The 44,028-nt window shown below is 37.4% G+C and carries 38 protein-coding genes; 22 read left to right on the top strand and 16 right to left on the bottom strand.

What is annotated here, in order from left to right; translation table 11 throughout:
* Positions 1–351 precede the first annotated feature (351 nt).
* The 6 genes from RFH42_RS15430 (at position 352) to RFH42_RS15405 (ending at position 6,451) form a co-directional block, all read left to right on the top strand.
* Positions 352–990, top strand: coding sequence for a YcgJ family protein (locus RFH42_RS15430; protein ID WP_308976726.1), 639 nt, complete (start codon positions 352–354; stop codon positions 988–990).
* Positions 991–1,161: 171 nt separating this feature from the next.
* Positions 1,162–1,530, top strand: a complete 369-nt coding sequence (locus RFH42_RS15425; protein ID WP_308976724.1) for a hypothetical protein — start codon at positions 1,162–1,164, stop codon at positions 1,528–1,530.
* A 157-nt stretch (positions 1,531–1,687) separates the two neighbouring features.
* Complete coding sequence (locus RFH42_RS15420) at positions 1,688–1,966, top strand: hypothetical protein (protein WP_308976723.1); 279 nt, start codon at positions 1,688–1,690, stop codon at positions 1,964–1,966.
* 307 nt (positions 1,967–2,273) lie between these two features.
* Complete coding sequence (locus tag RFH42_RS15415; protein ID WP_308976722.1) at positions 2,274–4,913, top strand: bifunctional aconitate hydratase 2/2-methylisocitrate dehydratase; 2,640 nt, start codon at positions 2,274–2,276, stop codon at positions 4,911–4,913.
* 207 nt (positions 4,914–5,120) lie between these two features.
* Positions 5,121–5,309, top strand: a complete 189-nt coding sequence (locus RFH42_RS15410) for a hypothetical protein (RefSeq protein WP_308976721.1) — start codon at positions 5,121–5,123, stop codon at positions 5,307–5,309.
* Positions 5,310–5,314: 5 nt separating this feature from the next.
* Positions 5,315–6,451 carry a hypothetical protein gene (locus tag RFH42_RS15405; protein ID WP_308976720.1) on the top strand — a complete coding sequence of 379 codons (1,137 nt, stop codon included), beginning with the start codon at positions 5,315–5,317 and terminating at the stop codon, positions 6,449–6,451.
* An 18-nt stretch (positions 6,452–6,469) separates the two neighbouring features.
* On the opposite strand, the gene RFH42_RS15400 is transcribed toward RFH42_RS15405, so the two are convergent.
* The 3 genes from RFH42_RS15400 to RFH42_RS15390 form a co-directional block, all read right to left on the bottom strand.
* The gene (locus RFH42_RS15400; RefSeq protein ID WP_308976718.1) at positions 6,470–6,934 is read right to left on the bottom strand and encodes a hypothetical protein; all 465 of its coding nucleotides are present in this window, start codon (positions 6,932–6,934) and stop codon (positions 6,470–6,472) included.
* Between the two features lie 85 nt (positions 6,935–7,019).
* Complete coding sequence (locus RFH42_RS15395) at positions 7,020–7,469, bottom strand: hypothetical protein (RefSeq protein WP_308976717.1); 450 nt, start codon at positions 7,467–7,469, stop codon at positions 7,020–7,022.
* A 235-nt stretch (positions 7,470–7,704) separates the two neighbouring features.
* A complete protein-coding gene (locus tag RFH42_RS15390; RefSeq protein WP_308976715.1) occupies positions 7,705–8,424 on the bottom strand; it encodes a pirin family protein in 720 nt (239 codons plus the stop codon).
* Positions 8,425–8,698: 274 nt separating this feature from the next.
* On the opposite strand from RFH42_RS15390, the gene RFH42_RS15385 reads away from it, so the two are divergent.
* The 4 genes from RFH42_RS15385 (at position 8,699) to RFH42_RS15370 (ending at position 13,994) form a co-directional block, all read left to right on the top strand.
* On the top strand, positions 8,699–9,568 hold the full coding sequence (locus RFH42_RS15385) for an aminoglycoside 6-adenylyltransferase (RefSeq protein WP_308976714.1): 870 nt from the start codon (positions 8,699–8,701) through the stop codon (positions 9,566–9,568).
* 137 nt (positions 9,569–9,705) lie between these two features.
* Positions 9,706–12,156 (top strand): TonB-dependent siderophore receptor, encoded by a 2,451-nt coding sequence (locus RFH42_RS15380; RefSeq protein WP_308976712.1) that lies wholly within the window; start codon positions 9,706–9,708, stop codon positions 12,154–12,156.
* A 234-nt stretch (positions 12,157–12,390) separates the two neighbouring features.
* A complete protein-coding gene (locus tag RFH42_RS15375) occupies positions 12,391–12,603 on the top strand; it encodes a DUF3311 domain-containing protein (RefSeq protein ID WP_308976711.1) in 213 nt (70 codons plus the stop codon).
* Between the two features lie 11 nt (positions 12,604–12,614).
* Positions 12,615–13,994, top strand: coding sequence for a sodium:solute symporter family protein (locus RFH42_RS15370; protein WP_308976709.1), 1,380 nt, complete (start codon positions 12,615–12,617; stop codon positions 13,992–13,994).
* Between the two features lie 78 nt (positions 13,995–14,072).
* On the opposite strand, the gene mqo is transcribed toward RFH42_RS15370, so the two are convergent.
* Positions 14,073–15,704 carry a malate dehydrogenase (quinone) gene (mqo, locus tag RFH42_RS15365; RefSeq protein ID WP_308976707.1) on the bottom strand — a complete coding sequence of 544 codons (1,632 nt, stop codon included), beginning with the start codon at positions 15,702–15,704 and terminating at the stop codon, positions 14,073–14,075.
* A 474-nt stretch (positions 15,705–16,178) separates the two neighbouring features.
* On the opposite strand from mqo, the gene RFH42_RS15360 reads away from it, so the two are divergent.
* Complete coding sequence (locus RFH42_RS15360; RefSeq protein ID WP_308976705.1) at positions 16,179–17,252, top strand: DUF475 domain-containing protein; 1,074 nt, start codon at positions 16,179–16,181, stop codon at positions 17,250–17,252.
* 76 nt (positions 17,253–17,328) lie between these two features.
* Here the strand turns inward: RFH42_RS15360 and RFH42_RS15355 are convergent, their stop codons facing one another.
* The 4 genes from RFH42_RS15355 to aroQ all read right to left on the bottom strand — a co-directional run bounded on the left by RFH42_RS15355 (position 17,329) and on the right by aroQ (position 21,769).
* Positions 17,329–19,341 (bottom strand): esterase/lipase family protein, encoded by a 2,013-nt coding sequence (locus RFH42_RS15355; RefSeq protein WP_308976704.1) that lies wholly within the window; start codon positions 19,339–19,341, stop codon positions 17,329–17,331.
* Between the two features lie 153 nt (positions 19,342–19,494).
* Positions 19,495–20,859 (bottom strand): acetyl-CoA carboxylase biotin carboxylase subunit, encoded by a 1,365-nt coding sequence (gene accC / locus RFH42_RS15350; protein ID WP_308976703.1) that lies wholly within the window; start codon positions 20,857–20,859, stop codon positions 19,495–19,497.
* A 17-nt stretch (positions 20,860–20,876) separates the two neighbouring features.
* Positions 20,877–21,296: an acetyl-CoA carboxylase biotin carboxyl carrier protein gene (locus RFH42_RS15345; RefSeq protein ID WP_308976701.1), complete on the bottom strand. Its 420-nt coding sequence runs from the start codon at positions 21,294–21,296 to the stop codon at positions 20,877–20,879.
* Positions 21,297–21,313: 17 nt separating this feature from the next.
* Positions 21,314–21,769: a type II 3-dehydroquinate dehydratase gene (gene aroQ, locus RFH42_RS15340; protein ID WP_308976700.1), complete on the bottom strand. Its 456-nt coding sequence runs from the start codon at positions 21,767–21,769 to the stop codon at positions 21,314–21,316.
* 896 nt (positions 21,770–22,665) lie between these two features.
* On the opposite strand from aroQ, the gene RFH42_RS15335 reads away from it, so the two are divergent.
* Positions 22,666–23,037 (top strand): immunity protein Imm33 domain-containing protein, encoded by a 372-nt coding sequence (locus tag RFH42_RS15335; protein WP_374990842.1) that lies wholly within the window; start codon positions 22,666–22,668, stop codon positions 23,035–23,037.
* A 239-nt stretch (positions 23,038–23,276) separates the two neighbouring features.
* Here the strand turns inward: RFH42_RS15335 and RFH42_RS15330 are convergent, their stop codons facing one another.
* From RFH42_RS15330 to putA, 3 genes are all read right to left on the bottom strand, one after another.
* Positions 23,277–24,614, bottom strand: a complete 1,338-nt coding sequence (locus tag RFH42_RS15330) for a TrkH family potassium uptake protein (protein WP_308976699.1) — start codon at positions 24,612–24,614, stop codon at positions 23,277–23,279.
* Positions 24,598–25,275 (bottom strand): potassium channel family protein, encoded by a 678-nt coding sequence (locus tag RFH42_RS15325; RefSeq protein ID WP_308976698.1) that lies wholly within the window; start codon positions 25,273–25,275, stop codon positions 24,598–24,600. Before RFH42_RS15325 ends, RFH42_RS15330 begins: the two co-directional genes overlap by 17 nt.
* 243 nt (positions 25,276–25,518) lie before the next feature.
* A complete protein-coding gene (putA, locus tag RFH42_RS15320; protein WP_308976696.1) occupies positions 25,519–29,277 on the bottom strand; it encodes a bifunctional proline dehydrogenase/L-glutamate gamma-semialdehyde dehydrogenase PutA in 3,759 nt (1,252 codons plus the stop codon).
* Positions 29,278–29,408: 131 nt separating this feature from the next.
* Between putA and RFH42_RS15315 the strand changes: the two genes are divergently transcribed.
* Positions 29,409–29,891, top strand: a complete 483-nt coding sequence (locus RFH42_RS15315; RefSeq protein ID WP_308976695.1) for an Lrp/AsnC ligand binding domain-containing protein — start codon at positions 29,409–29,411, stop codon at positions 29,889–29,891.
* A gap of 54 nt (positions 29,892–29,945) precedes the next feature.
* Here RFH42_RS15315 and putP read toward each other — a convergent pair whose 3' ends face one another.
* Together putP and ilvA are read right to left on the bottom strand one after the other, a co-directional pair.
* Positions 29,946–31,454 carry a sodium/proline symporter PutP gene (putP, locus tag RFH42_RS15310; protein ID WP_308976694.1) on the bottom strand — a complete coding sequence of 503 codons (1,509 nt, stop codon included), beginning with the start codon at positions 31,452–31,454 and terminating at the stop codon, positions 29,946–29,948.
* A gap of 335 nt (positions 31,455–31,789) precedes the next feature.
* Entirely contained in the window at positions 31,790–33,316 is a 1,527-nt protein-coding gene (gene ilvA, locus RFH42_RS15305) for a threonine ammonia-lyase, biosynthetic (RefSeq protein ID WP_308976692.1), read from the bottom strand.
* A gap of 115 nt (positions 33,317–33,431) precedes the next feature.
* On the opposite strand from ilvA, the gene rpiA reads away from it, so the two are divergent.
* The 7 genes from rpiA (at position 33,432) to RFH42_RS15270 (ending at position 39,980) form a co-directional block, all read left to right on the top strand.
* Positions 33,432–34,103: a ribose-5-phosphate isomerase RpiA gene (gene rpiA / locus RFH42_RS15300; protein WP_308976691.1), complete on the top strand. Its 672-nt coding sequence runs from the start codon at positions 33,432–33,434 to the stop codon at positions 34,101–34,103.
* Between the two features lie 21 nt (positions 34,104–34,124).
* Positions 34,125–34,835: a M48 family metallopeptidase gene (locus tag RFH42_RS15295; RefSeq protein ID WP_308976690.1), complete on the top strand. Its 711-nt coding sequence runs from the start codon at positions 34,125–34,127 to the stop codon at positions 34,833–34,835.
* 122 nt (positions 34,836–34,957) lie between these two features.
* Positions 34,958–36,007, top strand: a complete 1,050-nt coding sequence (argC, locus tag RFH42_RS15290) for an N-acetyl-gamma-glutamyl-phosphate reductase (protein ID WP_308976689.1) — start codon at positions 34,958–34,960, stop codon at positions 36,005–36,007.
* 75 nt (positions 36,008–36,082) lie between these two features.
* Positions 36,083–36,832 carry a DUF6776 family protein gene (locus tag RFH42_RS15285; RefSeq protein ID WP_308976687.1) on the top strand — a complete coding sequence of 250 codons (750 nt, stop codon included), beginning with the start codon at positions 36,083–36,085 and terminating at the stop codon, positions 36,830–36,832.
* 18 nt (positions 36,833–36,850) lie between these two features.
* Positions 36,851–37,279 carry an ATP-dependent Clp protease adapter ClpS gene (clpS, locus tag RFH42_RS15280; RefSeq protein ID WP_308976686.1) on the top strand — a complete coding sequence of 143 codons (429 nt, stop codon included), beginning with the start codon at positions 36,851–36,853 and terminating at the stop codon, positions 37,277–37,279.
* A gap of 9 nt (positions 37,280–37,288) precedes the next feature.
* Positions 37,289–39,565 carry an ATP-dependent Clp protease ATP-binding subunit ClpA gene (gene clpA / locus RFH42_RS15275; protein ID WP_308976684.1) on the top strand — a complete coding sequence of 759 codons (2,277 nt, stop codon included), beginning with the start codon at positions 37,289–37,291 and terminating at the stop codon, positions 39,563–39,565.
* Between the two features lie 73 nt (positions 39,566–39,638).
* Entirely contained in the window at positions 39,639–39,980 is a 342-nt protein-coding gene (locus RFH42_RS15270; RefSeq protein WP_308976682.1) for a YnfA family protein, read from the top strand.
* 31 nt (positions 39,981–40,011) lie between these two features.
* Here the strand turns inward: RFH42_RS15270 and RFH42_RS15265 are convergent, their stop codons facing one another.
* The 3 genes from RFH42_RS15265 to RFH42_RS15255 all read right to left on the bottom strand — a co-directional run bounded on the left by RFH42_RS15265 (position 40,012) and on the right by RFH42_RS15255 (position 42,458).
* The gene (locus RFH42_RS15265) at positions 40,012–40,512 is read right to left on the bottom strand and encodes a DinB family protein (RefSeq protein WP_308976681.1); all 501 of its coding nucleotides are present in this window, start codon (positions 40,510–40,512) and stop codon (positions 40,012–40,014) included.
* Between the two features lie 247 nt (positions 40,513–40,759).
* A complete protein-coding gene (gene argF / locus RFH42_RS15260; protein WP_308976679.1) occupies positions 40,760–41,680 on the bottom strand; it encodes an ornithine carbamoyltransferase in 921 nt (306 codons plus the stop codon).
* A 124-nt stretch (positions 41,681–41,804) separates the two neighbouring features.
* Positions 41,805–42,458 carry a TetR/AcrR family transcriptional regulator gene (locus RFH42_RS15255; RefSeq protein WP_308976678.1) on the bottom strand — a complete coding sequence of 218 codons (654 nt, stop codon included), beginning with the start codon at positions 42,456–42,458 and terminating at the stop codon, positions 41,805–41,807.
* A gap of 208 nt (positions 42,459–42,666) precedes the next feature.
* Here RFH42_RS15255 and prpB point away from each other — a divergent pair, with 208 nt between their 5' ends.
* Together prpB and RFH42_RS15245 are read left to right on the top strand one after the other, a co-directional pair.
* Positions 42,667–43,551 (top strand): methylisocitrate lyase, encoded by an 885-nt coding sequence (gene prpB, locus RFH42_RS15250; protein WP_308976676.1) that lies wholly within the window; start codon positions 42,667–42,669, stop codon positions 43,549–43,551.
* A 1-nt stretch (position 43,552) separates the two neighbouring features.
* Positions 43,553–44,028, top strand: a 476-nt coding sequence (locus RFH42_RS15245; protein WP_308976675.1) for a citrate/2-methylcitrate synthase, incomplete at its 3' end; no start/stop codon positions are given.

Raw genomic sequence — 44,028 nt, 5'->3', positions numbered from 1 at the left:
CTTACGAAACAGTGTTTCTCAGGACATAAGCGTCTAGCAGTAGGAATCACCCCCATTTAAGGGGGTGAGGATGTCAAAGATAGAGTTGGAAACATATTGCAGAGCATCGGTTGGGAATAACTGTATCAGTTTATTACTGACATTGACTAAAGAACTAGACAATTTAATTTTGAGTAGTAAAGAAATAAAATAGCATGACAACTTGTTATACATTTTTATGCTGTTTGAATGTATGGGGAATGATACGAAAATCACACTATTCAGTGGGATGAGTTTATATTAGTATGTCACTTTAGAATTAAAATTTAGTTTTAAAAATTAAGGTCTAACTTTAGAATTAGGTGTCATAAAATGAAATTGAATAATATTATCGTTGGGACAATGTTTGTTGCTTTAAGTGGTTTAGCAATTAATGCTCAAGCAAAATTAACCTCACCAAAACAAGGTGTACTCTGTGACCAATATGTGTGTGCAGATCAAAATGGTATCTCTAAAGATTTAACAGGTAATTATTTAAATCAGACGAATGCTAGAGCAATTACTGGGAAAGGCACAGAGTTGACACAATTTACTTATGCAGATGGTACTTATTGTGATGCTCAAGCAAAAAAATGTTATGTAGACCGCTACCTAGATAGTAATGGTCAACGTAGTGCAGTTGCTTCATATGCAACACAACGCTTATTTGGTCAGACTGCGGTGACTCAGAGTAAGAGTACCTTACGTTCACCAAAATCTGGCGTACTGTGTGATGAATATATTTGTGCAGACCGTAATGGTGTATCTAAAAGTTTGACTGGTAATTATTTAGACCAAACACGTGCAAAAAATATTTCAGTGAAAGGAACAGATGCGACTCAATTTAGCTACTCTGATGGCACATTTTGTGATGCCAAAGTTAAACTATGTTATGTAGATCGTTATTTTGACAGTAAAGGTAATCGTAGTGCAGTCAATCGTGAGGCTACACGCGCTTTATTTGGTCGATAATTACAGCGAAATTGTTGTTTCAATAATTTAAAGTGCACTCTGAGAATTAGATTGTATGGTCTAATTTGAAGAGTGCATTTTTATGCTGATGAGGTATGCACGATTAAACAATAATCGAGATTAGTTAAATCAGTAAACTTTCAGTATCATAGCACGCAGTGGAGGATTTATATGAAACAACGAATTGTAATCTTGGCGGTGATGCTAGGTTTAACTGCTTGTGCTGAAAAGAAACCAGCAACACCAGAAGAGAAATGGAAAGGTTATTGTACCAGTGTCAGTAATGCCGCACGTACTATTGCTTTAGATCGTCAGAATGGTATTACTAAACAAGAAGCATTGGATTACGCAAATAAACTCACAGATCCAACAACTAAATCTTTTGTATTACAACAAATTGAGACGATCTATGCATTTCCTGCTGAACAACTTAGAGCAGATAAAGAAAAAGTTCGAGATCAGTTTAAACAACAGGCCTATGAAATTTGTGTTAATGCTCCACACGACCCAAACAAAATGCCAGATTACAAACCATTCTAATGATTTGATTAATCAAGTTCATTAACTGTATTTGGTGATATTAAAACGACTGTATACAAAGTATTGCAGTCGTTTTTTTTTGCTTATTAAAAATATGGAAAAATATATCTAATTATTGAATAATATATGATCAATAAGCGTGTTGAGGAGTGTTGTCATGGATGTCATTGCTTATGTACACAATGCAGATTTATTGGTGGAAGATGGTGATTTTGTTGCGGTGATTGCTGGCAGTCATTATGTACTGAGTGTTGGTGATCGAGTGTATATTGATCAGGTGATTGATGAACTCGCACAGATCTATCAGGTAAAAATTTCCTTTCACGGAGCTGAACATATTATGTTGCATGAAGACGAAATGCAGGTAAAGTTCCAAGGAAAACGTGAATTATTACAACAATATTTAAATCATTCTCATTATATTGGAGTTGAATAATTCGGCAGTTGATTCGTACGCGTATTAAACTAAGGTGGTGTTTTAAAATGCCATTTTTTCTGTTGATGTCATATAAAGCCAAGGAGAACCCTTAAAAGGGTATATAATCCAATAGATTAGCTACTGATATTGTGTGAGCTTATACGCTTTGTTCATTTATTTATGAAATAATGATCATCACGAATAAACACGCTGTCTGGATTAACTTTTGGATTGATTTTTAGTAGTATTTATCCGTCCATATTATCTATGAAGCTTACAAAGCAGGAACTCATAGGTAATTTTTTAAAAAAAGAGGAATAACATCGTGCTACAAGCTTACCGCCAACACGTTGAAGAACGTGCCGCACTCGGAGTCCCACCGAAACCACTTGATGATGCTCAAACTGCTGACCTCGTTGAATTGTTAAAAAATCCTCCAGCTGGTGAAGAAGCATTCTTGGTAGATTTGCTTGAGAACCGTGTACCGGCAGGTGTTGACCAAGCTGCATATGTAAAAGCTGCTTTCTTAGCTGCTGTTGCAAAAGGTCAAACGACTTCACCTTTGATTTCTAAAGAGCGTGCAGTTTACTTATTGGGTACGATGTTAGGTGGTTATAACGTCGCTCCTTTAGTTGAATTGCTTGACGATGCTGAGCTTTCTAGCCTTGCTGCTGAAGCATTGAAAAAAACATTGCTTGTATTTGACGCTTTCCATGACGTTGCTGAAAAAGCAAAATCAGGTAATGCCAATGCACAAGCAGTAATGCAATCTTGGGCTGACGCTGAATGGTTTACGAGCCGTAAAGACGTACCAGAAGAAATCAAACTTACAGTATTTAAAGTTACTGGTGAAACCAACACTGATGACTTGTCTCCTGCACAAGATGCTTGGAGCCGTCCAGATATCCCATTACATGCAAATGCAATGTTGAAAAACGAACGTGATGGTATCAACCCTGAAAAAGCTGGTGAAGTTGGTCCATTAAACCAAATCAAAGCACTTGTAGCTAAAGGCAACCAAGTTGCTTATGTTGGTGATGTTGTTGGTACAGGTTCTTCTCGTAAGTCTGCAACTAACTCAGTACTTTGGTTCTTTGGTGATGAGATTGCTCATATTCCTAACAAAAAAGACGGTGGTGTGTGCTTAGGTTCTAAGATTGCTCCTATCTTCTTTAACACTATGGAAGATGCGGGCGCTTTACCTGTAGAAATCGATGTTGCCAACATGAATATGGGCGACGAAGTTACACTTAAAATCGATCATGCTGCTGCAAAAGTAACTGCATTTAAAGACGGCGCTCAAATTGCTGAAGCTGAATTAAAAACTCCAGTTCTTCTAGACGAAGTACGTGCTGGTGGTCGTATTAACTTGATCATTGGTCGTGGTTTAACAGCTAAAGCACGTGAAACACTTGGTCTTGCTCCATCTACATTGTTCCGCACACCAGTTCAACCAGAAAACTCTGGTAAAGGCTTTACTCAAGCTCAAAAAATGGTTGGCCGTGCATGTGGTCTTCCAGAAGGTCAAGGCGTACGTCCAGGTACTTACTGTGAACCTAAGATGACTACAGTTGGTTCGCAAGATACAACTGGTCCAATGACACGTGATGAATTGAAAGACCTTGCTTGCTTAGGTTTCTCTGCTGATCTTGTTATGCAATCTTTCTGTCACACAGCTGCATATCCAAAACCAGTTGACGTACAAATGCAACACAGCCTACCAGACTTCATTATGAACCGTGGTGGTGTGTCTTTACGTCCAGGTGACGGTATTATTCACTCTTGGTTAAACCGTATGCTTCTTCCAGATACAGTTGGTACTGGTGGTGACTCTCATACTCGTTTCCCAATTGGTATTTCTTTCCCTGCAGGTTCTGGTCTTGTTGCTTTTGCTGCTGCAACAGGTGTAATGCCACTTGATATGCCAGAATCAGTATTGGTTAAATTTAAAGGTAAAATGCAACCTGGTATCACTCTACGTGACCTTGTACATGCAATTCCTTACTATGCGATTCAAGCTGGTGATTTAACAGTAGAGAAAAAAGGTAAGAAAAACATCTTCTCTGGTCGTATCTTAGAGATCGATTTAACAGAGATGGAAACAGATCTTACTGTTGAACAAGCATTTGAACTTTCTGATGCTTCTGCTGAACGTTCTGCTGCTGGTTGTTCTATCACTCTTTCTGAAGAGAAAGTTGCTGAATACTTACAATCTAACATCACAATGTTGAAGTGGATGATTTCTCAAGGTTATGGCGATGCTCGTACTATGGCGCGCCGTGTTGAGAACATGGAAAAATGGTTGGCAAATCCAAGCTTACTTAAAGCTGATGCTGATGCTGAATACACTAAAGTGTATGAAATTGATCTTGCAGACATTAAAGAGCCTGTTCTTTGCTGCCCGAACGACCCTGATGATGCAAAATTGCTTTCTGACGTTCAAGGCGTGAAAATTGACGAAGTATTCGTTGGTTCTTGTATGACAAACATTGGTCATTTCCGTGCAGCTGGTAAATTACTTGATAAAGTACCAGGTGGTTCATTGTCTACTCGTCTATGGTTGGCTCCACCAACACGTATGGATGAGCGTCAATTGATGGAAGAAGGTTTCTATAACATCTATGGTAAAGCAGGCGCACGTACTGAAATGCCAGGTTGTTCACTTTGTATGGGTAACCAAGCACGTGTTGCTCCAAATACAACGTGTGTTTCTACTTCTACACGTAACTTCCCGAACCGTCTAGGTCAAGGTGCAAATGTCTACTTAGCTTCTGCTGAACTTGCTTCTGTAGCTGCTGTATTGGGTAAACTACCAACTCCTGCTGAATATCAAGAATATGCAGCTCAAATTGACAGCATGTCTGCAGACATCTATCAATACCTCAGCTTCGATAAGATGGGTGACTATACTGATGCTGCTGCTGACGTTGACACTAAGAAAATCGCTGCTGCTCAATTGTCTTAATTGACAGTTTGAGTGACTAAAAAATCCTGCTTTCGAGCAGGATTTTTTTTGTTTGGAAAGGAGGAATTGTCTTGAGATTACAAGATTATTGAATTATGTGTGGCTGATCTTTATGTAGAGTTGTAAAAAAGCACTTCGGAATCATCGCTTTTGGATTTTGGGTGTTATAATGCCGTCAACCACATCTAGTTTTGACTGGAGATGATGATGCTATTCTTTTCAACAGAACGTCAGATTCGTAAAAAGTTATTAGATCAAAAGGATAATAGTAAATATATCCGTGAAGATGCTGATCCTGAAAAAGTTGTTGCAGAGACCATGCGTTTAGTTCAACTAGAGTTGGCGCGTAAGCGTGAACAACGTTTAGTTGAAAACCTTAGTATTAGCAATGACTAAAGTTAATGAATGGATTATTATTTGCGCTTAGTGTTATTGTTATAGGGTATATATATCAAAACCGTAATTTAGTTACCAAATATTCAACTTCTGAAATTCCTGCACATCATTTATATTATAAAAGTGCGATTACTGGATTCATATTTTTTTCTATCGGCTTTATTTTTACTTTCCTTATTTTGTTTAAATTTTCTTTAATTGAATATCATAAAGATGTCAATGTTATTGAAAATATTAGTTTTTTCCCAGATCTCAAGATTTTGTGGGCACTGAGTTTTTTTAGTTCCTTGGTTATATGTTTATTATTTGTCTGGTTAAAAAACTATATCTTATTGCGCGGTATTGATCGTGTAAACAATATTAATAAAATCTATGCCTTAACGTTGACCACACCTTTAGATAAATTGCTTAATGACTCTGCTTTTTTATCTGAGGATGACTTCAAAAATAAAATTGTGATGTTAAGCATGGATGATAAAAAAGTCTATGTCGGGACGGTTTATCCAGATCGTAAAATATTTGAACGTTTTCTTTATGGTCAAACAGAATTTATTTTTTGTCCCATGTATAGTGGCTATCGACAAAAGGAAACGATGGAATTGGTGATTACCACTGATTATTTAAAGGATCAACAAATTGACCATCTCAAATATCAGGTCATTTTAAATAGAAAAAATATTGTTTCTGCAACGAAAGTTGATTTGGATACTTTATTTGATTTTATGGAACGAGATGTTTTCTTAAATAAGTTGCATTATCTTTCTAATAAAAAGCTGCCTGTTATGGTTATTATGAAGAATAAAAACATATATATTGGTCATTTGGCTGATAATATATCAAATTATTCAACTTTAAATGATGTTTCTCATATTGGGTTGAAGCTTGCTTATCAATGTATCTATGAGCGTGATCAAATTAAAATTGCCCAATATTATGACTTTAGTGCAAGTAAAGATATTTATACTCATTTGAGCTTAAGAGAGGTCGAAAGTATATGGTTTAGAACAAAACCCGAAGATATTTGGTTGCAAGGGAAATCGGTTTCTGCAGAAATGTTATTTAAAATATTCGAACATCGTTTAGTGGATCATCGTGAATTGGCAATAGACAATGAGACTGTAATGACCGTTGTTGATGAGTAAATAATCTGCATCTATTGATTATTTTTCAGCTGGTTGTGGCTTTAAATAAAACAAGATAAAGATGGTCATTAGCATTGCGGTAATTGCACCAATAAGTGCTAAAAAGAAAGATACGACAAACTTTGATAATGCTTCCTGATCGGGAATGCCTGCAAGAAAGCTCAGGAGTAAACTCCAAAGTCCTGAACATAAAAAACCAATGAGCAGTGAGCGTAATATTGCTACTCTTTTCGTATAACCACGAAAAAGGACCAAGTTATACATCATCAGTCCAACGGCCAAAGCAGGAATAACATAGAGTGCTAAACCAACTACAGCAAATAATAATGATCCTCCTAGAAATGCACCGATGTCTGACCATTGTAGATGGGGTAGTGACTGGATAGTCGCAATACTTATCAAAGTTAGATAAGTAATTAAGAAAGGCGAAATGCTGTATAAAAAATAAATCTTAAACTGGTTATGTTTGGATGGTTCTAACATTTGAGTGATCTCGTGAATCACTTAAATCTCAGCGAATGCTAGGATTTTTATGATGCATTCTAGTTGCATAAGTTTTAAACATGTATTATTTGGTGGGGCTGAGTAAAAACTTAAGCAATAGTGCCGTAACAAAGCCAGCACTTAAGCCGCCGATTACACCAAGCAATAAGATAATGCTGATATAGGTTGAAAACTCTGCGCTTAGATCTACCACATAAAAATAAGCAAAAAGCGTTGCCCATAATGCAGCGATGACAAAGCCAATTACACTCATCCAAAATATTTTATAGGCATGCGTTTTATCTTGTGGCATAAACTGTTTATTAAAAATAATGCCAATTAATGTTGCTGGTAGAAAGTATAAAGCTAGGCCTAAGAGTGAAAATCGAATGACCATATAAAACACATCAGCAAAACCATAGGCTTGGTAGCTAAATAAACCAACAATAAGTGCCACAATAAAGGTTGAAAATAATGGGGAAATGGTAAAAGTGGTAACCATCAATATTGTTTGTTTTGTGCTGTGATTAGACATTAATGTGTGGCTCCAACAAAATAAACTACAGTGATCAAATTTTTAGCGCTAAGACATACAGTAACTGGGATGGTTATAAATATAAATTTTGAGTATGACTGGCGATTATCATAAAGCCTAAAACAGCATTTGGATAGTTGATATTATTTTGTCGTTTTATCTTTGAATAAGAGTATCAATGAACATGTCCTAAGTATAAGAGTTAAGACATGTTCAAGTCAGTTAATCATCGCATTTACATACTTGGTACTTCATTGGGACGCATATCAAAAATTAAGATTTCAGCTTTATCTGCATCACTTAATTTAAGTGTAGCTGTTTCGCGTATACGTGCTGCATCACCTGCGTTGAAGATTTGGCCATTAATCTGAATACGGCCTTTTGCCACATGAATATAAGTATAACGATTCTCAGGTATGTTGTACTCAGCACTTTCTTCACCATCAAATAAACCTGCATAGATGTTGATATCTTGTTTAATGGCCAATGTTTTTTCGCCGCCTTGAGGAGATATCATCAAATGTAATTTGCCACGTTTATCTTCAGCTGCAATATTTATTTGTTGGTAACTAGGAGACGTATTACTTTGATTAGGTACGACCCAGATTTGCAGAAAGTGAACTTGCTCTTGATTTGAATGGTTAAATTCACTGTGTGCAATACCACTACCAGCACTCATGAGTTGAATATCACCAGGAACTATCACCGAACCTGTACCCATAGAGTCTTTATGTTCTAGTGCACCGTCAAGTACATAGGAAATAATTTCCATATTACGATGAGGGTGTGTACCAAAACCTTTGGCTGGAGCAACATTATCATCATTAATAACCAGTAAATCAGAGAAACCCACTTGTTTAGGGTCCCAATAATTTGCAAATGAAAATGTGTGGTGTGATTTTAACCAGCCATGATTAGCAGTACCACGAGCATTTGCTAAACGCATATCAAACATGATTTATACTCCAAACTTAATATTATCTCTGGCTGTAATTGTAAGTTAGTCAATTAAGGAATGAATTAACAAAAATAGAAAGTATGGTGTGGTTTTTAGAACGATGTTTACTCCGTAATAGATGATTTACCTATTGGGGGTAATGTTTATTCATAAGAGGGTATGGATGGGGAAACGCGCGTTCTATTCACGAAATCGTTTAATTTAGATTGCTAGGCATCAGTGCTATTTATAATAGTCTTGTATAATGCTTTAAAAGCAATGGGTTGAAATAATGAAGTCAAATCGAGATATTGAGCAAATCATTAAACATACAGTTAATACTGATCCGATGATGCGTGCTGCAATTCTAAATGGCTCTAGAGCAAATAAAAATATTATCCCTGATCAATATCAGGATTTTGATGTTGCAATATTTGTGACAGATTTGGAGGCTGTAAAAGCATCTAAGTTTTGGATTGCATTATTTGGTCAGCCTATTTTGGCACAATATCCAGATGATATGTTGTTAGGAGCAGAGGAACATCCGACCATTGATGTTTATACCTGTTTGATGATTTTTGCAGATCATATTCGAATTGATCTGAAAATTTACCCTGTTGATCAATTCTATCAGCGTTATCAAAGTGACAGTTTAACAGTCGTTTGGGTAGATAAAGATGGTTTATTTACTGAAATTGCTGAAGCTAATGATCATGACTACTTTATTGGCATACCAGATCAACGTTCTTTTTCGGAACATAGTAATGAGTTTTGGTGGTGTTCAACCAATGTTATGAAAGGTTTAGCACGTCGAGAAATTATTTACGCTAAAGATATGCTGGAGAATGTACTCAGACCTACTTTTATGACCATGCTTCAATGGAGTGTGGGTAGTCAGTTTGGTTTTGAACGCAGTTTGGGTAAATCTGGAAAATTTTTACCGCAGTACTTGAGTGTAGAACAAATGCAGCAGGTTCTAAGCACCTATTCTGCAAGTGGGATCCAAGAGAATTGGGCAGCATTATTTGTCATGTTAGACCTTTTTGAGCAGTATCAAATTACTGTGGCCCAAACACTGCACTTCAAACTCAATGTCACCGAAATTCAACATGCTAAGCGGTATATTGCGCAAAATTATGCTGAGTTTAAACAGGAGTCATAACGATTCATTTTATATTTGGGCTTTGTTTGGCCCGCTGCTTATTAAATTGTCTAGACAAAAATAAAAAAAGATGACACTTTTTTTTAAATGAACCGTCATTAAGGAAGAAAAGTATTTTTCTAATTTGACGGGGATATATGAATAAGCAACAAGAGTTAAATCAGCATGCAGGTGCAGGAGGTGCATTTGCAATGCGTACTGTAATGTTTGGGGCTTGTATTGCCTTTGCTGCTGTTATGGGTCATGCAAAACCACTCACACAGCACTATCAGGTGAATGCAGGAAGTTTAAGCCACGCTTTGTCTAGTTTTGCGTTACAGTCGGGTATAGTACTATCTTTTGATCCACGTTTAGTACAAGGAAGACAAAGTTTAGGTTTAAATGGAGAGTACCAACTTGAACAAGGCTTTATCGAGCTATTAAAGGGCACCTCTTTAAAGATCACAAAAAATCAAGATGGCTCTTGGTTTCTTGTAGATAACAATTTAATACAACAGACAAGTGCTGAGACTGAACAGCCTATTATAAACCAACATAAAAATGAACATGTGGTATTACCTACAATTGTACTTACTGCAAATCAATTGGGTGAAATTACAGAAAATACTGGTTCATATACACCAGGAAAAATTGCAACTGCAACACGAATGGTATTATCTCCTAAGGAAACACCACAAACAATCAGTGTTGTTACTCGACAGGAGATGGATGATTTTAATTTAACATCAATCGATGACGTAATGAATCATACGCCAGGAGTCAGTATTACAACATATGATAGCGAGCGAACTGAATATTATGCACGAGGGTTTGCAATCCAAAACTTTCAATATGATGGTATTCCGATGAGCTATGATACTCGGTTTGCTGCTGGAAACACCTTAAGTGATATGGCATTTTATGATCGGGTTGAAGTATTAAAAGGTGCTACAGGTTTGTTAACGGGTATTGGTGATCCTGGTGCAACGATTAATTTGATTCGTAAAAAACCAACATCTGATTTTCAGGGAAATATTTCACTTGGTCTTGGATCTTGGCACAAATATCGTGCTGAGCTTGATGTTGGAGGGGCAATAAATGATGAGGGGACTGTACGTGCCCGTGGTGTTGCATCTTATCAGTATAAAGAATCTCAATTAGATCGTTACCAACGTCAAACACCAGTATTATATGGCATTGTTGAGGTCGATTTGTCTGATCGGACATTATTAACATTTGGTGCTGACTATCAAGATAATAAACCTAAACGTTCTACTTGGGGCGGAATTCCTATTTATAATGCCAAAGGGGAGTTTAATAAAGTTCCTCGTTCTTATAACAATAGTGCTGAATGGAGTAAGTGGGAACAATATACACGGACAATTTTTTCTACTCTAGAACATCATTTTGATCATGATTGGTTGGCAAAAATACAGTTGAATCATCAGATTAATGGTTATGATAATGCTTTAGGGTCAGTGGCTTCTGGGCATCCAAACCCCGATGATGGTTCTGGTACTTCAATGTGGTTAGGGCGCTATGTTGGTAAAACAACAAGTAATGCTGCTGATATCTACGCGACAGGTCCCTTCCAATGGTTTGGTCGTACTCACGAGCTGGTTTTAGGTGCAAACATCGCAGAGAGTAAATGGAAAAATACCAGTTATAACACAGAGACAGATTATCCAACGACTATTGATGATTACTACAATTGGCAAGGTAAAGTTGCAGAACCTCATTGGACAGCGGTTGATAAGAGTACTGATGTAATAAAGCAGAATGGTCTTTATGCAACAACGCGTTTAAATTTTACAGATGATCTAAAGCTAATTTTAGGTGGACGCTTAGCCAATTATAAGGCTCCAGAGATAAAAAAATCGGGAATTTTTGTGCCTTATGTTGGAGTAACTTATGATCTCAATAATAATTATGCTGTATATGCAAGTTATAGCACTATTTTTAAACCACAAAGTTTAAAAGACATTAATGAAAAAACACTTGACCCACAGGAGGGTACAAACTATGAGTTCGGTGTTAAAAGTGAGTTCTATGATGGACGTTTAAATGCGAGCCTTGCCTATTTCCAGTTATTACAAGACAACTTTGCTGTAGAAACAAGTGAAAGAACTGCTACTGGAGATATTGCTTATAAAGCAATACAAGGTGTAAAGACCAAGGGATTTGAAGTGGAGTTGAGTGGTGAGGTTTTACCAGATTGGAATGTGCATGCCGGTTTTAGTCACCGTATATCTAAAAATCAAGGTGAAAAAGTATCTACACTTAATCCAGAAAATGAATTTACTTTCTATACAAGTTACCAAGCGAATCAGTGGTTAGAAGGTCTAATGCTGGGAGCAGGTATACGCTGGCAGGATAAAACTTGGGGAGATGTAAGCTATCCATTTTCTGAATCTGCTGTAAAACATGAGGTGTCTGATTATTGGTTGGTTGATGCTATGGCAAATTATAAGATCAATGATCAATTGTCTTTAAATTTTAATGTAAATAATTTATTAGATAAAAAATACTACACGATTTTTAGTTGGTATAGTACATACACTTGGGGTGAGGGGCGTAATTATAATTTAGGTCTCAAATATAAATTCTAAGCCTTTAGTGATCATTTTGTGGTGTATTAGAGATTAATTAAAATATAGACAATAAAAAGCCCCTCATGGTGAAGGGGCTAGTCGTATCTGTATCTGAGACAGATACTGTATGAGGCTCATCTCAAACTGAGCATATTAAAGCACATTCTTCAAATCTTTTCAGCTTAAATAAGGGCTTTATTGTTACTTGATAAGGACTAAAATGGCTTTAGTTTTGTATGGAGTGTTTTTGCGGTGACGCAGAAGAATAAACAGTGGCTTAAAGTCATTTTTGTTATTGGTATACCTTTATTCGGTGTAGTTGGGGCATTACCAATAATTAACAAACTCAAAATTCATATATTGGGTATACCTATCATTTATGCATGGATGTTTCTTTGGTTTATTTTAACAACGATTTGCCTATGGATTTGCTGGTATGTTTTTGATCGGCATGATGATGCATAAGGAACAGTTTAATGGGTAGTATCGTATTCTTTAGTATTATCATTTTTTCTTTATTTTTAGCCATCCGTTCCAAACAAAAAAGGAAGGATAACTCTACACGTGATTTTGTTATTGCTTCAAATCAATTTGGTGCGAAGTTAATTTTTTTCTTGATTGCGGGGGAAGTATACACCATGAGTACAATCATGGGCTTTCCTGGTGGAATTTATGCTAATGGCCCAACTTATGGCATATGGTTTTTAGGCTACATTCTATTAGCTTACCCCATTGGTTATATAATTGGCCCTAAAATTTGGCAAGCAGGGCAGCGTTATCAAGCAATCACCATGCCTGATGTTTTTCGAGGTTATTTTAAAAGTCGAGTTTTAGAGGTATTGGTTGCACTAATTACTATTATATTTCTAATTCCTGTAGGGCAAATTCAATTTACTGGTTTGGTTGTCATTTTACAGAGTTTAGGTTGGCACTTAGATCCAGTTATTCTAATCTTATTCTCTGCTATGCTTGCCTTTGCTTATATTAGTATTTCAGGCATTCGTGGTTCAGCTTATATTTCTGTACTAAAAGATATTATCATGTTGTTGGCTATAGTTTTGGCTGGTTTAGCTGTGACTGTACATGTTGGGGTAGCAGATTTATTTAGCCTAAGCAGTGAAAAAATTCAGCATCAAATGACATCATCCCAGCTGATTTTTACAATGACAACCATTGTATTTCAGGCACTGGGTTTTTATATTTTCCCACATGCTTTTCAGAGTTTTTTTACCGCAAAAAGTGCAAGTGCAATCAGGCGTTCTCAAATTGCGATGCCATTATATATGTTAATGTATCCATTTATTATAATCGTTGCTTACTACGCTTTAGCTCATGATTTGCATTTGGAGCACCCGAACCAAGCCTTTTTGGCTGTTGCACAATTGTTATTACCAGATTGGTTGTTAGGGGTGATTGCTGCAGGTGCCTCACTGGCTGGGTTGGTTGTATTGGCTGCGATTTGCTTGGCCATAGGCCCAATGTTTGTTCGAAATGTTATTCCTAATGTTGCAGAAGACAAACAAAAAATGAGTGCTAAGCTCGTTATCGTTGTGTATTTGTTTATGTCGATATTAATGGCACTTTATTCTCCTGGTCTGATGATTGATATGTTAAAAACAGCATATTATGGCGTTACACAATTATTTTTAGGTGTTTTGATTGCAATATATCAATGGCCTATACGCCGTGAATTAGTCATTGCTGGTATTTTAGGTGGAGAGGTATTTTCAATCAGTGCTTATATTATAAATTTTGATTTTATGGGCATAAACATTGGGTTATTGGGTTTAATTTTTAATGTTTTAATCGTGTTGCTAGGAACATGTATCTGGGGAAAAGCAAAGCAATTTGATTAAATCGAGTAATAAAAAAGATGAGCCTAAGCTCATCTTTTTTATTATGTGCATAGTATTTTACTATACAACATTCATATTTTACTGTTTAGCTTGTTGCTTAAATTGAGCATCATTGGCAGCATGAACAGGAGTGTAATGCAAGCCCAAGGTCGTGCTGGTATATTGACGGACTTGATCAAGGAGTACAGCATCTTGACTTAGATCTTGTTGATAAGATTTGATAATCTCATGTAATTTAGGATTCCACTCACCTTTTACACGATCAGGGAAGGTTTTCTCTAAAAGACTCAACATAATATAAGGAGATGTTGATGCGCCTGGTGAAGCACCTAGTAAGCCAGTGACAGTTTTATCTTTAGAAACAAAAATTTCAGTACCAAATTGTAGTTTGGCTGCTTGACCTGGTTCTTGTTTAATAATCTGTACACGTTGACCACCTTGGCTTATTTTCCAGTCATCAAACTTCGCATCAGGATAATATTTTTTCAGCTCATTGAACTGATCTTGTGGCGACATCATTACCTGTTTAACAAGGTAGTTAACCAAGTCTAAGTTTTCAGCACCAATTTTAGCCATCGGGATAACGTTATTTTTATTGGTCGAATCAATGAGATCAAGCTGAGAACCATGTTTGAGGAATTTATTTGAATACGTTGCAAATGGTCCAAATAATACATATTTTTTACCATCAATATAACGCGTATCAATATGCGGTACTGACATTGGTGGTGCACCTAGTTCGGCACGTCCATACGCTTTTACAGTATGTTTTTTCGTTACTTCTGGATTGTCGGTCATTAAGAAAATACCACCAATCGGGAAGCCAGCGTATTGTTTAGTTTCTTCAATACCTGTCATCTGAAGTAAACGAATAGTCGCACCACCCGCACCAACGAATACAAAGCGAGTTTTAATATGGCTTTCTACATTGGTTTTTAAGTTTTTATAGCTTACAGTCCAAGTTTTATCATCATTTTGACTGATGCCAGTAACTTCTGAGGAGGTATTTAGCTTAAATTGTGGCTGTTTATTTAGATGACCAACAAGTTGAGTTGTGATTGCACCATAGTTAACATCGGAACCGACTTCCATACGTGTTGCCGCAACTTTTTGAGTAGGGTCACGACCGTCCATTACCAGTGGTGCCCATTGTTTAATTTCTTCAGGATTATCTGAATACTTCATGGCACTAAATAATGGATTTTGGATCATTGCTTGGTGACGTTGTTTTAGGAAGTCGACATTGTCTCCCCAAACAAAAGCAATATGAGGGACAGGGTTAATAAAGCTGCTTGGTTGACCCAATACACCATGCTTAACTTGATATGCCCAAAATTGTTTAGTAATTTCAAATTGAGATGCTGTTTTAACAGCTTTACTGATGTCCATTTTGCCATCTTTAATGCTGGTGTAGTTCATCTCCATAAAACCAGAGTGCCCAGTACCTGCATTATTGAGCCCATTTGAACTTTCTTGTGCAACTTGATCAAGACGTTCAAACATTTGAATTTTCCAGTCAGGCTCAAGCTCATTTAAATATGTGCCAAGTGTAGCACTCATGATGCCCCCACCAATAAGCACAACATCAACAACAGCTTCATCAGCAGAAGTATTTATTTTTTTACTACTGATTGGGCGAAACAAGAAGAGAATTGCGAGAATTGAAATAACAATAAAAATAATAAGAAGATACTTTAAAAACTTACTCAATGTGTTACCTACGACTTTAAAATCAGAGGCATAATTAAAATATTTACAAAATAATAACAATTGGAGAAATGTTTCTAAGTGTAAAGTTAAATTTAACAATATGATTAGAAAAGATTTTTTACAAAATATTAAATCTTAAGTTTATAGGGTGTAACTTTGATTTGTATCACATTGTTTACAAATCAAACTTTTTATATGATCAAAATTTATTTATTAAAACTAATTTATAGCAAGATATATATTTTAAGTTTTAGTCTAATCAATAGCTTTTTTTATGCCAATAAGACTAAAAGCTAATTGTTTGAAATTATATTAGGCTTTAGCCCATATTTTATGGTGCTGTTACTATGACTTATAAGGTGAGATTGTTAGTATATGTATATCAAATTTCACTAACAAAACGTCCTTTACAAGCGTAGGGCGCTGGCTGAGTGTTAGGTTAATTCATTTATAAATTAAGGTTTCAAATTTGCTATGAAACATTTCCGTTTTTCAATAATTTTTACAGTTATATGTTTACTCCTTGCTGCTTATTGGGGGTTGACACATGGTGTACAGGCTGGGGTGTATGCCATGTTCAATGCCTTGGCAATTACGGCAATCTTAGCAATTATGGAAATTTCATTATCTTTTGATAATGCGGTAGTAAATGCATCAGTTCTAAAACATTGGGATAAGTTCTGGCGTACTTTATTTTTAACTGTGGGAATAATTGTGGCTGTATTTGGTATGCGCCTTGTATTTCCATTATTAATTGTAGCTGTAACTGCGGATATGGGAATGGTTGAGGTTGCTCAATTGGCCTTAAACAACCCCGTTCAATATTCAGAGAAACTGATTGCACACCATGCAGAAATTGCTGCTTTTGGTGGAATGTTCTTGTTGCTGGTCTTTTTAAACTTTGTATTTGATGATGAGAAAGATACTCACTGGTTTAGACATTTAGAAGCACGATTTGCAAAAATGGCTGGTATTCCTGCAATTTCGGTGTTTATCTCACTAATTTCACTCCTCATTATGGCAGCTAATGTTGAAGAGCAAACTCGTTTAGCTGTAACTATGGCAGGTATTTGGGGAATTGTTGTTTATGTTGGTGTACAAGTGCTGGGGCATGTGCTCGAAGGTGGTTCGAAATCTGATGATGAACAATCGGCTTCTGGTACGGTTACAGGTACTGTTGTTAAGGCTGGTATAGGAGGTTTTATATACCTTGAGGTTTTAGATGCATCTTTTAGTTTTGATGGTGTTATTGGTGCTTTTGCCATTACCAATGATGTGGTCATTATTATGTTGGGATTAGCAATTGGTGCAATGTTTGTACGATCAATGACAATTTACTTGGTTGACCAAGGAACTTTGGATGCCTATATTTTTCTAGAGCATGGTGCGCATTATGCAATTGGTGCTTTAGCATTGATTATGATCGCTGGAGGTACTGGCGTGCATGTGCCTGAAGTTATTACGGGCTTGGTTGGAATTGCTTTAATTGCTTGGGCTGTGATTTCGTCAATCATTTATCGTAAAAAATATCCAACATTAAGAGAATAACGCATTCTTTCGTGATATAAAAAAAGCTTAAGTCATTGATGACCTAAGCTTTTTTTGTGTCAGATTTTAAGATTGTTTATTGGGGTGGTTTGTAAAGTCCCAGCTCAATTAGATGTAGCCTAAGAATGCGGCGTAATTCTAAAACGGCCTCTGGTGTTTCTTGAATGGAGTGACCACCTTTAATAATATTCTCAGACAAGGCACCATCTAAATGTGCACTACTATATGGGACTACACCATCTGTCATAACATTTGGGTCAGTGCTGTTCGTGCTATTACCAATTATTGAGTGAAATTTCATTTGTGTAACGGGCATAACACTTTTAGTGAGCTTGGTAAAACGTGAGTTTTGACTTAGATCACTTGGACCGTTTTGTAATGCACCATCTTTGATTTGGGCCATAAGTAGGGCAGTATAATCCTCTTCTTTACCTTCCATCGCTTCACCAAGTGCTCCAACAAAAGCAACAGGGAGTTGAATCACTCTACGAGCAAGTTTAGTAAACCAACGGTTGGCAAATGGGGTGCCTCGGTGTGGACTGGCTAAGAAAATAGCACGGTCGATATTAGCAATAGGCTTAAATTGAAGGCGTTGTAAGAAAATTGGATTGCTATTCAGTTTCTTTAATTCGTTAAAATTAAAAATTTGTAAAGCTTCTTTGCTTACATCCTGATTACTTACCAATAATCGAGCAATAATTCCCCCCATACTATGGCCAATTAATACCGCATCTTTGGCTGCAGGCGCCGCAGGGTCAAGACTATTGAATGCCTGTTGAATCAAAGCAGAAATTTGAAACCGACTTTCTAGAATGGGTGCATTGGTAGAGTAGAATACTTGCCAGACTTGATAATGCTCACGCAAAACGTTATCGCCCATAATATCATTGGTTAAACGAATCCAACCCTCTGGACTACTTGCTAAACCATGAATCAGAACAATCACTTTCTTATTCGGATTATAAGGCTCTAACATATAAATATGTGGCATATTTAAATGATTATCTCGATTAATCAAACTTAAATAAGCAGCAGCACCCAAATTGTTTTGTGCCAACCAAAGCCCATAAGGTGCAGAAAAATTAGCGGCTAATGGATAGCTTTTACCTGCAATATTTAAATGATCCAAGTTATAAGGATCATAAGCGTTAATTTCGAAATCAGCACCTTGAACAATTTGCTCTAACGTTGCATTCGATGCTTGAGGTAAAGCTGCAACGGTTACAGGCAGGTAGGTGCTGTGATGAATATTCGGATTAATACCATTTTTATATTGATAGTTGAGAGGGTCGATAATGTATTTGTTTTCTAATTGCTTATCTTTTTCAGCTAAAATTGCTACAAATTCAGCACCAAAACCATCACGGCGGTTAATACTGCGTAATCCGGAGAAATTCATATTATAGCTTGCAAGAAAGTTTTGAACTTCCTGATTTTCTAAGCGAGGATAGTTTTTGTAGTTAATATAATAGGTACTATTGGCAATTGTAATTTTTTGACCTAGTTTCTGATGTTTATATCGCTGTGTATAAACGGTGATCATTTTTGCTAAAGCTTGATTGTAGAAATCTCGAATCTGAACTTGGCGGTTATCAAATATACGTTCTTGGGGGATACGCTTAGTTTTGAAAAGATAGGCATAGCTATAACGGATACTTTTATCTAGCATCTTGAGTTGTAATTCTAGACATTGATAATGTGCATCAACTTGTTCTTTCTTCTTTTCATCGGAAATTAGCTTTGAAACATTGGCTTTACAATCAGCCGTATTTTCCAGCTCTTTGGCGCGACTTAAATAGATCTCACTAGCCGCAGAAAGAAGTTGTTCATCTAAAATTTGTGGTGTTTTTTCAAGACTATCTACACAAATACTTGGATTGCTAATACATTGTTTGGCTTCACCACCAGTCATAGACAAGACATTAAGACTAGCTTCACTCATTTTACTACGAGTTAAGATACTATCTCGTTCATTGGCAATGGTAACGTTATAGGCTTGATTCTTGACATTGACAACTTGACAAGCACTCATTGAGATCACTGCAAAGCCCAATAATAGCTTGGTGATTGTTTTCGATTTCAATAGCATGTTGTTTAAAAAATTAAGAACTTGATAAAATAATACGATATCTGCTTTTTATTTCAATTCAATTGTCAGACGCGTGAGTGAAAAAATCATTTTCAAAATAAAAAAACCCAGTTATTTCAACTGGGTTATTGGATTTTTTATTTAAAATAAAACTTAAGCTTCTACTGTAGCACCTGATAGTTGTTGTAAAAGGTGTTTTTCTAAGTAGTGAATATCCATTGCTTTTTCACAAAATTGTGGATCTTGCAAAATAAGATCTTTATGTAATGGAATATTGCTTTTTACACCACTTAAAATCATTTCATCCAATGCTTGTTTCATACGTGCAATAGAAGTCGCACGGTCTTTACCATGAGCAATGAGTTTAGCAATCATTGAGTCATAGTACGGAGGAATCGAATAGCCTGAATAAATATGAGAGTCTAAGCGAATACCTGCGCCACCTGGAGCATAGAAATGTTCAATTTTACCAGGTGATGGTAAAAAGGTGGTTGGATCTTCAGCATTAATACGACATTCAATGGCATGACCACGAACTTCAATATCATCTTGTTCAAGGTTTAGACCTAATCCAGCCGCAATTAATAATTGTTGCTCAATGATATCAATTCCAGTCACAACTTCAGTCACAGGATGCTCAACCTGTACACGTGTGTTCATTTCAATAAAGAAGAACTCTTCATCTTCAAATAAGAACTCAAATGTACCAGCACCACGATATTGCATTAATTTACAAGCATTTACACATGCTTCTAAAATGTCAGCACGTGCTTGTTCTGGTAAATTTGGTGCAGGTGCTTCTTCCAAAACTTTTTGATGACGACGTTGTAATGAGCAGTCACGATCATAAAGATGAATCGCATGTCCATTACCATCACCAAGAACCTGAACTTCAACATGACGTGGTTTTTGTAGGAAACGTTCCATATAAACTGTATCGTCACCAAACCACATTTCTGCATCGCGTTGTGCTGCTTGTACAGATTCGAGCAGTGTATCTACACGCTCAACAATACGCATACCACGACCACCACCACCAGAAGCAGCTTTGACAATGAGTGGGAAGCCAATTTCTTTAGCTTCTGCAAGTGCATTGTGTACAGTTACTGCATGTGCAGAACCTGGTACTGTTGGGACACCAGCTTTACGCATTGCTGTAATCGCAGAAACTTTGTTGCCCATTAAGCGAATGTGTTCAGGACGTGGGCCAATAAATATAAAGCCAGAACTTTCTACAATTTCAGCAAATTCAGCATTTTCAGAAAGGAAACCATAGCCAGGATGAATAGCATCTGCACCGGTAATTTCTGCTGCTGTAATAATTGCAGGTATATTAAGATAACTTTCACTACTTGCGCCAGGGCCGATACACACAGCTTCATCAACGAAGCGTAAGTGCATTAAGTCCTTATCCGCATCTGAGTAAATACCAACGGTTTTGATACCCAAAGTTTTACAAGCACGGGTAATTCGTAAGGCGATTTCACCTCGGTTGGCAATGAGAACTTTTTGCAACATGTTCATTCCCCGAGGATTTATGCGCGATAACGGAATAATGGTTGTCCAAATTGAACGACATCACCATTTTTCACCAAAATTTCTTCAATAACACCGCTATGTGTAGCTTCGATTGGGTTCATAATTTTCATTGCTTCAACAATACCCAAAGTTTCACCAGCAGTGACAGTTTGACCCACATTTACAAATGGTGCTTCGCCTGGGCTTGGTGCTGAATAGAACACGCCAACCATTGGTGATTCCTCAACTGCACCGCGAGAAGTTGCTTTAGTTTTAGGTGCATCGCTAACAGGGGCAGGCATAGCAGCTGCAACACCAGCAACCACAGGATTACGACGAGTTAACGCAATTGATTGGTCACCCTCTTTGACTTCAATTCCTTGAAGATCAGATTCAATCATCAAATCAATGAGTTTTTTGATTTTGCGAATATCCATGGGTTCGTGTTCCTAAATTATGATAGGGTAATTGGTTGAATAAAATGAATCGCATGATCAAGGGCATAGTGATATCCACGATCACCTAAACCACAAATCACGCCAATTGCTTTGTCTGATAAATAAGAATGATGTCTAAATGTCTCACGTGCATGTACATTGGACAAATGAACTTCAATAAAAGGAATTGCTACACCAAGTAGGGCATCACGGATTGCAACCGAAGTGTGGGTGAATGCAGCTGGATTAATGATAATGAACTGCACACCTTGCTCTTGAGCTTGGTGAATGCGGTCAACAATGGCACCTTCCCAATTACTTTGAAATGTTTCAAGATGAATATTTTTGCTCTGGGCACTTTGCAGCAATTGCTGGTTAATATCTGCAAGTGTTAAGTGTCCATAAACTTCAGGTTCGCGCTTTCCGAGTAAGTTTAAATTTGGTCCATGTATGACCAAAATTGTTGAACTCATTTAGTCTGCTCCAATAATGAAAGTTGCAAAATATTCTGCTCGTTCAATGCAAAGTTTGCTATTTAAAGCCTGATTCTCAACATTGATGATTTAGATTGTTCTTATCAATGTAGAAAGTGACCTATAACGCACAGGGCTATATTGTAAATTTTGCAAGGAATTGGCAATGTTAAAAAATGACAAAAATTAAAAACTTTAATGGCCATTTTTTAAATAAAAATCCACGACTCTGGCGTTTGAATCATGTCTATCTGAAACTATATGCTTTGCACGTTCAATCGCTATGAGGAAGCAGATTTGATTTGAGGTATTTCTACTATAAACCTCATTTATAGGCTTAGAAATGTACTCGAAATCGGGTATAGCATAACGAAGTTTCTTTAGTCTTGCAGCGCGTATATTGACCAATAGGTTTATGTTTTGTATCAGGTTAACCTGATAAAATATGCGGAAAAATCTTGTTCTTTTTATATGCTTTTATAAATAAATTAAATAAAAACAAAAACTTGTTTTTGTAATTTTGGATTTTTGATTCACGTTTTTTTTATTTTAAATGCTGATGCTTAAATCTTGTATGATTCGGTGGTATTAAGATCGCTCAGAGATGCCATTTCTTTTTTGTAGCTATGATGAGCACATAGATGACATCTAAAAGCGATCTTATGCGTGAGCATAAGATTGTACAGGTAGTGAGATCGGTGCAGAGTTGTGCAATATGTCGATGTAAATTTTTATTCAAACGCTGCTATTTGTGTTGAGTATAAGACTGGTGTCAATTGACCATAGTGCTCAAGCTTGTGTTTGCTTACTGTAAAAAAAATTGATGATCGGAAAAGACGGGATATTTTGACTTAACAACATTGTCAGAATATCGCGCTAGAATTAAACTATTCTAGATGAAAATAAACGTGATTAAGACAGCAAATATGCATGAATTTATTGAAGAACAGAAGTTATTATGTGAAGAGTTTGATTCTGCTTATATACAGGTCAAAGCAGATGATGAAGTTGCAATCGCTGTGCAAACGTTGAATCGGGAACCTATTGTAGGTATCCGAAAAAGAGTTGAAACAGGTTCTAAGGTCGCTTGGTACATTTATGGTGGTGAACTAGATGACAGCGAGGAAAATCTATTTGAGATTGTGACGATTACACAATTGCTAGAAATTTTCCCTGATGTTATGCCTTATTTAGCTTTAGAAGAGGGTTTTCGCTTCATGATTGATCAAGATGATTATGAAGATGTTTGGAAGGCTGATGCCCTATAATTCCCATCATGAATCTTTGAAGTATAGAGCAGTGGTTCTATGACTTTTCTCAAAAAGATAAGAAAATGGCAGAAAATGACAGCGACAATTTTACTTTTTCCTCTCATTATATAAGGCATTATATTGCTGCCTTCTTGATATTTCCCTAGTCGAGTTTGGCAATTGCTTTGTAATATTGCTTTTGCAACAGTTAAACCCACTTTGAGCTTAAATCAAAGTGGGTTTATTTGTATTATAGATTAGCCCACTTGTATCTCGGTGGAGGGGTGTGATACCCGACTTTTCTTTGGTGTTGCAATTAAATAGGCCAGTGTTAAAGGGCCTAAACGCCCTGCAAACATCAGTAGGCATAGGACAATTAGACTTGCTGGCTGTAGTTCACCGGTAATGCCTCGTGAAAGACCTACAGTACAACCCGCTGAAATACTTTCAAAGAGCAGATCAAGAAAGCTTTGCTTTGGTTCAAAAATTAATAGCGTAAATAGACCAATAAAAATGATCATGCAGTTAATAGAGATGACGGCCATAGCCTTAAATACAATCTGTCGTGGTACAGAGTAATTAAACACGGTCAGTTCATCTGAGCGGCGTAAAAAGCTAATGACACTGAGTACCACAATTATAAATGTCCCGACTTTAATGCCACCTGCCGTACTTAATGAACCACCACCAATAAACATTAGAAACATGGTAATCAGTATAGATGGGTTGGTCATACTGCCGATATCTAAACTATTAAAGCCTGATGAGCGTGGTACGGTTGCATGAAACCAAGCGTTAATCATTTGATCACCAATAGGCATTGGAGCAAGGGTAAGTGGATTATTGGCTTCTAATATCCAAATACTAATAAACGCAAACAAATTAAGCCCAGCAATGGTACTTAAAACTAATTTACTGTTTGGGCTAAGTTTTTTCCAACGTTGTGCTCGTTTGATATCCATGAGGACTAAGAAACCAATACCACCGAGTATGTATAGCATACTAATGGTAATAGTAACCAAGTACTGACCAGAGAAACTCATGACACTATCTGAAAATAGAGAAAAACCACCGTTATTAAAGGCTGAGACACTATAGAACATGGCATGCATCAGTGCTTGTTTGAAACCGTAATCTTCAAGCCAAGCGAGTGTTAAGACAATAGTGCCTATAGATTCGAAAAAAATCGAATATAAAAAAACCCCTTTAATGGTGAAAGACACTCGATAAAGACTGGTTTGACCAATCGTCTCTTGCGCCATAATTTGCTGTTTCAAACCGCTTTTGGGTGACAAACTCATTACTGCCAAGATGGCAAAGGTCATAAAGCCCAATCCACCACATTGAATGAGCAACATCACTACAGCTTTGCCAAATAAGGTATATGCATCACCCACAGTAACAACGCTTAATCCTGTGATTGTCACAGCAGATGTAGCTGTGAAAAATGCGTCAATCCAACCAATTTGACCATAGTGAGAGATGGGGAGTCTGAGCAAGATGGTTCCAATAAAAATGAAACTTAAAAAACCCAGCGCGAGTAGACTCGGTGGGCTTAAGTTAATACTCTTGCGTTTTTTATTTATGAATTTCATAGGATTTAAGGAAGCGTTGGGATAGTCGGCGTAGTACTTCGACAGGTCCTTCTACAATTAAAATATCTTTAGCTTGTAAAATTGTGCCTGGCGCAATGTCATAAATTACATGTGAACCACGTTGTAATAACAGCACTTTAAACTCAGTTTCTTCGCTGTTGTTGATGATATCTTGGTATTGTGTACCTTGTAAATTTTTTGCAATTTCAATTTTGACAATATAGCGTTCATTGTTGAGTGCCATATAACGCCGAACCATTGGATAACTCAGTGATTGAGCAATACGAATACCCATGTCTTCTTCAGGGTGCACAATTTGATTAATACCAAGCTGCGATAAAATCATATGATGGGATTTAGATTTTGCTTTTACTAATATTTTTTTAATGCCCATATTTTTTAAGTGCAAGACACATAAAATACTGGCTTCTAAATCTTCACCAATTGCAACAACCACTGCGTCACAGTTTTGAATGTTGAGTTCATGTAATACATGCTCATCTGTGGCATCTGCAATGACAGAGTGGGTAAGTTTATCTGCGACACTTTCGACATTTTTCTTAATACTATCAATGCCAATTACATCATGATTGAGATGAATAAGTTCAAGTGCGACTGTGGCACCAAAGCTTCCTAAGCCTATTACCGCAAATAATGCCATTAACAATCCTTACAAATAACATAATAATATACATATACACTAATTAAGTGTAATTTTGCCTATCATACGATTTGCGATAGAAAACTTCATTATTATTTTAAAAAATCAGTTGTTGGCTAGAATTTTAGTTCAGGGATCGTTGCAGTTATACTAATTACATTGTAATGCTAGCCATGACTTAAAGTGACATAGACAATGCTCACAAAAAATCATGGCTTAAACTTTCAGGTTATTTCTTCAATATTAAAAACCTGCCATGGTCATTAAGCTGGCATTGCCACCTGCTGCAGTTGTATTGATGCTGACCACGCGCTCAATCATTAAACGTTCAATGGGAATTTCATAGTCACCAGAATTCATATGTACGATATTGATCATTGGCCCCGAACGTTTAACAATATCTTGTTGTAGTCGAAGTAAGCTTTGCGTATCTCCGTGATGCAAAGCAATGTCAAACTCACCTTGCTGGATGTGTTCAATGCAATGAAAACGGCGACGTAGGGGCGTTGGCATACTGTTTAGAAGTGTTAAGGCAATTGGATTATCTATACAAATTACTGGCCGACTATTCAAAGATAATATTAAAGCAATCTGTTGTAATAAGTCGTTTTGTTGACTGGCTACGCACAATATTTGTTGTCGAGCAAGAATATGGTAAGTATTTGATTCTCCAGTGGGGCCTGGGAGTTCTAGCGCTTCAGTTATGCAAATGGATGGAGTTTTTACCAGCTTTATTTGAGGATATTGCTGTGCAAGCCACTGTGAGTACTGCTGCATAATATTATGAACAGGTAGAGCATCTGAGTGATTGAGCACATTGGAATGCGTTGCAAAAGGAGGATTCAGCTGTTTATTACTGCAATAATGCATAAGACGATATAAATACAATGGCCCACCTGCTTTGGGGCCAGTTCCTGAAAGGCCTTCACCTCCAAAGGGTTGTACACCAACAACAGCTCCCACCATATTGCGGTTAATATAAAGATTACCTACAGATGCATGTTCTCTAACACAATCAATATGTTGTTCAATCCGGCTGTGTAATCCCATGGTGAGTCCATAACCTTTGGCATTAATTGCCTCCACTAAGGAGGCTAATTGTCCTTGTTTGAAATACAAGACATGAAGCACAGGGCCAAAAATTTCTTCTTCTAAGTCATCTAAGCTAGACAGTTCAATAATTGTTGGGGCGACAAAAGTACCGTGTATGGGTTGTTCTGATAGGTGGGCAGGGTGCTGATAAATCGGACAGCCCTTTTGACGTAGTTTTTGAATGTGTTTAATAATATGCTCTTGAGCTTCAACATCAATAACTGGGCCAATATCTGTTTCTAAACAGTAAGGTTCGCCAAGATGAAGTTGCTGTATAGCACCTTTGAGCATTTCAAGGAGTGCCTCTGAGTTATCTTGCTGAACGCAAAGTAAACGTAAAGCAGAGCAACGCTGACCAGCACTATCAAAAGCAGATTGAACAATATCCATTGTTGCTTGTTCATTCAGGGCCGAGGAGTCAATAATCATTGCATTTTGTCCAGCTGTTTCTGCTATGAGTGTGACTGGCTGATTATGTTGATCGACCCGCTGCGAAAGTGTGTACTGTAATAGTTTTGCTACAGTCGTTGAGCCTGTAAAGAGTACAGCTTGTATGCGTGGATCAGCACTTAATTTTGCTGCAATTACTTCACCACTGCCTGGGAGCATTTGTAATACATCTTGTGGAACACCTGCTTGCCATAAACACTGTATTGCAAAGGCTGCAATCAAAGAAGATTGTTCTGCTGGTTTGGCAATGACAGTATTCCCAGCAACTAAAGAAGCACTGATTTGTCCTAAGAAAATGGCTAAAGGAAAATTCCAAGGGCTAATACAAAGAACAGGGCCTAGCGCTTTTATTTGAATATCGGCAGTGAAATTTTGCATTTGCGCTGAATAATACCGCATAAAATCGATGGCTTCCCTGATTTCTGCGAGTGCATTGTTATAGGTTTTTCCACTTTCTCGATTTAACAATATAAGGAGTTCAAACTTGTGTTGATCTAAAAGATCTGCTGCTTGTAATAAACAAGCACCACGATCATAGCGCGACCAGTTGGCCCATGTTGACTGAATTTGACAGGCATTATTTAAGGCTTGCTCTATATGTGCATATTGAGCAAACTTAACTGTGCCAACACAATCTAAGTGATTGGCAGGATTGAAAATTTCATAGTGTTCTAGGCATTCTATTTGATCGAGTTGTTTGCCCATTGGCTCTGAGTGCCACTGCTTATTTTTAAATTGGAAGGCAACTTGGTCTAATTGGATTAAATTATATTCATTTTCTAGATCAAATCCTGCTGCATTAATACGCTGTGCGCCATAAAGCTGTTGTGGTAGTCGAATATTCGGGTGTACTTGTCCAAGGTCAAGCTCATGTTCAGCATGTTTTAAGATCTCATCTTTGGGATCGGCAATAAGCGTTTCAAGATCAAGGTCGGTATTGGCAATTTGATGTACGAACGAACTATTTGCACCATTTTCAAGTAAACGTCGAACGAGATAGGCCAATAAAGTCTTATGGCTTCCAACTGGTGCATAGATTCGACAAGGAATCCCAAGTTTATGCTGCTCAATTGGACCAACGACTTGTTCATAAAGTGGTTCGCCCATGCCATGCAAACACTGTAGTTCATATTGCCCATCGGTGTAATTTTTAGCACCAGCTAAGGTATAAACAGTAGCAAGTGTATGTGCATTGTGGGTGGCAAATTGTGGGTAAATTTGCTCTGGTGCAGATAACAGTTTTTCAGCACAAACAATATAGGATAAATCGGTATGTGCTTTTTGTGTGAAAACTGGAAAACCTGTTAAACCATCAATTTGCGCTTTTTTGATTTCACTATCCCAATACGCACCTTTCACCAATCGAATCATCAGTCGTCTTTGACTACGTTTGGCGAGATCAATTACGTAGTCAACAACTGCATTTCCCCGTTTTTGATAGGCTTGTAGTACAAAGCCGATACCTTGCCAATGGCTTAAACGAGGTTCAAAACATAACTGTTCAAGTAACATCAAAGAAATTTCAAGACGTTGAGATTCTTCAGCATCAATATTAAGTCCAATATTGTACTGTTTAGCGAGACATGCTAACTCTAAAATACGTGGATAAAGCTCATCTTTAACACGCTTGATTTGGGCACGTTGATAACGAGGATGTAGGGCAGAGAGCTTGATTGAAATACCACCACGCTTATAAATTTCTTTAGCCTGTGCTGATTGGCCAATATGATGAATTGCATGGACATAATCTTGAAAATAACGCTGGGCGTCTTGTTCTGTTAATGCAGCCTCACCTAACATGTCATAGGAATATAGGAAGCCTTTTTGTTCGAGTTTTTTTGCATTCACTAAGGCTTCTTCTATTGTTTCACCCATAACAAATTGTTCGCCCATCATTTCAATGGCAGCATAAACAGCCTTACGAATAATCCCACGCCCACAACGCTCAATGAGGTTCGTGAGTACACCTGCAAGGGACTGTTGTTGTGGCTGTAAGAGCTTTCCTGTAAGCATGAGCCCCCAAGCAGCAGCATTAACAAAAATAAGTTTGCTATTACCTAGATGTTGTTTCCAGTTGCCTTGCGTGATTTTATCTCGAATAAGTTCATCTCGTGTTGCTTGATCGGGTATTCGTAATAAGGCTTCAGCTAGACACATGAGGGCAATTCCCTCTGCCGAAGACAATGAAAATTCTTGCAATAGTCCTTGTACAACATCTACTTTGGCCGTTGATTTATGCTTTTGTCGGAGTTGCTGTGCTAGTTTGAGTGCAAGTTTGGAGATTTGCTGGCGTTGTTCTTCTTGGAGATTGTACTGTTTGAGAAGGCGTTTAACGCACTCGTTTTCAGACAGCAAACCTGCTTGATGGATTGCCTGTTGTAAATCGGTTTGTTCACTAAAAATTGAAATATAACCTGAAGTATTCGGGGTCGAATAAGTTGGTTTGACGCTATCCATCATTGTTCATCCTTTAATTATGACTGTCTTTGTAAGTTTGAATTTTTATTAATAATTGCAGAAAAAAAGACAAATAATATACTATAATTTGTATATAATTTAGTGATTAATTTTGTTGTGATGGGGATTTATGGATGATTACTCTAGATCGTATTGATATCAAATTGCTAGAGCTGTTACAGAGTGATGGCCGAATTTCAAATATTAAATTGGCTGAGATTGTGAATTTGTCTGCAACAGCTGTACTTTCTCGGGTACAGAAATTGGATCGAGAAGGGTATATTTTAGGCTATGAGGCGAAGCTTAATCCAGTGCTGTTAGACAAAAGTTTTGTGGTTTTTGTTGAAATTTCATTAGATAAAACAACACCTAATGCATTAGATGAGTTTTCAAAAGCAGTTGTACTTTATCCTGAAATTATTGAATGTCATATGGTGAGTGGTGGATTTGATTTCTTGGTTAAAATCCGTTGTGAAAATATGGAAGAGTTTAGACGGATTTCAGGTCAAGTATTGTGGCAATTGCCAGGTATTCGAGAAACTCGAAGTTATCCAGTGATGGAAGTTATTAAAGAGTCGAGCAAACTTAATTTAATGAGTAAGTCGAAAAAAAGCTAGCATGTGAGAAACATACTAGCTTGATGTTAAGCATTAAAAAGCAGAAATGAATTGCTATTGTTTCATTTCGGCAATTTGCTTGTGATAGCTCTGATCTGCTTGATCAAAACGATCGAGTGTTTCTTGGTCAGGGCTACGATCGAATAGACTCACAATAATAATACTGATAAGTGATAGAACAAAGCCTGGCAATATTTCATAAATTCCCCAGTCAGCCATGGTGTTTTTCCAAATAATGACTGTTAGTGCTCCAACAATAATACCGGCTAAAGCACCATTACGCGTCATACGACGCCAGAATAAAGACATAATGATGAGTGGACCAAATGCAGCACCAAAACCAGCCCAAGCATAAGCGACTAGACCAAGTACTTTACTATTGGGATTGCTTGCTAAAATAATAGCAAGTATAGCAATGGCTAAGACCATTGAACGTCCGACCCAAACCAACTCTTGTTGTGAAGCATTTTTACGGAAGAAACCTTTGTATAGATCTTCCGTAAGTGTTGTAGAACATACTAAAAGTTGACAGCTCAAAGTACTCATTACTGCTGCTAAAATTGCCGCAAGAATAATACCCACGATCCAAGGATTGAAAAGGAGCTTGGTGAGTTCCATAAATACGGTTTCAGGATTGTTTTGAACAATACTTGCCAATTCTGGATGTTGTTGGAAATATGCAATTCCGATAAAGCCTGCACCCACAGCACCAGCTAGACATAAAGTCATCCAAGTCATACCAATACGGCGTGCCGCTGGAATTACTTTAACTGAATCCGCCGCCATAAAACGAACTAAAATATGCGGTTGACCAAAATAGCCTAAGCCCCAGGCAAGCGATGAAATAATCACAGCCGCACTCACACCAGAAATCATGTTAAGGGCATGAGGTCGAGCACTTTCTAAAATGAGTGCAAAACTTTGTGCGTTGGTATCAATTGCTAAATATGTAAAAAGCGGTGTAAGTAATAAAGCAAAGATCATTAAACCAGCTTGGAAAGTATCCGTCCAACTGATAGCTAAGAAGCCGCCGATACAGACATAACTAATTGTTGCAACGGCACTAATCCACAGCGCCGTGGTGTACGACCAACCAAAGATACTCTCAAATAGACGTGCACCAGCAACCATCCCTGAGGCACAATAAATCGCAAAAAAGACTAAAATTACCAGCGCTGAAATAATGCGAAGTATTTTTTTATGATCAGAAAAACGACCAGTGAAATAATCTGGTAACGTGAGTGCATTATTCTGAAACTCAGTATGCACACGTAATCGGCCAGCAACTAAGAGCCAGTTCATCCATGCACCTAGAATGAGACCAATTGCAATCCAAGACTCTGATAGTCCACTTAAATAGATCGCTCCTGGTAAGCCCATTAACAACCAACCACTCATATCTGAGGCGCCAGCTGAGAGAGCGGTAACCACACTTCCTAAACTACGACCACCTAAAATGTAGTCAGAAAAGTTGTTGGTTGCTTTATAAGCATAAAGCCCAATCGCAACCATAGCGAAAATATAGAAAATGAAAGTAATGAGTGTGGGGTTAAAATGATTCATGTACCCGTCCTTAATGTGTTTGGGTGTAATAGTTATTTTGTGGAGATCTAAGTTTTGTATAGAACAGGTTTAAACACAAAATTAAAATTACGCTCTGTAACATTTCTGCCGCGATTATAGGTTATTTATTTCAAAAAATGTGAATTTTGCGAACTTAACTGGCTGACTGTTTGATTGTTATGCTTTGTGACTTGATTTTTTAAAGAAAGGCTAGTTGTGGATTGAGTCAAGCGATATGAAAAATCTTTAATGCTTTTTAATAGATCGATAAGTATTTTATTTATATAAACCAGTGTGTTATGTGACACACTGGTCTTTTATGCGCTTTAGGGCAATTATTTTAAGAAACGTTGATAACCTAAGTTATGCGTAATTTCTTCATAAGGATAAGGAATGTTATCACTCTTTTGTGCTGTTTCTACATCATTGTTGTCCTCAACACCAACAAGGACACGACCTTCAGCAGCACCATGATTGCGATAGTGGAATAGCGTAATGTTATGTGATGGTCCTAAGTGTTCTAGGAAGTTGAGTAAAGCACCTGGGCGCTCTGGAAACTCCACACGGAATAAGCGTTCATTTGCAATATTAGCGTGGCCACCAATGAGATAGCGTATATGTAATTTTGCAACCTCATCATCAGAAAGGTCATCTACATCATATTGTGCTTTAAGAGTCTCATAAATTTCATGACGCTCTTTTTCGCCATTTTTTAGACTGATACCAACAAAAACTTGAGCTAATTCAGAAGGTGAAGCTCGGTAGTTGAACTCAGTAATATTACGGCCTTGTAAGCTACGACAGAATGCTAGAAATGCACCTTTTTTCTCTGGAATTGTAACTGCAAAAATAGCTTCACGTTGCTCACCCAACTCTGTGCGTTCTGCAATATAGCGCAGACGGTCAAAGTTCATGTTGGCACCGCAAATGATTGAGACGATGTTTTTGCCTTTTAGCTGATGTTGTTCAACATATTTTTTTATACCTGCAAGTGCCATTGCACCAGATGGTTCAACAATGCTGCGGTTTTCATCAAAAGTATCTTTAATTGCTGCACAGATTTCATCTGTGTTCACAAGAACTACATCACGCTCCACAATTGGGCCTGACTGATCTGATTTTAGCAGTTGAATCACTTCAAATGGCTTTTCACCAATTTGAGCAACCGCAGTACCATCAGCAAATAAACCAACTTGAGGAAGTACAACACGTTCATTGTGCTCAAATGCTGCTTTAAGACATGCAGATTCATCATATTCAACAGGAATAATTTTAACGTGAGGTGCAACATCACCGAGGTATGCTGCAACACCTGCAATTAGACCACCTCCACCTACAGCAACAAAGACATAGTCGACATCACGCCACTGACGTAATATTTCATTGGCTATGGTCCCTTGTCCTGCCATTACTAATTCATCATCATAAGGCGGAATAAAAGTTAAACCTTCATCTTTGGCGCGTTGGATTGCATATTTATTAGCAGCATCAAAAGCATCACCATAGAGTACAACTTCTCCACCTAGGCGTTTTACTGCTTGGATTTTAATATCTGGGGTGGTTTTAGGCATCACAATAATTGCGCGAATACCGAGTTTTTGACCCGATAAAGCCACGCCTTGGGCATGGTTACCAGCTGAAGCAGTGATAACGCCACGTTCTAATTGTGATTTCTCTAGTTGACTAATGCGGTTATATGCACCGCGTAGCTTGAAGGAAAAGACAGGTTGCAAATCTTCGCGTTTAAAACGGATGTCATTTTGCAGTCTTTCACTAATTCGTGGCGCTGCTTCGAGTGGGGTTTCGATTGCAACGTCATAGACTGTTGCCTGTAATATTTGTCGAACCAAACGAGACAGCATGTTAATTTTCCATCTAACAGTTTAAAATAGGCAGCTATTGTAACAAACCATTGTGATTTGTCGCCTTAAATTTATGCGAAAATCACAAAATCTACGAATATAAATGAGTAAAGTCATGAGTCTATACGCTACCCAAGATGAAAAGAAACAAGCTGCTGCTGAAGCGGCTTTAAAACATTTACCGAAAGGAGGAATCTTGGGCGTTGGTACGGGGAGTACTGTTAACTTTCTAATTGATCTTTTGCCTCAGCTACAACTTGAAGCTGCAGTTGCGAGTTCAGAAGCAACAGCACAGCGCTTGAAAAAGTTAGGTATTGAAGTTGTAGATATGAACCACGTAGGTGGTCTAGATGCTTATGTTGATGGTGCAGATGAAATTGATCGTCATATGCATATGATCAAAGGTGGTGGTGCTGCGTTGACTCGTGAAAAAATTGTGGCATCAATTGCTAAAAAGTTTGTTTGTATTGTTGATGATTCTAAGTGGGTTGAGCAGTTAGGTCGTGATTTTCCTTTACCAATTGAGGTGATTCCAATGGCTCGTTCAGCCGTTGCTCGTAAAATTGTGAGTATGGGTGGAGATCCAGTCTATCGTGAAGGGGTCGTCACGGATAATGGTAATGTGATATTAGATGTTTATAACCTCAATATTTTAAACGCGCTCGAACTTGAAAAGAATATTAATAATATTCCTGGTGTAGTGACCAATGGTATCTTTGCAATTAATAAGGCTGATATTGCGATTGTGGCAACGAGCCAAGGCATTGAAGAGCGGACCGCAATCTAATCTCACGAGACTTTATATTTAATGAGTATTACTCAGGATTTACCTGAAATACAAATTGTAAGGCATGCAAGGGCAAAACGTTTGCGCTTGCGTGTTTTTGCTAATTCAATTCGTCTGACCGTACCGCTATTGTGTAGTAGTAGACAAATAGATCTTTTTTTAAAACAATCTGAGTCTTGGTTAGTTGAAACATGGCAAAAACAACAAATAATCACTCAAGAGCAGCCTCAAAACTTACCAAAAGAAATTTGCTTATTTGATTCGAGTGTGGCGATTCAAATTGATTATGTGGAACAAAAAGAAGCATTTATATATTTTGCTGAAAAGCATACCGTTCGCATTAATCCAACACAGGCTGAATTGAATTTAAAAGCATTTATTTTATTTTATGCAAAACATAAATTACCTCAATACTTAAAACAACTTAGTTTGGAATGCGCTTTACCTTTTGCAAAGTGTAATATTCGTCATGCAAAAACACGTTGGGGGAGTTGTAATCAACAGCATGATATTATGCTAAATGCAGCTTTAGTGTTATATCCCCAGCATATTGTGCGTTATGTGTGTATACATGAATTGGCTCATACGCGTTATTTTGATCACAGCTTGGCTTTTTGGTCAGAGCTTGAAAAATATGATGGTGCTTTTAAAGCACACCGTAAATTTTTAAAAACAAATGCACTGCCATATTGGTGGCATAATGTTGCTAAAAAGCCAGATTTATCTAGATAAGGCATCGTAACCTAACTTATTATTAAAATTTTACTAGGGGTATGGCAAAACTGTTTTGCAAACGCTCAGTTCCTGTCATACTACAGCGTTAATTTATCTCAACTTTTAATGGGGTTAGTATTGTGATTACTGTAGGTATAGTGGGTGGAACAGGGTATACGGGCGTTGAATTGTTGCGTTTACTACTGCGTCATCCTGATGTCTGTGTCAAAATCCTGACATCTAGAACAGAAGCGGGACGTCGAGTTGATGACATGTTCCCGAGCCTACGTGGTCATACCGACCTTGAATTTTCTGATTTTAAAATAGAGCAATTACAACAATGTGATGTTGTATTTTTTGCAACACCGCATGGTGTGGCGATGAATCATGCTGCTGATTTAGTCAATGCTGGAACTAAAGTAATTGATCTTGCAGCTGATTTTCGTTTACAAAATTTAGAACAGTTCGAAAAATGGTATGGATTAACACATGCTTGTCCCGATATTTTAAAGCAATCCGTTTATGGTTTGTGCGAACTAAATCGTGACAAAATTAAGCAAGCCAATGTCATTGGTAATCCTGGTTGCTATCCGACAACTGTTCAGCTTGGCCTGGCTCCACTTTTACAGTCGAGTGAATTATTACTGAAACCTGAAAGTATTATCATTGATGCGAAATCTGGTGTTTCGGGTGCAGGACGTAAAGCTAGTCTAGGCATGATTTACTCTGAAAATGCGGATAATTTCAAGGCATATGGTGTTGCAGGACATCGTCATCATCCTGAAATTGTTGAAGCTTTAACAGATATTTCTGTACATCAAGCAAACTTTGAGCAATTGATATTTGTACCTCATTTGGTACCAATGATTAGGGGAATGCTGAGTACAATTTATGTAGATTTGACCGATAATGCTCAGTCTATTGATTTACAAAAACTTTACCAAGATTTTTATCAAAACGAATGTTTTGTTGATGTAATGCCTGCGGGAAGCTCTCCAGAAACTCGTAGTGTACGAGGTGCTAACCAATTACGTATTGCATTACATCAGATTCAACCAAATAAGTTAATTGTTTTGGTTGCACAAGATAATTTGGTTAAAGGAGCTGCTGGTCAAGCTATACAAAATATGAATTTGATGTTTAATCTTTCTGAAGATGCAGGCCTAAAAGGTATTGGTCTTTTACCTTAATAATATTGATCTTACACAGCTTTCCTAACTGACTCTAAGAAAGCTGTTTGAACCCAAACATGACTAGAGACGACAATGCAAGATACCCAAGAACATAATGTTTCAGAACCAGCGAATAAGCTTAGACAGTCGCTGAAACAAGGTTATACACCTTTGATTATTTCAGCTGTAGTATTGTCGCTAGGGAGTTTAATTTTAGGTTACACCGTAGGGCATCGCCAAGGACTGACAGTAGTGGGTTATGATGCCGATGCCAAGCAATTGGTTGATGTTGTCCAAAAGCAAAAAAACAATTTAGATGCACTCAATAAAAATTTAAATACTGCAGTACAAGAACGTGATGTTGCAGTTGAAAATTCAAATGAGCTTTATGCAGGCATTAATAAGTTAAAGGCTGAAAAAACTCAGTTGACTGGTTTAGCTGCGATTTATCGTGAAGTGTTACGTGAACGTGGTGGTCTAAGTCTATCTGTACAAAATCTTGCAATTAAACCATTACCTGAAAATGCTTTTGAGTACCAATTAGATTTATTGCAAGTTAGCCCTAACCATCGCCGTGCTACAGGAAATGTAGAGTTGCGTTTAATTAGTGGTGCAGAAGTGTTAATTGTTCCAATGGAAAACAAAGGCTTTAATTTTGAAGACTATGCTCGTTTAACAGGGCGTTGGACAATGCCTAAAGGGTTTAATCCTCAGTTTATTGAGGTGCGTTTGAGTGGTCCAACAACCGTGATTAAACGCTTTAGTTGGCAACGTGGTAAAGCAGTAGAAAATTTAGCAAGCTTTGCTTCGGAAATTCCGCAAGCCGAAGCTACTGTACAGTAAGAAAAGAATTTTAGTTATATGAGCATTATAAAACGTCCAGTTTGTTTAGGTGAGATTAAAGATTCATTTAATCAATCAGGTTATGTCGACTGGCATATTCATTCAGAAACGATGTCTGTTGCACATGATTCATCAATAAATGAAGAGTCTGATGGAGATGTTGCAGTAAAAACAGCACCTCCACAATTAAAGTTGCCACCACTTTACGTCGTGGTTTTACTTAATGATGACTATACGCCGATGGATTTTGTAATTGAAATTTTACAACAATACTTTGCTTTAAATCTTGACCAAGCTACGCAAGTGATGCTAACAGTACATTACGAAGGAAAAGGTATCGCTGGTGTGTATCCGCGAGATATCGCGGAAACGAAAGCAAATATCGTTAATAATTATTCTCGTTCCCAAGGTTATCCATTACTTTGTCAGATCGAGCCAAAAGAATAGGGGGTTAGCATGCTTAGTCGTCAATTAGAGGTGTCTTTGCGTTTGGCTGTAAGCATGGCTCGTCAAAAGAGACACGAGTTTCTCACCGTTGAACATTTGTTATTGGCATTGTTAGATAATGATTCCGCTGTGAATACATTAAAAGCATGCGGTGCTGAGATCGTGAGTCTTCGTAAAGAGCTAGAAGAGTACGTTGAACAACATACACCTAAGCTTCCTGAAAATAGTGAGCAAGCACCACATCCGACTGAAAGTTTTGATCGAATCTTGCAACGTGCAATTTTCCATGTTCAGTCGAGTGGTAGCGATCGTACTGTTGAAGGAGCCGATGTATTAGTTGCAATGTATTCTGAACGTGATTCATTTGCTATTTATTTATTGAAACGTCATCAAATTAACAGACTAACATTAACTCAGTATCTCTCGCATGGTGCTCGTAAAGATGAGGTTCATGTAGAAGAAGAAGCTGATGAGGTGGATTCAGACATGAGTACCTCAGCCAATGCAGGGCCACTAGAGTTATATACTTTAAATCTCAATCATGAAGCGCTAAAAGGAAAAACAGACCCATTAATTGGTCGAGAAAAAGAAATTGAGCGCGCAGCACAAATTTTATGTCGTCGTCGTAAAAATAATCCATTACTTGTTGGAGACCCAGGGGTTGGTAAAACTTCAATTGCTGAAGGTTTGGCTTGGTTAATCGTCAACAATAAAGCACCAAAACCGTTAGCTAATACTGAAATTTATAGTCTAGATATTGGTGCGTTGGTTGCGGGTACAAAATATAGAGGTGATTTTGAGAAACGTTTAAAACAGTTACTCAACACTTTAAAAAAGAAGCCTGATGCGGTTTTATTTATTGATGAAATCCACATGATTATCGGTGCTGGTTCTAGCATGGGTAGTACTATGGATGCATCTAACTTAATAAAACCGGCACTTGCAAATGGTAGCCTGCGCTGTATTGGTTCAACGACTTTCCAAGAATATAGACAAGTCTTTGAAAAAGATCATGCGCTATCCCGTCGTTTCCAAAAAATTGATGTTAATGAGCCTTCAATTTCAGAAACCATAGATATTTTACGTGGTCTCAAATCGAAATTTGAAGAGTTTCATCATGTGGAATATGACGATCAAGCATTAGTTTCCGCGGTTGAGCTGTCTGCGAAGTTTATTAATGATCGCTTTTTGCCAGATAAGGCAATTGATGTTATTGATGAAGCTGGTGCTCAACGAAGATTAAAAACAGATACAGATAATCGTTTGATTACTGTTGAAAATATTGAAGATATTGTTTCTAAAATTGCACGTATACCGCCTAAAACAGTATCGAAAGATGATAAAACGGTATTGAGTAATTTGGAGCGTGATCTTAAACGTGTTGTTTTTGGTCAAGACGATGCAATTACTGCATTATCATCTGCCATTAAACTCTCTCGGGCTGGTTTAAAATCACCTGACAAACCTGTTGGTAGTTTTGTTTTTGCTGGCCCTACAGGGGTGGGTAAAACAGAAGTGACCAAGCAGTTGGCCAAGTTGTTAGGTGTAGAGTTAGTACGTTTTGATATGTCTGAGTACATGGAACGACACGCAGTATCTCGCTTAATTGGTGCACCTCCAGGTTATGTTGGTTTTGATCAAGGCGGTTTATTAACCGATATGATTCATAAAAACCCACACTGTGTATTGTTGCTTGATGAAATCGAGAAAGCACATCCAGATGTATTTAACCTGCTTTTGCAAATTATGGATCATGGTTCATTAACTGATAATAATGGACGTAAATCTGATTTTAGAAATGTCATTATTGTACTAACCACCAATATTGGTGCAGAGAGCATTTCACGTAGTAGTATTGGATTTACTGAGCAAGACAACAGTAAAGATAATCAAGAAGCGATGAAACGTGCATTTTCACCAGAGTTTCGTAACCGTTTAGATGCCATTATTCAGTTTAAGGCATTACCAATGTCTGTAATTGAGTCTGTGGTTGATAAATTCTTAACTGAATTACAAGCACAGTTAGATGACAAGAAAGTTGTACTTGATGTAGATCAAGAGGCTCGTGATTGGTTAGCTGAAAATGGTTATGACCGAAATATGGGAGCTCGTCCTATGCAGCGTCTTATTCAAGAGCATTTGAAAAAGCCATTGGCTGAAATGATTCTGTTTGGTGAGCTTGCTGATCATGGTGGAAATGTTGCTGTTACAGTGAAAACTGAAAATGGTCAATCTGTCGGCTTAAAGCTTGAAGTATTTGAAGATCAAGCTGCTGAACCAGCTTAATCTGTGTTGTTCTTTAGAAATAACCCGCGAGTCGTTTGCGGGTTATTTTTTGCATAAAGTATGGAACATCTTGATGTCTAATATATTAATGACTTTTGTTTTGTTTTTTCTCACTGCTATTGCGGAAATTTTGGGATGTTACTTTCCATATTTAATCCTTAATCAAGGACGTAGCCCTTGGCTATGGTTGCCAACAATATTAAGTCTTGCTGTTTTTGTGTGGTTATTAACCTTACATCCTGCTGCATCAGGTCGTATTTATGCCGCATATGGTGGGATTTATGTTTGTACCGCTCTTTTGTGGTTAAAGTATGTTGATCAGCTAAGTTTGAGTCGTTGGGATGTATTAGGTGGTTGTGTTGTTGTGATTGGAGCTGCAATTATTATTTTGCAGCCTAATGGTTTGATTCGTTAAATTCTACATTTAAAGTTACGGGGCTTAGCACTCATTCAATAGTCCATTCACGGCGTTTTTCTTGTGTAACATGTAAGAACATAGTGTAACTATCCGCTGGATGGATTATACCTGCCTGATCTAGAGCACGAGCAATAGATCCTCGATGATAGCTACCATGATTAATGATATGAAATAAAATTTCTTTAATTTGCATTGAACCCTTTTTTTGGTCGGTAAAAGTAAAGTGAATCGGTTGATCAAATTGGCTTGGTGATGTGTTCTGAATATAAAGTAGATAATCTTGATCTGATTGAATTAATCGTGGGGCTAATTGTTCAAACAACGGAACTATAGCACTATTGGTCTTAGGGTGAGGTTGGTGTTGCTGTAATAAGCGTGCACGGAAAAGATCCTCTACAATAATCATATGATTAAGTTGTTGGCAGATAAAAGCATATTGTTCTGCAAATTCTATTTGATTGATTTGTTGTACTGCATCTAACATTCGTTGATCAGACCACTGTTTATATTGGAATTGGCTTAAAAGCATATATTTCTCTTGTGATAATAAACGAACTAAGTTGATTGGTAGAGTGGGTGATATTCTACCTTTTAATATTATTGAGTGCTGCTGAAGATTTTAAATTATTAAAAAGATATATTAGTTTAATATGTAAATTTATATTGTGATTAAATGTGGAAAGTAGATTTTACAGATTTATAATAAATTTTCAGGGATAATTAAAAAGGCTTTAGAGATAAAGCCTTTTTAATTATCTAATATATAACTTGTGTAATTAGTTTGTTTTTAGATTTTCATTAATTAGAAATTCAACCAAAGCTTTTTGAGCATGTAGACGATTTTCTGCTTCATCCCAAACAACAGAACTTTTATGACTCAGCATGTTTTCTGAAATTTCTTCACCACGGTGTGCTGGTAGACAGTGCATAAATAAGCAATCTGGGTGAGCAAGTTCAACGAGTTTTTCATTGACTTGGTAATCGGCAAATGCTTTTTCACGAATTTTTTGTTCTTCTTCTTGCCCCATACTTGCCCATACATCAGTAACAATCAGATCAGCGCCAGAAGCTGCTATTTCAGCATTTTCAACTAATTCTACGCAATGGCGATAGGGAGTGAGAAATTTTTCCTGAGGTTCATAACCTTTTGGTGAAGCGATTTTAAGATTAAAGCCCCACATATGTGCAGCTTCAATATATGAATTACACATATTATTACCATCACCAATCCATGCAACAGTCTTCCCTTGAATTGAACCACGGTGTTCAACAAAAGTTTGAATATCTGCAAGTAGTTGGCATGGATGGTGGTCATCTGTTAATGCATTAATAACAGGTACACTTGAATTTTTTGCAAAACGCTCAACAATGTCATGTCCAAATGTGCGAATCATCACAACATCTAGCATGCTTGAAATTACGCGTGCTGAATCTTCAATAGGTTCACCACGGCCTAGTTGAGTGTCACGTGAAGAAAGGAAAATAGCGCTACCACCAAATTGGGTCATACCTGCTTCAAAGGATACGCGTGTTCGTGTGCTCGATTTTTCAAAGATCATTCCCATTACTTTACCAACAAAGGGCTGATAAACTTGGTGTTGATGTTGCATTTTTTTCAATTCTAATGCACGTTGAATAACTTGATTTAATTCATCTGTGTTTAAATCAGCTAAAGTAAGAAAATGTCTGAGAGCCATGGTTACTCCACAATAATAAGTGTTAGCCAAAAATAAAAAAGCCAACACACTATTGTTGGTCTGTAGGAAATTAAAAAAGGATAATCAATCAATATACTATAGAATATGTTTGCTGTGCAAAATTTTAAACTCTTTGGTGTCCATCCAAAAAACGATCAACGCTATACTCAAAATATTCCTTTATTTCATCATCTGTTTTTTTTATTTCAATTCCCATAATTGTTTGCCATTCCAAATGACGAATAATTCCAATATACATCTGAGCAGAAAATAATGGCTTTGGACAATATAATATGTTCTGGTTATGTGCTGTTTCCAATACTTTAGCAATTGTAGCCTGAATATGTTTAGGGCCTTGTTCATGTATATATAGCGCAAATTCAGGTGTGGCTTGTGTGCGTTCAACAATTAAGCGAATAAATGCTGCATTTTCAGGATCAAGTAAATGAATATAGAAATTATTTAAATTTTGAATTAAATAATCGCGTAGATTACTTTTGCTTTGTTCGAAGGCTGGACAAATATCTTGAAAAAACATAGCCCGACGATAGTCACAAATGGCAATAAATAAGCCATCTTTGCTACCAAAATATTTATAGATAGAAGTTTTGGAGCCACCAGCATGGTTAACGATATCATCTAAGGATACTGCATCATAGCCACGTTCAAGAAATAAAGTATTCGCACTGAGTAATAGCGCTAAGCGTCGTTCATGACCGCGACGAGTCTGAGGGATGTCGCAGTTTGAAATCACGATTTGATCTAAACTAATAGCCATAACACAGCAAGATTAAAAAAATAGAGAGCATTATACCAAAGATGTCAAGGAAATTCAGGCTTATATCTAGACATATAGCTTTGAGCAGATAACCGCTCAATAGACTGAAATCATTATGCTAAAGTTTTAGCTAAAAATCTGCATGAGCGCATTGCTTTATGGATATACTCAAAATTCTATGAATATAGTAAGACTGTGGAAAGGAATTATGACAGAACAAGCGTCTGCAGGTCTAAGATTTAGACAAGCATTAGAAGTCGAAAAGCCATTACAGATTATTGGAACTGTAAATGCCTACGCAGCCATGATGGCAAAACAAGTTGGCTATAAAGCGATTTATGTTTCAGGTGCAGGTGTTGCAAATTACTCTTATGGTTTGCCTGATCTAGGTATGACCAGTTTAGATAACGTTCTTGAAGATGTGCGTCGTATTACTGAACGTGTTGATACTCCTTTGTTGGTTGATATTGATACAGGCTGGGGTGGTGCTTTTAATATTGCACGTACGATTAAAGAAATGATTCGTGCAGGTGCAGCAGCGGTACATATTGAAGATCAGGTTGCACAAAAACGCTGTGGACACCGTCCAAACAAAGAAATTGTGACTCAACAAGAAATGGTCGATCGGATTAAAGCTGCGGTTGATGCTAAAACTGATTCTAACTTTGTGGTAATGGCCCGTACCGATGCACTACAAAAAGAAGGTCTACAAGCGGTGATTGATCGTGCTTGTGCCTGTGTTGAAGCTGGTGCCGATGCAATTTTTGCAGAAGCCATGACTGATATTACAATGTACAGAACAGTTTGCGATGCGGTTGGTGTACCTGTTTTAGCTAACATTACTGAATTTGGTGATACACCTTACTATACCGTTGATGAATTGGGGGAACAGGGCATAAGTATGGTGCTTTACCCACTCTCAGCAACACGCGCAATGCAAAAAGCAGCACTGGAAGTGATGCATTCCATTCGTAACAATGGTACCCAAGTTAACGTATTAGACTTAATGCAACAACGTAAAGAATTATACGAATTCCTAGATTATCATACATTTGAAAATACATTAGATAAGTTATTCAAGCAGGAGAGCTAAAATGGCTGAAGGAAAAGTCCTTACTGGCGCAGGTTTACGTGGTCAAGTTGCAGGCAAGACAGCATTATCAACAGTTGGAAAAAGCGGTGCAGGTTTGACTTACCGTGGTTATGATGTGCAAGATCTTGCAGAGAATTGCCAGTTTGAAGAAGTCGCTTACCTGATTTTCTTTGGTGAATTACCAAATACAGCGCAGTTACAAGCTTATAAAGCAAAACTCAAATCATTACGTGTTTTACCACAAGCATTAAAAGATGTACTAGAACGTATTCCAGCAGATTCACATCCAATGGATGTGATGCGTACTGGCGTATCGATGTTGGGTAATTTAGAAACAGAAAACTCCTTTGCTGATCAGCAAAATGTTGCTGATCGTATTTTGGCGACGTTACCAGGCATGATTTGCTACTGGTATCGATTTAGCCATGATGGCGTCCGTGTTGATGAAAACACAGACGACGATTCAATTGGTGCACA

Source organism: Acinetobacter rudis, from assembly GCF_031157835.1.
Lineage (GTDB): Bacteria > Pseudomonadota > Gammaproteobacteria > Pseudomonadales > Moraxellaceae > Acinetobacter > Acinetobacter rudis_A.
The sequence above is the reverse complement of the archived record's forward strand: the minus strand, read 5'-3'. Positions and strand labels throughout refer to the sequence as shown.

Coding starts and splice junctions, on each gene's coding strand:
- RFH42_RS15430 (WP_308976726.1), top strand. CDS start 352: ATGAAATTGAATAATATTATCGTTGGGACAATGTTTGTTGCTTTAAGT.
- RFH42_RS15425 (WP_308976724.1), top strand. CDS start 1,162: ATGAAACAACGAATTGTAATCTTGGCGGTGATGCTAGGTTTAACTGCT.
- RFH42_RS15420 (WP_308976723.1), top strand. CDS start 1,688: ATGGATGTCATTGCTTATGTACACAATGCAGATTTATTGGTGGAAGAT.
- RFH42_RS15410 (WP_308976721.1), top strand. CDS start 5,121: ATGCTATTCTTTTCAACAGAACGTCAGATTCGTAAAAAGTTATTAGAT.
- RFH42_RS15405 (WP_308976720.1), top strand. CDS start 5,315: ATGAATGGATTATTATTTGCGCTTAGTGTTATTGTTATAGGGTATATA.
- RFH42_RS15400 (WP_308976718.1), bottom strand. CDS start 6,934: ATGTTAGAACCATCCAAACATAACCAGTTTAAGATTTATTTTTTATAC.
- RFH42_RS15395 (WP_308976717.1), bottom strand. CDS start 7,469: ATGTCTAATCACAGCACAAAACAAACAATATTGATGGTTACCACTTTT.
- RFH42_RS15390 (WP_308976715.1), bottom strand. CDS start 8,424: ATGTTTGATATGCGTTTAGCAAATGCTCGTGGTACTGCTAATCATGGC.
- RFH42_RS15385 (WP_308976714.1), top strand. CDS start 8,699: ATGAAGTCAAATCGAGATATTGAGCAAATCATTAAACATACAGTTAAT.
- RFH42_RS15380 (WP_308976712.1), top strand. CDS start 9,706: ATGAATAAGCAACAAGAGTTAAATCAGCATGCAGGTGCAGGAGGTGCA.
- RFH42_RS15370 (WP_308976709.1), top strand. CDS start 12,615: ATGGGTAGTATCGTATTCTTTAGTATTATCATTTTTTCTTTATTTTTA.
- RFH42_RS15360 (WP_308976705.1), top strand. CDS start 16,179: ATGAAACATTTCCGTTTTTCAATAATTTTTACAGTTATATGTTTACTC.
- RFH42_RS15355 (WP_308976704.1), bottom strand. CDS start 19,341: ATGCTATTGAAATCGAAAACAATCACCAAGCTATTATTGGGCTTTGCA.
- accC (WP_308976703.1), bottom strand. CDS start 20,859: ATGTTGCAAAAAGTTCTCATTGCCAACCGAGGTGAAATCGCCTTACGA.
- RFH42_RS15345 (WP_308976701.1), bottom strand. CDS start 21,296: ATGGATATTCGCAAAATCAAAAAACTCATTGATTTGATGATTGAATCT.
- aroQ (WP_308976700.1), bottom strand. CDS start 21,769: ATGAGTTCAACAATTTTGGTCATACATGGACCAAATTTAAACTTACTC.
- RFH42_RS15335 (WP_374990842.1), top strand. CDS start 22,666: ATGAAAATAAACGTGATTAAGACAGCAAATATGCATGAATTTATTGAA.
- RFH42_RS15330 (WP_308976699.1), bottom strand. CDS start 24,614: ATGAAATTCATAAATAAAAAACGCAAGAGTATTAACTTAAGCCCACCG.
- RFH42_RS15325 (WP_308976698.1), bottom strand. CDS start 25,275: ATGGCATTATTTGCGGTAATAGGCTTAGGAAGCTTTGGTGCCACAGTC.
- putA (WP_308976696.1), bottom strand. CDS start 29,277: ATGATGGATAGCGTCAAACCAACTTATTCGACCCCGAATACTTCAGGT.
- RFH42_RS15315 (WP_308976695.1), top strand. CDS start 29,409: ATGATTACTCTAGATCGTATTGATATCAAATTGCTAGAGCTGTTACAG.
- putP (WP_308976694.1), bottom strand. CDS start 31,454: ATGAATCATTTTAACCCCACACTCATTACTTTCATTTTCTATATTTTC.
- ilvA (WP_308976692.1), bottom strand. CDS start 33,316: ATGCTGTCTCGTTTGGTTCGACAAATATTACAGGCAACAGTCTATGAC.
- rpiA (WP_308976691.1), top strand. CDS start 33,432: ATGAGTCTATACGCTACCCAAGATGAAAAGAAACAAGCTGCTGCTGAA.
- RFH42_RS15295 (WP_308976690.1), top strand. CDS start 34,125: ATGAGTATTACTCAGGATTTACCTGAAATACAAATTGTAAGGCATGCA.
- RFH42_RS15285 (WP_308976687.1), top strand. CDS start 36,083: ATGCAAGATACCCAAGAACATAATGTTTCAGAACCAGCGAATAAGCTT.
- clpS (WP_308976686.1), top strand. CDS start 36,851: ATGAGCATTATAAAACGTCCAGTTTGTTTAGGTGAGATTAAAGATTCA.
- clpA (WP_308976684.1), top strand. CDS start 37,289: ATGCTTAGTCGTCAATTAGAGGTGTCTTTGCGTTTGGCTGTAAGCATG.
- RFH42_RS15270 (WP_308976682.1), top strand. CDS start 39,639: ATGTCTAATATATTAATGACTTTTGTTTTGTTTTTTCTCACTGCTATT.
- RFH42_RS15265 (WP_308976681.1), bottom strand. CDS start 40,512: ATGCTTTTAAGCCAATTCCAATATAAACAGTGGTCTGATCAACGAATG.
- argF (WP_308976679.1), bottom strand. CDS start 41,680: ATGGCTCTCAGACATTTTCTTACTTTAGCTGATTTAAACACAGATGAA.
- RFH42_RS15255 (WP_308976678.1), bottom strand. CDS start 42,458: ATGGCTATTAGTTTAGATCAAATCGTGATTTCAAACTGCGACATCCCT.
- prpB (WP_308976676.1), top strand. CDS start 42,667: ATGACAGAACAAGCGTCTGCAGGTCTAAGATTTAGACAAGCATTAGAA.